54 protein-coding genes and 3 tRNA genes (1 of these 57 running past the window's edge) are annotated in these 56407 nt (G+C 57.2%); 27 read left to right on the top strand and 30 right to left on the bottom strand.

The window, feature by feature from the left end; all coding sequences use genetic code 11:
• Positions 1-238 carry the 3' portion of a thioredoxin gene (gene trxA, locus HMPREF2708_RS04910; protein WP_005511613.1) on the top strand. Its footprint begins 83 nt before the window's first position, so only the last 238 of its 321 coding nucleotides appear in the window; the start codon falls outside the window, past its left edge; the stop codon is at positions 236-238.
• A 410-nt stretch (positions 239-648) separates the two neighbouring features.
• Complete coding sequence (locus tag HMPREF2708_RS04905; protein ID WP_005511642.1) at positions 649-1833, top strand: N-acetylmuramoyl-L-alanine amidase; 1185 nt, start codon at positions 649-651, stop codon at positions 1831-1833.
• Positions 1834-1859: 26 nt separating this feature from the next.
• On the opposite strand, the gene HMPREF2708_RS04900 is transcribed toward HMPREF2708_RS04905, so the two are convergent.
• The 8 genes from HMPREF2708_RS04900 to rpmH form a co-directional block, all read right to left on the bottom strand.
• Positions 1860-2813 (bottom strand): hypothetical protein, encoded by a 954-nt coding sequence (locus tag HMPREF2708_RS04900; protein WP_070833014.1) that lies wholly within the window; start codon positions 2811-2813, stop codon positions 1860-1862.
• Between the two features lie 11 nt (positions 2814-2824).
• The gene (locus tag HMPREF2708_RS04895; protein ID WP_070833011.1) at positions 2825-4102 is read right to left on the bottom strand and encodes a ParB/RepB/Spo0J family partition protein; all 1278 of its coding nucleotides are present in this window, start codon (positions 4100-4102) and stop codon (positions 2825-2827) included.
• Positions 4103-4123: 21 nt separating this feature from the next.
• Complete coding sequence (locus HMPREF2708_RS04890; protein WP_070833008.1) at positions 4124-5080, bottom strand: ParA family protein; 957 nt, start codon at positions 5078-5080, stop codon at positions 4124-4126.
• Between the two features lie 278 nt (positions 5081-5358).
• Positions 5359-5994 (bottom strand): 16S rRNA (guanine(527)-N(7))-methyltransferase RsmG, encoded by a 636-nt coding sequence (rsmG, locus tag HMPREF2708_RS04885; RefSeq protein ID WP_083321876.1) that lies wholly within the window; start codon positions 5992-5994, stop codon positions 5359-5361.
• Positions 5995-6314: 320 nt separating this feature from the next.
• Positions 6315-7463, bottom strand: a complete 1149-nt coding sequence (gene yidC, locus HMPREF2708_RS04880) for a membrane protein insertase YidC (protein WP_070833005.1) — start codon at positions 7461-7463, stop codon at positions 6315-6317.
• Between the two features lie 86 nt (positions 7464-7549).
• On the bottom strand, positions 7550-7882 hold the full coding sequence (gene yidD / locus HMPREF2708_RS10880) for a membrane protein insertion efficiency factor YidD (RefSeq protein ID WP_005511649.1): 333 nt from the start codon (positions 7880-7882) through the stop codon (positions 7550-7552).
• Positions 7842-8222: a ribonuclease P protein component gene (rnpA, locus tag HMPREF2708_RS04875; protein WP_070833002.1), complete on the bottom strand. Its 381-nt coding sequence runs from the start codon at positions 8220-8222 to the stop codon at positions 7842-7844. The genes yidD and rnpA overlap by 41 nt, the downstream gene beginning before the upstream one ends.
• A gap of 20 nt (positions 8223-8242) precedes the next feature.
• Positions 8243-8380: a 50S ribosomal protein L34 gene (gene rpmH / locus HMPREF2708_RS04870; RefSeq protein ID WP_005511646.1), complete on the bottom strand. Its 138-nt coding sequence runs from the start codon at positions 8378-8380 to the stop codon at positions 8243-8245.
• Positions 8381-9075: 695 nt separating this feature from the next.
• Between rpmH and dnaA the strand changes: the two genes are divergently transcribed.
• From dnaA to HMPREF2708_RS04835, 7 genes are all read left to right on the top strand, one after another.
• Positions 9076-10827: a chromosomal replication initiator protein DnaA gene (gene dnaA, locus HMPREF2708_RS04865; protein ID WP_070833000.1), complete on the top strand. Its 1752-nt coding sequence runs from the start codon at positions 9076-9078 to the stop codon at positions 10825-10827.
• Positions 10828-11340: 513 nt separating this feature from the next.
• Positions 11341-12531 (top strand): DNA polymerase III subunit beta, encoded by a 1191-nt coding sequence (gene dnaN, locus HMPREF2708_RS04860; RefSeq protein WP_005511615.1) that lies wholly within the window; start codon positions 11341-11343, stop codon positions 12529-12531.
• A gap of 9 nt (positions 12532-12540) precedes the next feature.
• Positions 12541-13740, top strand: coding sequence for a DNA replication/repair protein RecF (gene recF / locus HMPREF2708_RS04855; protein ID WP_070832997.1), 1200 nt, complete (start codon positions 12541-12543; stop codon positions 13738-13740).
• A 5-nt stretch (positions 13741-13745) separates the two neighbouring features.
• Positions 13746-14408 (top strand): DciA family protein, encoded by a 663-nt coding sequence (locus tag HMPREF2708_RS04850; RefSeq protein ID WP_005511606.1) that lies wholly within the window; start codon positions 13746-13748, stop codon positions 14406-14408.
• Between the two features lie 289 nt (positions 14409-14697).
• Complete coding sequence (gene gyrB, locus HMPREF2708_RS04845; protein WP_005511643.1) at positions 14698-16737, top strand: DNA topoisomerase (ATP-hydrolyzing) subunit B; 2040 nt, start codon at positions 14698-14700, stop codon at positions 16735-16737.
• Positions 16738-16811: 74 nt separating this feature from the next.
• The gene (locus HMPREF2708_RS04840) at positions 16812-17720 is read left to right on the top strand and encodes an alpha/beta fold hydrolase (protein ID WP_308609085.1); all 909 of its coding nucleotides are present in this window, start codon (positions 16812-16814) and stop codon (positions 17718-17720) included.
• A gap of 47 nt (positions 17721-17767) precedes the next feature.
• The gene (locus tag HMPREF2708_RS04835; RefSeq protein WP_070832991.1) at positions 17768-19720 is read left to right on the top strand and encodes an alkaline phosphatase family protein; all 1953 of its coding nucleotides are present in this window, start codon (positions 17768-17770) and stop codon (positions 19718-19720) included.
• Positions 19721-19733: 13 nt separating this feature from the next.
• On the opposite strand, the gene HMPREF2708_RS04830 is transcribed toward HMPREF2708_RS04835, so the two are convergent.
• Together HMPREF2708_RS04830 and HMPREF2708_RS04825 are read right to left on the bottom strand one after the other, a co-directional pair.
• Complete coding sequence (locus HMPREF2708_RS04830) at positions 19734-20072, bottom strand: hypothetical protein (RefSeq protein WP_070832988.1); 339 nt, start codon at positions 20070-20072, stop codon at positions 19734-19736.
• The gene (locus HMPREF2708_RS04825; RefSeq protein WP_038627110.1) at positions 20069-20296 is read right to left on the bottom strand and encodes a CopG family transcriptional regulator; all 228 of its coding nucleotides are present in this window, start codon (positions 20294-20296) and stop codon (positions 20069-20071) included. The genes HMPREF2708_RS04830 and HMPREF2708_RS04825 overlap by 4 nt, the downstream gene beginning before the upstream one ends.
• 271 nt (positions 20297-20567) lie before the next feature.
• On the opposite strand from HMPREF2708_RS04825, the gene gyrA reads away from it, so the two are divergent.
• From gyrA to HMPREF2708_RS04805, 4 genes are all read left to right on the top strand, one after another.
• A complete protein-coding gene (gene gyrA, locus HMPREF2708_RS04820; protein WP_246821932.1) occupies positions 20568-23084 on the top strand; it encodes a DNA gyrase subunit A in 2517 nt (838 codons plus the stop codon).
• A 4-nt stretch (positions 23085-23088) separates the two neighbouring features.
• Positions 23089-23421 carry a DUF3566 domain-containing protein gene (locus HMPREF2708_RS04815; protein ID WP_070832981.1) on the top strand — a complete coding sequence of 111 codons (333 nt, stop codon included), beginning with the start codon at positions 23089-23091 and terminating at the stop codon, positions 23419-23421.
• Positions 23422-23624: 203 nt separating this feature from the next.
• Positions 23625-23698 (top strand) — tRNA-Ile (locus HMPREF2708_RS04810).
• A 31-nt stretch (positions 23699-23729) separates the two neighbouring features.
• Positions 23730-23802, top strand: a tRNA-Ala gene (locus HMPREF2708_RS04805).
• A 106-nt stretch (positions 23803-23908) separates the two neighbouring features.
• Here the strand turns inward: HMPREF2708_RS04805 and HMPREF2708_RS04800 are convergent.
• From HMPREF2708_RS04800 to HMPREF2708_RS04790, 3 genes are read right to left on the bottom strand one after another with little or no spacing between them, the layout of a single operon-like run.
• Complete coding sequence (locus HMPREF2708_RS04800) at positions 23909-24703, bottom strand: ABC transporter ATP-binding protein (protein WP_070832975.1); 795 nt, start codon at positions 24701-24703, stop codon at positions 23909-23911.
• A 3-nt stretch (positions 24704-24706) separates the two neighbouring features.
• Positions 24707-25726, bottom strand: coding sequence for a taurine ABC transporter substrate-binding protein (locus tag HMPREF2708_RS04795; RefSeq protein WP_070833125.1), 1020 nt, complete (start codon positions 25724-25726; stop codon positions 24707-24709).
• An 8-nt stretch (positions 25727-25734) separates the two neighbouring features.
• Complete coding sequence (locus HMPREF2708_RS04790) at positions 25735-26649, bottom strand: ABC transporter permease (protein WP_070832973.1); 915 nt, start codon at positions 26647-26649, stop codon at positions 25735-25737.
• Between the two features lie 96 nt (positions 26650-26745).
• On the opposite strand from HMPREF2708_RS04790, the gene HMPREF2708_RS04785 reads away from it, so the two are divergent.
• Positions 26746-26970 carry a PLDc N-terminal domain-containing protein gene (locus tag HMPREF2708_RS04785; RefSeq protein ID WP_070832971.1) on the top strand — a complete coding sequence of 75 codons (225 nt, stop codon included), beginning with the start codon at positions 26746-26748 and terminating at the stop codon, positions 26968-26970.
• Positions 26971-27085: 115 nt separating this feature from the next.
• Here the strand turns inward: HMPREF2708_RS04785 and HMPREF2708_RS04780 are convergent, their stop codons facing one another.
• Positions 27086-27958 carry a hypothetical protein gene (locus tag HMPREF2708_RS04780; protein ID WP_070832969.1) on the bottom strand — a complete coding sequence of 291 codons (873 nt, stop codon included), beginning with the start codon at positions 27956-27958 and terminating at the stop codon, positions 27086-27088.
• Between the two features lie 304 nt (positions 27959-28262).
• On the opposite strand from HMPREF2708_RS04780, the gene HMPREF2708_RS04775 reads away from it, so the two are divergent.
• Positions 28263-28799, top strand: coding sequence for a peptidylprolyl isomerase (locus tag HMPREF2708_RS04775; protein WP_369707163.1), 537 nt, complete (start codon positions 28263-28265; stop codon positions 28797-28799).
• A gap of 696 nt (positions 28800-29495) precedes the next feature.
• Here HMPREF2708_RS04775 and crgA read toward each other — a convergent pair.
• On the bottom strand, positions 29496-29765 hold the full coding sequence (crgA, locus tag HMPREF2708_RS04770) for a cell division protein CrgA (RefSeq protein ID WP_005511903.1): 270 nt from the start codon (positions 29763-29765) through the stop codon (positions 29496-29498).
• Between the two features lie 135 nt (positions 29766-29900).
• Here crgA and HMPREF2708_RS04765 point away from each other — a divergent pair, with 135 nt between their 5' ends.
• Positions 29901-30572, top strand: coding sequence for an aminodeoxychorismate/anthranilate synthase component II (locus tag HMPREF2708_RS04765; RefSeq protein WP_070832966.1), 672 nt, complete (start codon positions 29901-29903; stop codon positions 30570-30572).
• A 3-nt stretch (positions 30573-30575) separates the two neighbouring features.
• Here HMPREF2708_RS04765 and pknB read toward each other — a convergent pair whose 3' ends face one another.
• The 7 genes from pknB to HMPREF2708_RS04730 form a co-directional block, all read right to left on the bottom strand.
• Entirely contained in the window at positions 30576-32636 is a 2061-nt protein-coding gene (gene pknB, locus HMPREF2708_RS04760) for a Stk1 family PASTA domain-containing Ser/Thr kinase (protein ID WP_070832964.1), read from the bottom strand.
• 53 nt (positions 32637-32689) lie between these two features.
• Complete coding sequence (locus HMPREF2708_RS04755) at positions 32690-34174, bottom strand: serine/threonine-protein kinase (RefSeq protein WP_070832961.1); 1485 nt, start codon at positions 34172-34174, stop codon at positions 32690-32692.
• A gap of 2 nt (positions 34175-34176) precedes the next feature.
• Positions 34177-35613 carry a penicillin-binding transpeptidase domain-containing protein gene (locus HMPREF2708_RS04750; RefSeq protein ID WP_070832959.1) on the bottom strand — a complete coding sequence of 479 codons (1437 nt, stop codon included), beginning with the start codon at positions 35611-35613 and terminating at the stop codon, positions 34177-34179.
• A 3-nt stretch (positions 35614-35616) separates the two neighbouring features.
• A complete protein-coding gene (locus HMPREF2708_RS04745; protein WP_070832956.1) occupies positions 35617-36975 on the bottom strand; it encodes an FtsW/RodA/SpoVE family cell cycle protein in 1359 nt (452 codons plus the stop codon).
• Positions 36972-38327, bottom strand: coding sequence for a PP2C family protein-serine/threonine phosphatase (locus tag HMPREF2708_RS04740; RefSeq protein ID WP_070832953.1), 1356 nt, complete (start codon positions 38325-38327; stop codon positions 36972-36974). The genes HMPREF2708_RS04745 and HMPREF2708_RS04740 overlap by 4 nt, the downstream gene beginning before the upstream one ends.
• The gene (locus HMPREF2708_RS04735) at positions 38324-38785 is read right to left on the bottom strand and encodes an FHA domain-containing protein FhaB/FipA (RefSeq protein ID WP_005511899.1); all 462 of its coding nucleotides are present in this window, start codon (positions 38783-38785) and stop codon (positions 38324-38326) included. The genes HMPREF2708_RS04740 and HMPREF2708_RS04735 overlap by 4 nt, the downstream gene beginning before the upstream one ends.
• 148 nt (positions 38786-38933) lie before the next feature.
• Positions 38934-39842, bottom strand: coding sequence for a DUF3662 and FHA domain-containing protein (locus tag HMPREF2708_RS04730; protein ID WP_070832951.1), 909 nt, complete (start codon positions 39840-39842; stop codon positions 38934-38936).
• Between the two features lie 297 nt (positions 39843-40139).
• Here HMPREF2708_RS04730 and HMPREF2708_RS04725 point away from each other — a divergent pair.
• Both HMPREF2708_RS04725 and HMPREF2708_RS04720 read left to right on the top strand, forming a co-directional pair.
• Positions 40140-40223: transfer RNA gene (locus tag HMPREF2708_RS04725), tRNA-Leu, on the top strand.
• A gap of 652 nt (positions 40224-40875) precedes the next feature.
• Positions 40876-41691 carry a hypothetical protein gene (locus HMPREF2708_RS04720; protein WP_070832948.1) on the top strand — a complete coding sequence of 272 codons (816 nt, stop codon included), beginning with the start codon at positions 40876-40878 and terminating at the stop codon, positions 41689-41691.
• A gap of 38 nt (positions 41692-41729) precedes the next feature.
• Here the strand turns inward: HMPREF2708_RS04720 and HMPREF2708_RS11365 are convergent, their stop codons facing one another.
• Positions 41730-41852, bottom strand: coding sequence for a hypothetical protein (locus tag HMPREF2708_RS11365; RefSeq protein WP_255468945.1), 123 nt, complete (start codon positions 41850-41852; stop codon positions 41730-41732).
• 124 nt (positions 41853-41976) lie between these two features.
• Positions 41977-43239 carry an aminotransferase class I/II-fold pyridoxal phosphate-dependent enzyme gene (locus HMPREF2708_RS04710; RefSeq protein ID WP_070832945.1) on the bottom strand — a complete coding sequence of 421 codons (1263 nt, stop codon included), beginning with the start codon at positions 43237-43239 and terminating at the stop codon, positions 41977-41979.
• On the opposite strand from HMPREF2708_RS04710, the gene HMPREF2708_RS04705 reads away from it, so the two are divergent.
• On the top strand, positions 43238-44611 hold the full coding sequence (locus HMPREF2708_RS04705) for an aminotransferase-like domain-containing protein (protein ID WP_070832942.1): 1374 nt from the start codon (positions 43238-43240) through the stop codon (positions 44609-44611). The two genes, HMPREF2708_RS04710 and HMPREF2708_RS04705, sit on opposite strands and share 2 nt — an antisense overlap.
• Before the next feature lie 24 nt (positions 44612-44635).
• On the opposite strand, the gene HMPREF2708_RS04700 is transcribed toward HMPREF2708_RS04705, so the two are convergent.
• Positions 44636-44887, bottom strand: coding sequence for an iron chaperone (locus HMPREF2708_RS04700; RefSeq protein WP_246840339.1), 252 nt, complete (start codon positions 44885-44887; stop codon positions 44636-44638).
• 8 nt (positions 44888-44895) lie between these two features.
• Between HMPREF2708_RS04700 and HMPREF2708_RS11245 the strand changes: the two genes are divergently transcribed.
• Both HMPREF2708_RS11245 and HMPREF2708_RS11240 read left to right on the top strand, forming a co-directional pair.
• The gene (locus HMPREF2708_RS11245; RefSeq protein ID WP_246840338.1) at positions 44896-45600 is read left to right on the top strand and encodes an MFS transporter; all 705 of its coding nucleotides are present in this window, start codon (positions 44896-44898) and stop codon (positions 45598-45600) included.
• Complete coding sequence (locus tag HMPREF2708_RS11240) at positions 45531-46277, top strand: MFS transporter (protein ID WP_246840337.1); 747 nt, start codon at positions 45531-45533, stop codon at positions 46275-46277. The genes HMPREF2708_RS11245 and HMPREF2708_RS11240 overlap by 70 nt, the downstream gene beginning before the upstream one ends.
• Here the strand turns inward: HMPREF2708_RS11240 and HMPREF2708_RS04690 are convergent.
• Together HMPREF2708_RS04690 and HMPREF2708_RS04685 are read right to left on the bottom strand one after the other, a co-directional pair.
• A complete protein-coding gene (locus HMPREF2708_RS04690) occupies positions 46261-46953 on the bottom strand; it encodes an AAA family ATPase (RefSeq protein ID WP_070832939.1) in 693 nt (230 codons plus the stop codon). The two genes, HMPREF2708_RS11240 and HMPREF2708_RS04690, sit on opposite strands and share 17 nt — an antisense overlap.
• On the bottom strand, positions 46950-47963 hold the full coding sequence (locus HMPREF2708_RS04685; RefSeq protein WP_070832937.1) for an App1 family protein: 1014 nt from the start codon (positions 47961-47963) through the stop codon (positions 46950-46952). The genes HMPREF2708_RS04690 and HMPREF2708_RS04685 overlap by 4 nt, the downstream gene beginning before the upstream one ends.
• A gap of 93 nt (positions 47964-48056) precedes the next feature.
• Here HMPREF2708_RS04685 and HMPREF2708_RS04680 point away from each other — a divergent pair, with 93 nt between their 5' ends.
• Positions 48057-48383, top strand: coding sequence for a transglycosylase family protein (locus tag HMPREF2708_RS04680; RefSeq protein WP_005511827.1), 327 nt, complete (start codon positions 48057-48059; stop codon positions 48381-48383).
• Here the strand turns inward: HMPREF2708_RS04680 and HMPREF2708_RS04675 are convergent.
• Positions 48380-49609, bottom strand: a complete 1230-nt coding sequence (locus HMPREF2708_RS04675; RefSeq protein ID WP_070832933.1) for an HNH endonuclease signature motif containing protein — start codon at positions 49607-49609, stop codon at positions 48380-48382. The two genes, HMPREF2708_RS04680 and HMPREF2708_RS04675, sit on opposite strands and share 4 nt — an antisense overlap.
• 269 nt (positions 49610-49878) lie before the next feature.
• On the opposite strand from HMPREF2708_RS04675, the gene HMPREF2708_RS04670 reads away from it, so the two are divergent.
• Complete coding sequence (locus HMPREF2708_RS04670; RefSeq protein WP_070832930.1) at positions 49879-50400, top strand: GNAT family N-acetyltransferase; 522 nt, start codon at positions 49879-49881, stop codon at positions 50398-50400.
• Here the strand turns inward: HMPREF2708_RS04670 and HMPREF2708_RS04665 are convergent.
• Positions 50357-51310: an NAD(P)-binding domain-containing protein gene (locus tag HMPREF2708_RS04665; protein ID WP_070832927.1), complete on the bottom strand. Its 954-nt coding sequence runs from the start codon at positions 51308-51310 to the stop codon at positions 50357-50359. The genes HMPREF2708_RS04670 and HMPREF2708_RS04665 overlap by 44 nt on opposite strands.
• A 51-nt stretch (positions 51311-51361) precedes the next feature.
• Between HMPREF2708_RS04665 and HMPREF2708_RS04660 the strand changes: the two genes are divergently transcribed.
• Positions 51362-52345, top strand: coding sequence for an LLM class oxidoreductase (locus HMPREF2708_RS04660; RefSeq protein WP_070832924.1), 984 nt, complete (start codon positions 51362-51364; stop codon positions 52343-52345).
• On the opposite strand, the gene HMPREF2708_RS04655 is transcribed toward HMPREF2708_RS04660, so the two are convergent.
• Entirely contained in the window at positions 52329-53366 is a 1038-nt protein-coding gene (locus HMPREF2708_RS04655) for an aldo/keto reductase (RefSeq protein WP_070832922.1), read from the bottom strand. The genes HMPREF2708_RS04660 and HMPREF2708_RS04655 overlap by 17 nt on opposite strands.
• 146 nt (positions 53367-53512) lie before the next feature.
• Between HMPREF2708_RS04655 and HMPREF2708_RS04650 the strand changes: the two genes are divergently transcribed.
• The 3 genes from HMPREF2708_RS04650 to HMPREF2708_RS04640 all read left to right on the top strand — a co-directional run bounded on the left by HMPREF2708_RS04650 (position 53513) and on the right by HMPREF2708_RS04640 (position 55928).
• On the top strand, positions 53513-54841 hold the full coding sequence (locus tag HMPREF2708_RS04650) for a PepSY-associated TM helix domain-containing protein (RefSeq protein WP_070832919.1): 1329 nt from the start codon (positions 53513-53515) through the stop codon (positions 54839-54841).
• 200 nt (positions 54842-55041) lie between these two features.
• Complete coding sequence (locus HMPREF2708_RS04645) at positions 55042-55242, top strand: hypothetical protein (protein WP_070832916.1); 201 nt, start codon at positions 55042-55044, stop codon at positions 55240-55242.
• A gap of 191 nt (positions 55243-55433) precedes the next feature.
• Entirely contained in the window at positions 55434-55928 is a 495-nt protein-coding gene (locus tag HMPREF2708_RS04640; protein ID WP_070832912.1) for a hypothetical protein, read from the top strand.
• Positions 55929-56407: the final 479 nt, after the last annotated feature.

Raw genomic sequence — 56407 nt, 5'->3', positions numbered from 1 at the left:
AGAGTGGTGTGGCCCGTGTAAGAAGATTGCTCCCGTTCTCGACGAGGTTGCGACCGAGCTCGATGGCAAGGCCGTCATCGCCAAGGTCAACGTCGATGAGGAGCGTGCACTGGCTGGCATGTTCCAGATTATGTCCATCCCAAGCCTGCTCCTATTCAAGGACGGCAAGAAGGTCGAAGAGATTCGCGGAGTCCGCCCGAAGGGCGAAATCACGACGCTCATCGAGAAGCACCTTTAAAAAAACTTGTGGTTGCTCCTTATCCGATACGAGGTCGCGACTGCTCACCCGTCACTTCGCTTCTGCCACCTTCGTTGAACACGTCTTATTAAGATGTGACTGAAGTTATGGTTGTGATTTAGAGTTAGTCCTGGGGTTTTGCCGTCGGGTTTGCCGACGCGCCCTCGTAACAATCAATTCGCGCCTGCGACCTGGTAATCTTGCTGGAAATGGCGGTTTACGTCTTCCTTAATACCGTGAAGGAACCAGGTTGCCGCCAACTTAAGAGGTATTGCTGACCAGATCCTCTGAGAGTGCGCGGAGTTTCTTAACTGAAGTTTCGTTTAGCTCACTGACCAGTAATACTGATTAAGTGTTGTGAGGACCCACAACGGCCTGAACATAATTGTGGAGTTCGGAAGGGAGTTTTCGTGCCAGAGTTCCTGAAGGTGGGCGATAGGTCACCTCGTGTTGCCGAGGTACGTTCTACCCTGGCTCGGCTTGGGCTTCTGCCCAACTGGGAGGGCTCAGCTGCAGAGGAAAACTCGCCTCAGTGGTCTGGTGACGACGACCTCTTTGATGAGGATATGCGCAACGCTCTCCTGGCGTTCCAACAGTCCCGCGGTGTCTATGCCGACGGCATCATCCGCGACAGCACCCTGCGCCTACTGCGAGAAGCTTCGTACACTCTGGGCACCCGCGTACTGTCCTACGATCCACTGTCACAAATGACCGGTGAGGACGTAGGCGTCCTCCAAGCTACCTTGCAGGAACTCGGTTTCCACGATGCCCGAGTAGACGGCCACTTCGGCCCGAAGACCGATGCCTCTGTGCGTGAATACCAGCTCAATTACGGGCTGGAGCCCGACGGTATCTGTGGCCCCGTTACTCTCCGAGCGCTCAGCTACTTGGGTAGGAGGGTTACTGGTGGCTCGGTAAACGCTTTCCACGAGAAGGAAATCCTGCGCACGATGGGGCCAAAGCTCTCAGGCAAGCGCATTGTCATTGATCCAGGCCTTGGGGCAGGGGAGCCCGGCATCGTGGTCGACGGCCCCTACGGTCAGATTTCTGAAGAGGAAATTCTTTGGGATTTGGCCTCTCGCATCGAAGGTCGTCTTGTCGCGGCGGGTGCAGAGACTATTCTGTCTCGTCCTCGTACCGACAACCCATCTATCGAAGATCGAGCTGAGATGGCCAACGCATTTGGCGCCGACATCTTCATCTCCCTGCAGGCTGACCACTATCACAACAACCGAGCCAGCGGTATTGCGACCTTTTACTTCGGCTCGATGAAGGGCTCCAACTCCATTCTGGGCGAACAGCTCTCTGGCCTTATTCAGCGGGAAATTGTTGCCCGTACGAGCCTGGTGGACTGCCGCTCGCACGCCCGTACTTGGGATCTCCTCCGTCTGACCAGGATGCCCACGGTGGAAGTCGCCGTTGGTTACCTGACCAACGAGGATGACGTGGCAATTCTTTCTTCCCCAGATCAGCGAGACGTAATTGCCGAATCTATCGTTGTCGCTGTAAAGCGTCTGTACCTGGGCGATGAAGAACAGCAACCAATGACCGGCGCTTACAGCTTTGCTCAGCTGATTGAAGAGGAAAAAGCCTAAACACGGCCGGCCTATGTAACCCGGCGCTAGAGACTGAACAGCTTTGAGCGCATAAAGGGTTCTTTCGCACTTAGATCCAACGCATGGCCGATTTCTTCGTCCCAGTCCAATTCCGCATCCAACTCGATACGGAGTTTCGGATGAATCGGGTGTGGAGTCACCACCCGAAATCCGGAGTCAAGAAGGGTTCGCGTTCGAATTAAATCACCGGCATTATGGTTAATCGCCGCCAACGAATCTGAAATACACGGCTTTGGATTTAGCTTTTCTTCGAGTTGCGCCTCGAAATCAGCGATTAGATTCTCCGTACCGTCGTCAGGCGTTGGCGATGACGGCGTGGGTCCCGACATAGAATCCGCTGTGCCACTGCAACCGAACGCCTCTACCGCTGAAATCCCGCGCAGCGCGAGCTTGTGCAGAGCGGTCACAATAAGCACGCGGAGCATGTCATCGTCAACCTCTAAAGCGTTGTAATGCAGACTTGTCAGCGCAATCGCATCCGGCGATATTGGCCCGGAAGGCATGGAAAAGGTCGTCGGGCAGAAGCGCGGGGGAGCAAAGAGGAGCGTGCCGACGGTCTCAGGTTTCCCATCGATAAGTGATGCCGGTGGCTTTCGCCGTAGCGAATATCCGCACGGCCCCCAGGAAAGGTAGACGGTATTGAGCCATGCTTCCTTCTCCAAGCGCACCTGGGCGGCTAAATCAGAGCTTAGGTCGCTATTTAAGGGGCTCTCACTAGCTCCGGTAGGGCGAGTAGGGGGTTGGCTGTCCGAATGCTTTAAATCGCCGTTGAGCGCTTCATCGTCTTCTGGCCTGCGAGGGTCCAAATTAGGTTCACGCGGCTCAGTCGAGAAGTGGGGTAGGGCAGTTGCAGTACGGATATGCTCCATGCCCTGTTCCCAAAACAGGCTTAACATCGTCTCCGGATAGATTCCATCGATGTCGGCCAGCGAAATTTTCTCGATGAATACTTCAGTCACAGTAACCGGGTTTACTCTTCGTCGAGATGCATCAGTGACATGATGCGATCAAAGTCCTCGAGGTTGCCGAATTCGATGACAATTTTGCCCTTACGCTTGCCCATCTGGGCAGTCACCTTCGTATCAAAAGAATTGGACAGGCGATCAGCCCAATTGTGGAGTACCTCCGGCTGCGGAGTGGGCTCGCGGTGCTGCTTTTTCGGTCGCTCGCCTGCATTGAGTAATGTCACTGCTTCTTCGGTCGCACGGACCGATAGTCCTTCAGCAACAATTCGCTCGGCGAGGCGCTGCTGTTCTTCCTTACCTGCCTTGACCCCAAGCAAGGCACGTGCGTGGCCAGCCGACAGAACACCGACCGCTACTCGTCGCTGTACCTCCACTGGCAGCTGCAAGAGTCGAATCATGTTGGTAATAACGGGCCGCGAGCGACCGATACGATCCGCCAGCTCTGCCTGAGTAACACCAAACTCGTCGAGCAGCTGTTGGTACGCAGCGGCCTCTTCGAGTGGGTTCAGCTGCACGCGATGGATATTCTCTAGTAGGGCATCGCGAAGCATGTCCTGGTTTGGAGTATCGCGAACGATGGCGGGAATCGTGTCAATTCCAGCTCGCTGAGAAGCACGCCAGCGACGTTCACCCATGATGATTTCAAATTCGGGTTGCAGCGCATTCGGATCTTCCTTGCGCGCTGCCTCGAGTGCTGCCGCACGATTATCCGTTGAGATTGGTCGTACAATAATCGGCTGCAATAGACCGAACTCACGAATAGAGTGAGCCAGCTCATTCAAGGGCTCTTCATCGAAGACCTCTCGTGGCTGCTTCGGGTTCGGCGTGATGAGCTTCAAATCGACCTCGCGATAGGTTGCGCCAAACTCGTTTGCGGCCGCAGCGTCAACATCTGCGGCCTCAGCGCCACTGTGGTCCGCTACTCCCGACGTCGTTGAGGGAATTGTTTCACGTGAAACATTGCTAGACTTACCAATAGCGTTATCGTCACTGTGACGTTTATTCGCCTCATTAGTATGCGGCTTACTTTGCCCGGATTTTGCAGATTTTCCGGCGTTTTTCCTCTCAGGCGCCGAGGTGCCGGATCCCGTCGCGGCTGCGCCCAGTACGTCGGCAACTCCGCTACTTCCAGACTGCTTCGTCCCCTCGGTACGGCGGGGACCGAAAATAATATCCGCGGCACTTTCACCTACCGACGGGTTAGCCGCCGGAGCAGTTGGGATTAGCGCGGCGATACCGCGACCGAGCCCTCCCTTGCGGTTCTCCTTTTTTTGATTCGACATGGGTTACTACTCCTAGTTGCTTTAATTTGGCTCAGTGGAATTGGACGGGGTAGGGGAGGAAGCTGGCTTTTGCCCAATCGCACTTCCCCCAGGAACTGCTGAATAGTCGCCACGCGTTGCCAATTCCTTTGCAGCATCAAGATAAGCAACTGCGCCCCGAGACCCTGGATCGTAGGAAATTACGGTCTGCGAATATCCCGGCGCTTCCGATACCTTCACGGATCGAGGGATGAGATTACGCAGAACAACGTCGCCGAAGTAGTTACGAACCTCATTGGCAACTTCTTCTGACAGCTTGGTGCGGCCATCGAACATAGTGAGCAGCACAGCAGAAATATGCAGCTCCGGATTGAGATGCTGGCGAATCATCTGCACGTTATTCATCAGCTGCGTCACACCCTCCAAGGCGTAAAACTCACACTGAATCGGTATCAAAACCTCGTTGGCAGCGGTCATCGAATTCAGCGTCAACAGACCAAGCGAAGGCGGACAGTCAATAATGAGAAAGTCGAAGCCGTTGTCGATCAAGTACTGATCTGGAACTGCATCAAGAAGCCGGCGCTCACGGTTCAGGAGCGAGACCAGCTCAATCTCGGAGCCCGCCAAGTCCAATGTCGCCGGCACACAATAGAGGTTCTCAGATTCAGGGGAACGCTGGATGACATCGTCAATCTGTAGCTCGCCAATGAGAAGCTCATACGTCGAAGGAGTCCCGGAAACATGCTCAATTCCCAGGGCCGTAGAAGCATTTCCCTGCGGATCATTATCGATGACTAGAACCTTGAGACCATGCCGCGCGAGCGCCGAAGCGATGTTGACTGCCGAGGTGGTCTTGCCCACGCCACCCTTCTGGTTGGCGATCGTGATACGACGCGGTCGCTCGGGGCGTGGAAGCGATAAACGGTTCGGGGCTTTAACTTGCGCCGCCCGTTGAGCTGCCGCAGCGATGGGTGTGTCTTGCCAGGACTTCCGGCTCATTAACTATTCCCCTTACAAGCACAGCAATTACCAATCATGGCCACTGGAGTGCGAATTAAAACTTAGTAACTATCTGCAAAAGCGTAATCATCAAGCCCCAACAACCGTTAGACGCCGACGATTGTGGAAATGTTTCACGTGAAACATCCACCTTGGTCGCTAGGACTTTGCCATACCGCGATACTTATCCCACTCTAGCCCGACGGCACTACGCGCCTCAATGCCGAAACCAAAACACAAACGAATCCGCAGTGGAGTAGGGGAGCGGGGCTTACAGCCTACTTCTTCTGAATAATCACGGCGTACGTCGAAGTTCCCAACACGGAACCGCCGACCTCTACGACGCGGGGATTAATTCCCTTCGCCTTAGCAATAAGCTTTGCATCCCGATCGATTTCCTCTTGGGCAGTTCCACCCTTCAGTGCAACCATCGCGCCTCCGGATTTAACTAAAGGAAGCGACCATCCCGCCAACTTCCCCAGAGGGGCAACAGCGCGGGAGGTGACGACATCCACTTGGCCAATCTCAGCGCGAACCACTTTCTCCTCAGCACGCCCGCGAACTACCGTTACATTGTCCAGCTCAAGATCTTCCACAACTTCGTTCAAAAAAGTTGTACGGCGCAGCAATGGTTCCACAAGAACCACCTTCAAATCCGGTCGCGCAAGAGCAAGCGGAATGCCGGGCAAGCCAGCCCCCGAACCAATATCCGCAACTACAAGCCCTTTGCCTATCGCTTCTCCAACTACCGCAGAATTGATAATGTGCCGATCCCACAGCTTTGGAGTTTCACGTGGTCCAATCAAACCTCGGACTGTCGCCTCCTCGGCCAACCATGAGTGGTAGCGGTATGCCCGATCGGCATTGTCTACAAACACGGTATCTATCACCGAACGCAGATCTGCATCGACCAAACCTGCGGAGGCTTCTTGCTTATCGACGTCTTTCGCGGAGTTACTCAACAGTTCCTCTAACCTTTCCAATGGGGCAGCTGTGCCGTCACTCGTCGAGCTTTTCAACACCCCTAGTGTACGACAGTGCAACAACGATGTTTCACGTGAAACATTGACTGGGGATGGATGCCAAACTCGAGACTCCAGAGAAAATTACAGATCTGTAATAACAGCGACGTTGTTTGCGTGGGAGGGGACTAAGGCAAACAAAAACGCCCCGCAGCAAATGCGGGGCGTTCTGATTAATTAACTTATGTAGACGAAACGCGGTGCTACTTCAGCTATTTCTTTTTGCGCTTCCGTTTCTTCCGATTCGCGGGCTTCTGTCCCGGCGCCGGCTTGGAAGCCGGACCCTGCTGTCCCTTCGCCGAATTGCCATCCGGAAGGTGGCTAGAAGCCTTGTTCGCAGTAGAAGCCTCACCAGACTGTGACTGCTGCGCCTTCTGCGCTGCCTGGCGCTTGCCGCCCTTCTTCGGGTTGATTGGCTTCTGGCCAACCTTCGGAGCGAGCTTCTCCTGTGCCTCGCGCTTAGCAGCCTTCTTGGCTGCGACAGCTTCCTTCTCTTCCTCATCCAACTTGCCGAAGATGTAGCGCTGCTGGAAGTAGGTCCACACGTTGTTAGTCACCATGTAGACAAGAAGACCGATGTGCCAGAAAGCACCGGTAACAAGAATCATGATCGGGAAGAACCAAAGCATCATCTTGTTCATCATGTCCATCTGCTGACCCATAGGGCCTTCCTGGCGCTTCACCAGACCGGCTTCCTGGCGGGCACGCGTGCGCTCAACAGACATGCGAGCGTTGAAGTGCGTTGCCAGTGCTGCGATAACAATCAGCGGGATAGCAACGATAATGATGTCCATGCGGGTAAAGTCTGCAGGCGTACCAGGCACGGTAAAGGCTGCGTATTGATCCTCACCCATTCCAACCGAACTGGACAGTGGAGCATTGAGCACACGAGCCAGCAGGAAGGACCGCACCTCATCTACACCGAAGATGTAGTTAGGCGTATTCCAGTTCTGCTCCACCGACATGCCGAGCGCATTGCCCGACGTACCCGTTCGGTTAAACGAACGCAGCACGTGGAAAAGACCGATGAACACAGGCATCTGAACCAGAATCGGCAGACAGCCGCCGAGCGGGTTGACACCCATTTCCTTCTGTAGCTGGCGCATAGCAAGAGCCTGAGCCTGCTGATCGTTCTTGTACTTCTCCTTGATCGCCTGCATCTCAGGAGCGAGCTGCTGCATCTTGATGGCAGAACGCTGCTGGTTCAGCATCGGCTTAAACAGGAGGATACGGATGGTGACCACAAGCAAAATAATGGCCAGCACCCACGAGATACCCGAGGAGGGATCCAATAGGAAACCTGAGGCCTTATGCCAGAACCACAGGATGGCCGAAATCGGCCAATACACGAAATTGAGCACGGTCTAAGATCACTCCGTTCTTTAGGGGACAGCGCACTCGCGCCTTCGTCTACAAAGCCCAGTCAAAGGCTAAGCATTACTAGAGGTTACCTGTGCATTCGCTTGAACCACGAACCCAGGCCGGGGAATGTAGCAGGAACTGGATCCCAGCCGCCCGGATGCCAGGGTGCGCAACGGAAGATACGCAGGAGAGTCAGCCACAGGCCACGAATAGCTCCGAAGCGGCGCACGGCCTCAAGACCATATGCGGAGCACGTCGGTTCAAAACGACATGTGCTCGTTGGCTTCAGATTAGAGATACGACGGCGGTAGAAGAGAATCGCCCTCTCAGCCACACGTGCACCGGGGGCCTGGGCGAGGGGGCCGTCGTCAAGCGAATTAGCGCCGACGTTCGTATGTAGCGAGTGCCGATTGCACATCGTGGGACAGCTCCTGGCTGGTGGCTGTGGCAGAAGCGGGCAGCGCGCGAACGACAATGTCCATAGTGGACGGGAGATCCTGCGCGGCCGCGGCCATAACATGGCGGAGCTTGCGGGATACGGCGTGACGAGTCACGGCGTTGCCCACAGCTTTAGATACGACAAGACCGACACGCGGACCACCAAACCTGGCAATCTGCGTATCGGTCTTATCTTCACCGCCAGAAGCGACGGTGTCACGAATATGCAAGACCAAAGTCTTGCGTCCGATTCGGCGTCCACGTCGTACGGTGACCGTGAAGTCACGCGAAGAACGCAGCTTATTGCTCTGAGGGAGCACCGAAATCGGCGTCCTCTTACTTAAGCGGACAGGCGGGCACGGCCCTTGCTGCGGCGTGCTGCCACAACGGCGCGACCGGAACGGGTACGCATACGGGTACGGAAGCCGTGCACGCGTGCACGACGGCGGTTATTCGGCTGGAACGTCCGCTTCGACACGGTTGACACTCCTTGAAACTCAAACGACCACGAGTCCACGCTGAACACACCGCAGTAAACCCCTCGCTTCGAGTGCGAAGCAGCGATGCGTCTGACGCATTCCCGTGATGCACGGAAAAATTACTTACCGACAGAATGAAAGCTACAAGCGTTCTGTCGGGTCCAAGCACGAGCTCGGACTCATATCTCAATGGATATGAAACACCCAGATAGGGTACGTCGAATCGAGCGAGAAATTCAAATCAACACGCCGGATTTACCTGGAGAATCATTTTCCAAGTTTTCCAACGGTACCGATGTTGACCTGTGGAAATACTGACCTATGCACCGCAATCCACAGGGTGTTTATCCAATCAGCTGTGGATAACTTCCACACCATGAATCACAGCGAGCAGGGGAAATAACGCGTTTACCTAGGTAAACGCAGACTAGGGGGCTATTTTTCATTGTGGGCAAACTGTGGATAAACTGTTAGTCAATTAGCGACGATGTTTATCCACAGGTGTGGACAAACATGTGGAAGTCCTGCTCGGGGCGTATAGCGCCTTGTGTAGAAACACCCCACAGGGCGAATTACAAGAAATAGCCCCCAAATGGGCAGATATGGCACTCTCGCCATGCCAAAAAACACTCCACAAAAACAGGTCGCCTCGATAAATTTGATGAACGTAAACATGTAAAAGGACATTCACACAGTGAGCGAACAACCAGAATTGCCAGGTGGACTCTGGGAGCAAGTCGTTTCTATCCTGACTTCACCAGAAGGTGCGCCGGAGTTGGGTATTGCACCACTACGCCCGCCACACAAGGCACTGCTGCGGTCAGTGACGCACACTGGTGACTTTCCAGGATTTTTCCTGCTCAGCACTCAATCGCCAGTGGTGCAGGCGCTGGTAAAAGAAGAGCTCAAGGGCATTATCGAGGCTGTCTTAGCCTCGCTGACCGGCGAGGAGTTGGAAACGGTCATCACCGTTGCTGATCCTGCTGACGACGCTGAAGATAGCCAGGCAGCAGAGGCCACTCAACCATCTGCACAGCACTCGGGACAGACCCCATCTGCAGCTTCGCGTCCGCAGCAGGCTCAGCGTCAACAGCCAAACCAGCAGCAGCACCAGCAGCAGTCTGGCCGTAACTACCCGTTCCCCAGTGCAGATACGAACGACTTCAACCTCCACGAGCAGCACCAGGGATCGACACAGATGCCACAAGTGCCGCAGACGCATCAGCCAAATGTCCATAATCAGCAAAGTGCCCAGTCACAGCACCGATCGATGGACGCCGTGGATTCAATGGCGCAGGGGCTTTCGCACTCATCTGCCGAGAACCCGATGACTATTGCTGATCAGCGCCAGGTCACAAGTCCTTTCCGCTCCGAGAGCTACGGCACGCCAACCGAGATGAGCATGCCTTTCGAGGAGCCCACCCTCAACCCGAACTACACCTTCGAGACCTTCGTTATTGGTCCGCAGAATAAGTTCGCCGCTGCAGCCGCCGTCGCTGTTGCGGAGTCTCCGGGGCGCACCTACAACCCGCTGTTTATCTCCGGCGGTTCGGGTCTTGGCAAGACGCACCTGCTCCACGGCATTGGTCACTACGCCAAGCATTTGTACCCTAACCTGCGGGTTCGTTACGTTTCCTCGGAAGAGTTCACCAACGACTTCATTAATTCCGTGCGTGACGACGCCCAGGAATCCTTCAAGCGTCGCTACCGCGATTTGGACATGCTCATCATCGATGACATCCAGTTCTTGGAGGGCAAGGAAGGTACACAGGAAGAGTTCTTCCATACGTTCAATGCCCTGCACCAGTCCAATCACCAGATTGTGCTGTCGTCGGACCGCCCACCACGGGAGCTTAAGACTCTGGAGGATCGCCTTCGTACCCGCTTTCAGTGGGGACTCAATCCGGATTTGCAATACCCGGACTTGGAGACGCGAATCGCAATTCTGTCGAAGAAGGCACAGCTGTCTGATCTGGCCGTTCCGCATGATGTACTCCAGTACATCGCGGAGAACACCTCGTCTTCTATTCGTGAGCTCGAGGGGCGTCTACTGCAGATTAGCGCTCACGCATCCATGATTCATGAGCCTGTGACCTTGAAGTTTGCACAGGAGATCCTCGGTGCCGACGAAATCGAGGTGCAGATTACTCCGGAGATTATCATCTCCACCACGGCTGAGTACTTCGACCTAACGGTTGCAGATTTGGTGGGCCCGGGTAAGACTCGCCCGGTCGCTCATGCACGCCAGATTGCGATGTACCTGACGAGGTCCTTCACCGAGCTTTCGTTGCCGTCGATTGGCCGGGAGTTCGGAAATCGTGACCATTCGACGGTTTTGCACGCTGAACGCAAGATTGTTAAGGAAATTCAGGAGAAGAAGCCCTCAAAGGACCAGGTCAACGACCTGACCACACGCATTCGAGATCGAGCTCGTGGAACGGCTTAAAAACCTTGGTTTCGGCGTGCGGAATTCTTGTTATTAACTGCGGTTTTTCCGTGCACAGAGCTGTGGACAACTCGTAAATTTTGTGGATGAAAGATGAAGCCCGAACACTATCCACAGACACCCCAAGTTATCCACAGTTAGACGCACTGGTTATCCACAGCGCGAAACCAGTGAAGACCAGCGGGAATCATGTAATTTCACAATGTGCACACCCCCTATTACTACTCCCGACTTTAAAAATCTCTAGAAACTTCTAGATAAAAGGGGGCCTGCGCACAACCCCGGGCACACAACCTCTGGCGCACAACTTTAAAAATGCCAAGAACGAGTAAGAACTACGATTAAGCACTAGACGGACTACAAGAATCCCAGTGAGGTCTTTGGCAGTCTGCAGTAGAGTTGTACGATGGAATCTTTGTAACTCCAGTCATGCGTGCTGACATAGCGCGCTGACAACACAAAAGACGGCTAATAAACGGCTAAAAACAGACATCCAATACCGGTGGAGGAACGATGGAGCAGACCGAAGTCCGTATTCGCGCGGCTAAGGACGATCTCGCGGGTGCGGTGAGCTGGGTTGCTCGTAACCTGCCTGCACGCCCGACTCAGCCGATTCTGCGTGGCATGATTTTTCTCGCGGATGACAATGGTTTGCAGCTCGCTGGCTATGACTACGAGGTCTCCACTCAGATTCGTATTAGCGCAGAGGTCGATGAGCCCGGTCGCTTCGCCGTCAATGGCAAGTTGGTTTCTGACATTGTTTCTAAGCTGCCGAATAAGCAGGTAGAGATGCACTTTGATGGCACGAAGGTCATCGTTCGCTGTGGTTCTTCCCGCTTCGAGCTGCCAAGTCTGACCTTGGAGGATTACCCACAGCTACCGGAAGCTCCGGCTGCTACCGGCACTGTCGATGCCGCTCTGCTGGCCGAGGCTATTGGTCAGGTCGCTGTCGCTGCCGGCAAGGATGAGTCGCTGCCGATGCTGACCGGCATCCGGATGGAAACCGAAGGTAACGAGGTCACTCTCGCTGCCACCGACCGTTTCCGCCTGGCGGTTCGCAGTTTCGAGTGGGAGCAGGTCCCGGAGGGTGAGACCAAGCTGCTCATCCCGGCCAAGACTTTCGCGGAGACCGCCCGCACTCTCGATACCACTTCTAGCGAGCCAGTGACCTTGGCATTCGGCGACGGATCCGATGATCGTGAGGTCGGCTCCGAAGGCCTGCTGGCTATCCTCGCAGATCCTCGTCGCACTACCACGCGACTGCTGGACGCCGAGTTCCCGAAGTTCCGCCCGCTACTGCCGAAGCAGCATTCCTCCATGGCTGTTGCCCGTGTTGACCAACTGCAGGATGCCATTCGTCGTGTGTCTCTGATGGCGGATCACGGTGCGCAGATTCGCATGGACTTCTCCGACGGTCAGGTTGTCCTTTCCGCTCATGGAGACGAGGTTGGTCACGCAGAAGAGACTGTGGCCTGCAACTTCTATGGTGAACCACTTCTGATTGCCTTCAACCCGCAGTACCTGCTCGAGGGGCTCAGCGCTGTTCGCTCCCATCGTGTTTTGCTGGGCTTTACGCAGCCGTCGCGTCCTGCGATTCTCATTCCGGAGCCGGAAGCCATTCCGGAGCTCGGTGAGGACGGCTTCTACCCAACGCCGGAGACCGACTTCACTTACCTGCTGATGCCTGTGCGCCTGCCGGGCTAGTCTGCGGCTATGCACATTCGGTATTTGTCCTTGCGGGACTTCCGCTCCTGGCCGGAGTTGGAAGTCGAGTTCACGCCTGGAATTACCGTATTTACCGGGCAAAATGGCTACGGCAAGACCAATATCGTCGAGGCCGTTGGGTATCTCTCCACGCTCGGTTCGCATCGAGTTTCTATGGATGCTCCGCTGGTTCGTTCGGGGAGCCCGTCGGCACGCATTTCGGCGACGGCGGTCAATGATGGCCGCGAGCTGACTGCGCATCTGCTCATCAATCCGCATCGCGCGAATCAAGCGCAGATTAATCGCACGAGGCTGAAGTCCCCGCGGGAGCTGCTGGGGATCGTCAAGTCAGTCTTTTTCTCGCCCGAGGATCTCACGCTGGTTAAGGGCGAGCCCGCTTCCCGTCGCCGCTACATCGACGATTTGCTCGCTTTACGACGGCCGCTGTCCGCCGGTATCCGCATTCAATATGACAAGATTTTGCGTCAGAAGAATGCGCTGCTGAAGTCGGCGGGCTCGACGCTGCGCCGTGGCTATTCTTCCTCGGAGGGGCAGGCCGCACTGAGCACGCTGGATACCTGGGATGCGCAATTGGCGCAGGTGGGAGCGGCGTTAATGGCTGCGCGCATGGATTTGATTGCCGAGCTTTCCGAACATGTCAGCGAGGCCTATGCCACGCTTGCCCCGCACTCGCGCCCAGCCACGATTGCCTATGCGCCGAAGGTCGACAGCCTGGATGGCGGGCCATTGCCCAGCGAACCGGAGCTGCTGGAGGCATTGCTGCTGACGAAGATGGCGGAGCGCCGCACCGCGGAGATTGAGCGCGGTTCCTGTCTCGTTGGTCCGCATCGCGATGATCTCGACCTCATTCTCGGCAATGACCCCGCCAAGGGCTTCGCTAGCCACGGCGAGACCTGGTCTTTTGCACTCGCGCTGCGCCTCGGCGCGTACTTTTTGCTCCGTGCCGATGGGCCCGACCCGATTTTGGTGCTTGACGACGTGTTTGCGGAGCTCGACCGGCATCGTCGGGAAGCTCTCATGGAGATCGCGCAGCAGGCTGAGCAGGTGTTGATCACCTCGGCGGTCGGAGAGGAGTTGCCTCAGGCACTGGTCGACGATTCTTCGGTGACTCATCACACGGTGACGGTGGCGCAGGCTGAGCAGGGGCGAATCTCGCTTCTGGATGAAAAACCAGTCGCGGAAGAGTGACGGGTATGGTCGAGAACATGGAGCCGGATAACTCGCCGGAAGAGGAAAATGACCTGATCAGCGACGCTTTCTTCCGCATGCGCGATGCCGCTAAGGAGGGCGGTCACAAGTTACCGAATCTCCAGCGGCCACCGAAGAAGAAGGGCTCGTGGTCTGGCCTCGATAGCCGTGTGCCTGTGAAGGCCGCGGAGGGGATTGTTGCGGACGTCGATAAGCAGCGGGCAGCGCAAGCAGTGGTGCGAGATCGTGCCGGTACGGTAATTTCGCCGAGCCTGTTGAAGGAGGCGGGGATTCGGCTGTACCGGAAATATGACCGTCGACCTGCGCCGATTGGTGCGGTGCTGAATAAGGCAGTAGTTGATCGCGGTTGGCAAATCCACATTGCCCACGGTGTGATCATGACGGAGTGGGATTCGATGGTAGGCAAGGTTGTTGCGGAACACTCCCAGGTCAAGGAGTTCAAGGATGGCACTTTGGTGGTTGAGTGCCAATCGACAGCATGGGCAACACAGCTGCGGCTAGCGCAACGACAGGTTTTGAAGTCGATTGCGGAACGCGTCGGCGATGGGGTGGTTGAGGAAATTAAGGTGCTGGGGCCGAAAGCGCCGAATTGGCGCAAGGGCAAATTGCACATCGAGGGCCGAGGTCCGCGTGATACTTACGGGTAAAGGTCGGTAAACGGTCTACGAATAGCCGTCGGTATGCGTAAAACTGCGAAATTTGGTCCTTTGAGCGCATCGGCTATATCCACAGTAGGGGACTACGTTGGGGTAAGATGGGCAGGAGAATACCGGCAGGCGGTTCTTGAGACGTTATCGGCATCCAAACTAGCCAGACCTATCTAGTAGTCCTACGTAGTTCTGGCTGGCGCCGATAGCGCTTGACCGCCGGCCTATTTTTCGCGCGCTGACGAATGTTGCGCGGGGAGAGAACCAAGAATAGGAGACGCGCCGAACCGTGGCTGCTACCGAACATCAATATGACGCCTCATCGATTACCATCCTCGAGGGCCTCGAGGCCGTGCGTAAGCGGCCGGGTATGTACATTGGCTCGACTGGTGAGCGTGGCTTGCACCACCTGGTGTGGGAGGTTGTAGACAACTCCGTCGACGAGGCGATGGCGGGTTACGCCACCGATGTTGAGGTCACTCTGCTGGAAGACGGCGGCGTTCAGGTCCGCGATAACGGCCGTGGTATTCCTGTCGAAATGCATCCGTCGGGCATGCCGACGGTGCAGGTGGTTATGACTCAACTGCACGCCGGCGGCAAGTTTGACTCCGAGTCCTACGCTGTTTCCGGTGGTCTGCACGGTGTGGGTATTTCGGTGGTTAACGCGCTGTCGACGCGTATGGAAACTGAGGTCATCCGCGATGGCTACACCTGGTACCAGAACTTCGACCAGGCCGTTCCGGAAGAAATTATCCGAGGTAAGAAGACTCGTGGTTCGGGCACCACGCAGCGTTTCTGGCCGGACCCGGAGATTTTTGAGACCACCGATTTCAAGTTCGACACCATTTCTCGCCGCCTGCGCGAGATGGCGTTTTTGAACAAGGGCCTGACCATCACGTTGGTCGACAAGCGTGTCTCCGAGGAGGAGCTCGAGGCCGAGGCACTGGCGGAGCAGGCGGAGACCGAATCCGCTGAGATCGCCAAGGATGCGGCTGAGGAGCAGAAAGAGAAGACAGAGAAGACCACCAAGCCGAAGGAGCGCCGCAAGGTCTTCCACTACCCGAATGGTCTGCGGGATTATGTCGAGACTCTGAACAAGTCGAAAAACATCATCCACCCGACCATCATTTCCTTTGACGCTGCTGGCGAAGGCCACGAGGTCGAGATTGCCATGCAGTGGAACTCGGGTTACTCCGAGTCGGTGCACACCTTCGCCAACACCATCAACACCATTGAGGGTGGCACTCACGAAGAGGGTTTCCGTTCTGCGTTGACATCGCTGATGAACCGCTATGCGCGTGAGCACCGCCTGTTGAAGGAGAAGGAAAACAACCTTTCCGGCGAGGACTGCCGTGAAGGTCTCGCTGCCGTGATTTCGGTGAAGGTCGCCGATCCGCAGTTCGAGGGCCAGACGAAGACTAAGCTGGGTAACACCGAGGTGCGTTCCTTCGTCCAACGCATGACCAATGAGCACATCGGTCACTGGCTGGAGGCCAATCCGGCTGAGGCTAAGGCCATTGTTAACAAGGCCATTGCTTCGGCGCATGCCCGTCAGGCGGCTCGTAAGGCCCGCGACCTGGTGCGTCGTAAGTCCGCGACCGATCTTGGCGGTCTTCCGGGTAAGTTGGCGGACTGCCGTTCGAAGGACCCGAAGCAGTCCGAGCTGTTCATCGTGGAGGGTGACTCCGCAGGTGGTTCTGCAAAGGCAGGCCGAAACTCGCTGTTCCAGGCCATTTTGCCGCTGCGCGGTAAGATTTTGAACGTCGAGAAGGCGCGCCTGGATAAGACGCTGAAGAATAACGAGGTCCAGGCCATTATTACGGCGCTGGGTACCGGTATTCACGACGAGTTCGATATCGAGAAGCTGCGCTATCACAAGATTGTGCTGATGGCCGATGCCGACGTCGATGGTCAGCACATTGCCACGCTGCTACTGACGCTGCTGTTCCGTCTGATGCGTCCACTGATTGATGAAGGGCACGTCTACCTCGCCCAGCCACCGCTGTACAAGCTCAAGTGGGCCAAGGGTGAGCCGGGCTACGCCTACTCAGATGCTGAGCGAGATCAGCTGCTGGAAGAGGGGCTGGCCGCCAACCGCAAGATCAACAAGGACGATGGTGTTCAGCGTTACAAGGGTCTCGGTGAGATGAACGCCGCCGAGCTGTGGGATACCACCATGGATCCGGATCACCGCGTGCTGCGTAAGGTCGCCCTCGAGGACGCGCAGAAGGCCGATGAACTGTTCACCATTCTGATGGGCGATGACGTCGCTTCACGACGTTCGTTTATTACCCGTAATGCGAAGGACGTTCGCTTCCTCGACGTCTAAGCCGATACCTAGTCTAGTTATCGGCTTGTCGGTTCCCCTGACAAAACCTCAGTTCAGCCATTAATGTTTATGAAATGGAAGATACTCGAGGAAGCATGGTCAACGGGGAACCGCCAGTCGAGCCACGTATTGTGCAGGAGACATTGCCCGATGGCTCCGTGACCCCGATGGCGCTTCGGACTCCCGAAGGTACGCCTCGGGGCATTGTCATTATTTGGCCGGGCTTTGGCATGGGGGCTCGCTATTACCGGCCGATTGCCCAAGAGTTACAGCGTAGAGGTTTTTGCGTCCTGACCTCGGAGTTGCGCGGCCAGGGTAACCAGACTGCGGTGGCCACCCGCCGTCACAATTGGGGCTACCAGGATCTTGCATCGGTGGATTACCCGTTGGCCGTGGCGCGCGCCCGCAAGGAGTTTGACCAACTCGCGGTGGGGGAGGCCACAGGGGAGAAGCTACCCGTTTATTTGCTGTGTCATTCCATGGGCGGTCAGATTGCCTCGCTGTATCTGGCCCGACCGGAAGCGGACGTGGCTGGTGTAGTGATGGTTGGCTCCGGTACCCCGCACTACAAGTGTTTTACTGGTAACGAGTACAAGCGGCTTCGCTATGGCGCACCGTTTATGCAGGTGGTATCCCAGATTCTGGGTTATTGGCCAGCGGGCAGGTTTGATGTGGCCGGCTACGGCCGACAGGCCCGTAACCATGTGGTGGAGTGGGCGCGCTTCTCTCGCACGGGTCTCCTGCGGCCACGCGGTGCAGACATCGACTACGCCACTGAGATGCCGAAGGTAACTACCCCGGCGTTGTTGTTGAACTGCGGTGGTGACCGTGACTGCCCGGCGGAGTCGGCGCAGGCATTGGCGCGGATGTTGCCGAATTCGGCGAAGTACGAGTTCATTGAGCAGCGCCTGGGACATAACCGCTGGGCGCGTGAGCCGCAGGCTGTGGTCGACCGCCTGGAGCAGTTTATCGAAGAAATTTAAACCGCAGTTTTCCAGTCTGTAATCTGCGCTTCTTAACATAGATGCCTATGGCAACTTCACCTAAAAATATATCTGAGTTTTCCCGTCGGCACTTCCTGCAGACCGCCGCAGGAGTCGGTGCCGTCACCGCTGCGAGCACGCTGCTGCCACCATCACTGCGCCACGCGCTCGCGCAGCCCCGACCGGCTGGCTCTCTTGACCAGATTGAGCATGTCGTCGTGTTAATGCAGGAAAACCGCTCTTTTGATCACTACTTCGGCACGCTCCGAGGTGTGCGAGGGTACAACGACAATTCCGCTTTGCCGGGCGTTTTCAACCAGGGTGGGGTCAGTCCATATCTAATCCGCAACGCCGCTAATCGCGGTGATCTCTCGGTGGAGTACATTGCGAGTCTGCCGCACGGTTGGGAAGACGGGCAGGTTGCACTAAACGGCGGCCGTTGTAACGGCTGGATCGAGGCCAAGGGCAAGGGCACGATGGCCTGCTATGACCGCCAGGACATTGCGTTCCAATTCGCTCTCGCAGAGACTTTCACCATCTGCGATGGTTACTTTTCCTCGATGCCCACGTCGACAAGCCCGAACCGCAACTACCTATTTTCGGGCGATACCCGAAAGGAACCGTGGGGGACTGGAGCGGTGGGCAATGCCGCATACTTGCCGACGCACTCGGGGTACACGTGGCGCACGTTTGCCGAGGATCTCTCGGCGGCCGGGGTGCCGTGGCGTGTTTACCAGGAGTGGGATAACTACACGGACAACAATTTGGATTTCTTTGCCGCGTTTCGAAATATTGGCCGCAAGGTCATTCGTGAGGCCGGGCTGCCGGGACTCGATTTAACCGGTTTTTATGAGCTGCTTACTGCACTCGGCGATGGCATACCGCCGACTGAGGAGCAACAGGAGATGGTCGATCGCCTGAATACCGCTGTGGAGAAGCTGCCTGACGCGGAACGGGATCTCTATGATCGCGCGCTGCACCGCCGCCAGCCGGGCACGCTAGCCGACGCTTTCCGACGAGATGTTGAATCCGGGCAGCTGCCAAAGGTGTCCTGGATTGTGCCTTCGGCCGCGGAAAGTGAGCATCCGGGAGCGTCCTCGCCAATTCAGTCCGCGAATATCACCTATCGTCTGTTGGATGCGTTGGCCTCCAATCCGGAAGTGTGGGCCAAGACAGTTTTCCTGATTAACTTTGACGAGTTTGATGGTTACTTCGACCATGTGGTCCCGCCGCTGCCGCCGAAGAATGAGCCGGGGGAGTGGTACCTGGGCAAGCCGAAGGGGCTCGGTTTCCGCGTCCCGATGACTGTCATTTCACCGTGGTCGGTGGGTGGTCTGGTTTCTTCGGAGGTCTTCGATCACACCTCGGTGATTCGCTTCTTGGAGCAGGTCACTGGCGTGAACTGTGGAAATATCACCGATTGGCGTCGTCGGATATGTGGTGATTTGGTATCCACACTGGACTTCACGGCATCGGCGGGAATGCAGCTTCCGGAGCAGCCGGGACCAGCGCCGGAGTTTGTGAAGCGCTGGAAGGCGGAGCCGGCGGGTGACTATCCGGTGCAGGAGTCCGAGCAGGCGACCGCGCTGCCAACACCGTACCGGCTTCACGCCTACCTTAAAGACGGCAACCTTGTGCTGGTCAACGACGGTTCCCGCGAGGCTGTTTTCGCTGTCTACAGTGGTAACAAGGTAGAGCACCACACCGTGCTCGGCACGTTAGAGCTGCGAGTCGGACTTCTAGACCGCGAACTTACCGTGTGCGGTCCGGACCGCTTCCTGCGTGTATTCAGCAAGGCGGCGAAGGAGTTGCCGGAGGTCACTTTGAAGCACGCGGCGGGACGTGTTCTCGTCGGAGGGCAGGACCGAACGGCTGATTATGTCCGCGATGGCTGGTACGAGGTCGAGCTGACTGAAGGTGAGGCTACGGCGTATTACACGGGTCGACTGGAGTCCGGCAATCGCATTCCGACGAGCCCGTTCGCCCGAAAAATCGACTAGGTCGCGTCTCTGGCTAGATGCCGCTTTTGACCAGTTTCCACGTCTCTGCGAATGACACTTCTTCGCCATTGGTGGTGAGGAGTATGTGCGCAAGTAGTGCGCCCAGCGCGGTGTTTCCAAGACTCAGTGGTTTCACGTGAAACGTTGCGTAAGCGACCGCTTGTGCAGACGCAGAAACCGTGGGAAAGCTACGGTGACCAGCAATGACACCTGAGCTGGCGGCAGCAATGGCGCTGATTGCCCATGGTCGCACAAGCGTAGCGTCAGCCAATTCCGGCACTTTGGCCGCCAGTTCGTCGGTAGCCGCCAGGATTGCGGCCTCGCTGAGAGGCTGAACTTGGGGCGTACTCATTCCTCTGCTCCCCGGGGGCTCGGGGAGCTCAACTTTCGCAGCAGCGCCATGTCGGTATCAATCACGCTTGCCGTAATTTCCCGGGCCTGACCTTGTTGAAGGGCTCTCGCGGCGGCGGATTCAATGGCGCGGATGACGGCCTCATGTTTGGATACGCCCTCCATTTGCGCCAGCAGTGCCAGGGCGGTGTCCTGTTCTTTCGTGAGCCTTAAGGTCATCGCCATCGCGCACTTGCTCCTTGCTGCCTAGCCGCGCTTCCTAACTGCGCTGGTTTGTTTCCGCTATCAGGCTTAAAAACCAAGTATTTGATACCACAATGGTATCGAAAAGTTGCACACGGCGTCGTAAAGCGGGCTCTAAAGCCCTGTAGAATGGATGCGAACCTCTTTTAAGTAAAGGAAGCAGTCATTGAGCGACGATAACAACAACGACGGCTCATCCTTCGGAAGTGGAGTATTGGGCCACCAGGTTCGCCCGATCGACATCAATGAAGAGATGCAGTCGAGCTATATCGACTACGCCATGAGCGTGATTGTGGGCCGTGCGCTGCCGGAGATTCGTGATGGTCTCAAGCCGGTGCACCGCCGCATTCTCTACGCCATGTTCGACAACGGCTACCGCCCGGAGCGCGGCTATGTGAAGTCCGCAAAGCCGGTTTCGGACACGATGGGTAACTACCACCCGCACGGCGACATCGCTATTTACGACACCATGGTGCGCATGGCGCAGCCGTGGTCCATGCGCTATCCGCTTGTCGACGGTCAGGGTAACTTCGGCTCCCGCGGTGACGACGGCCCCGCAGCTATGCGTTATACGGAGGCCCGTCTGACGCCGTTGGCCATGGAAATGGTGCGCGATATTCGCGAAAACACCGTCGATTTCCAGCCGAACTATGACGGTCGTACGACAGAGCCTGTTATTCTGCCGTCGCGTGTCCCGCAGCTGTTGATGAACGGCTCCGGCGGTATTGCCGTCGGTATGGCTACCAACATCCCACCGCACAACCTTCGTGAGGTTGCGGATGCCATTAACTGGTGCCTGGACAACCCGGATGCGGATGAAAAGACCACGCTGGATGCGGTCATGGAACGCATCAAGGGGCCGGATTTCCCAACTGCCGCCCAGATTGTCGGAGACAAGGGCATCAAGGAGGCCTACACCACCGGTCGCGGTTCGATCCGCATGCGCGGTGTGACCTCGATTGAGCAGGAGGGCACTCGTCAGTCGATTGTCATCACTGAGCTGCCGTACCAGGTCAACCCGGACCGCATGATTGCCAACATCGCAGATCAGGTCAAGGACGGGCGTCTGCAGGGCATTGCCTCGATTGATGACGAATCCGACCTGAAGTGGGGCATGCGTATCGTCGTCAAGCTCAAGCGCGACGCCGTACCGCGTGTGGTGCTGAACAACCTGTACAAGCACTCCCAGCTGCAGACCAGCTTCGGTGCGAACATGCTCGCCATCGTCGACGGTGTACCGCGTACGCTGCGCATTGACCAGATGGTGACGCTGTACGTCGCCCACCAGATTGAGGTCATTGTCCGACGGACCCAGTACCGCCTGGACGAGAAGGAAAAGCGTGCCCATATCCTGCGTGGTCTGGTCAAGGCCCTGGATATGTTGGACGAGGTCATCGCCCTGATTCGTCGGTCCGCCACGGTCGATACCGCACGCACGGGCCTGATGGGGCTGCTCGACATCGACGAGATTCAGGCTGACGCCATCCTGGCGATGCAGCTGCGTCGTCTGGCTGCTCTGGAGCGCCAGAAGATTATCGACGAGTTGGCTGAGATCGAGCTCGAGATCGCCGACCTGAAGGACATCCTGGCTAACCCGGATCGTCAGCGCGCCATCGTCAAGGAAGAGCTGACCGAGGTCGTGGAGAAGTACGGCGACGACCGTCGTACCCAGATCGTGGCCGCTGAAGGCGACGTCACCGAAGAGGACCTCATCGCCCGCGAAAACGTGGTTGTGACCATTACCTCCACGGGCTACGCCAAGCGCACTAAGGTCGATGCCTACAAGGCACAGCGCCGTGGTGGCAAGGGTGTACGCGGCGCGGATCTGAAGCAGGACGACATTGTCCGCCACTTCTTCGTCTGCTCCACGCACGACTGGATTCTGTTCTTCACCAACAAGGGTCGCGTCTACCGTCTCAAGGCCTACGAACTGCCGGAGGCCACTCGCGCCGCCCGCGGTCAGCATGTCGCCAATCTGCTGGAGTTCCAGCCGGAGGAGCGCATCGCCGAGGTACTGCAGATTCAGAGCTACCAGGACAGCCCGTACCTGGTGTTGGCCACCAGCGAGGGCAAGGTCAAGAAGTCCCGCCTGGAGGACTACGAGTCCGCTCGCTCCGCTGGCCTGATTGCCATCAACCTGCGCGAAGGCGACTCCCTCATCGGTGCTCGTCTGTGCTCTGCTGACGATGACCTGCTGCTCGTCTCTGAGCGTGGCCAGGCCATCCGCTTTACGGCTTCCGACGACGCGCTGCGCCCGATGGGCCGCGCCACCGCCGGTGTCCAGGGCATGCGTTTCAAGGGCGACGACAAGCTGCTCAGCATGGTCGTGGTCGAGGAAGAGCACAACCTGCTGGTCGCCACGACCGGCGGCTTCGGCAAGAAGACCAAGCTCAGCGAGTACACCCCGCAGAACCGCGGCGGTATGGGCGTGCTGACGCTCAAGTACGACCCGAAGCGTGGACCGCTGATGGGTGCCCTGGTGGTCGACAACGACGACGAAATCTTCGCTGTCACCTCCGCCGGCGACATCATCCGCACCAACGTCAACGAGATTCGCGCCACCTCGCGTGCCACCAAGGGCGTGCGTCTGGTCAACCTCGCTGACGGCGTGGAACTGCTGGCTATCGACCGCAACGTTGAGGATGAGGGGGAGGAGACCGCTTCCAAGGTCTCTGAGGCCGGAACCCTGGACGTAGTCCCGAAGCGCACCGGCGCCACTAAGAGCACCGGTGCCGCCGAATCCGGTGACTCGGAGGCGGAGAAGGAGTAAGCGCATGGCTGAAACTAACTTGGTAGTCGACAAGGTGAGCCCCTGGTCCGCCATGCGCATTACGGCGGCCACTGGTTTCATTTGCTTCCTCGTCTGGCTTGCCGCGGTTGGCCTGCTCTACCTCTTGCTCTCCGGGATGGGATTGCTCGCTCCGATTAGTGAAATGATTGGCGGGGAGGATTCCATCAGCGCAGGTCTTGTCCTTGGCCTGGCGGCCGCTGTAGGAGCGCTGTGGTGGGTGCTGTCAATTGGGTTCATGGCCCTCGGCGCGGTCATCTACAACGCTTGCGGCGGTCTCGTCGGAGGTCTCAAGATTTCGCTTGCCGACGACAGCTAGGCTGCCTAGCTTCCCGCTGACCCCGGTGTCCCCCCCGTTCGGTGGCGCCGGGGCCGCGTTGGTTCAGAGGTGTTTTCAGCAATCTGGTCGTGGAGTAGCCGTAATAGCTACTTAATGACTGCTTCTTAACTCAATATTTCGACCTCTGACCAGGCGATTTGTGAAGTGTCATGGTTACGGGTTAAGTTATATCTCGTTCCACGGGGCCTATAGCTCAGGCGGTTAGAGCACTTCGCTGATAACGAAGGGGTCGGAGGTTCAAGTCCTCCTAGGCCCACTACCGAACAAGGTATAATTGCTCGGTGTATGGGGCTTTAGCTCAATTGGTAGAGCACCTGCTTTGCAAGCAGGAGGTCAGGGGTTCGATTCCCCTAAGCTCCACAAGGAACAAAATCCCCCGGTCGAAAGGCCGGGGGATTTTTTGTTGTGCGACTTCACTGTGCCGTGGTGCGCCGCGCGCCGTGCGGTGGGCGGTGGGCGGTGGGGCCTAGACGGTGTGGGCGTTGTGAATACCGGCGTTGAGCCGAGATTTAAGTTCAATGAAGTCAGGATTAACAGGGATGTCCCACAACTGCTGCAGCCGATCCTCATTCGTTCCGCTTGTCTCAGAAATGCGCAGCGACCGAGGAGTTTCCACATCGTCGATAATGCGGCCAGGCCGCGCCCCGAGAACGATTACCCTGTGTCCAAGCAGAAGTGCTTCTTCGACCGAGTGCGTGACAAAGACAATGGTGGGGCGATACCTTTGCCAGATGCCCAGCAACTCCGCCTGTAGCTGCTCGCGGGTGAACGGATCGAGTGCGCCGAAAGGTTCATCCATCAGCACGGTTCGTGGGCTCGCAGCGAGCACCCGAGCAATCTGGACACGCTGCTGCATACCGCCGGAAAGCTCGTGTGGATACCGGTCGGCAGATTCGCCAAGGCCCACGATGTCAAGCAAACGCCGGCCTTCATCAGCGTGTTCCTGGCGGCCCGTAAAGGTATTGGACAAGTTGATGTTCTCGGCGACCGTGAGCCAGGGAAATAGCGTCGCATGTTGGAAGACCACGCCACGCTCAATGGCGGGACCGGTAACCGGGGAGCCCGAGTCAATAATTAGCCCAGACGTTGGCTTAAAGAATCCGGCAATGAGCTTGAGAAGAGTCGACTTGCCACAACCAGATGGGCCGACCAGACAAACAATCTGGCCATCGGGAATGATGAGGTCAATATCGCGTAACGCCTGTACGCGTTCGCCCTTATCTGTTTCAAAGACATGGTTTACAGAGTCCAGTTTCAGCATGATTCATCCTTCAGTGGCTTCTTCATAGTGCTTGGGATCGAAGGCCTTGACGTCATCCTGCTCCTGGAGGAAGACGGCGGTGTTGTACAGCGCTTTGGCGGCCTTCTTCAGCTCTTCTTGCTGCTCAGAACTGTCAACTACGTGGACAGCTTCGAGTTGCTTCTTGGTGTCGTCGAAACTCATCCCCGTCTGTGCTGCATTTGCCGAGATGTAGGGATTCGGATTATTTCTGTACTCAGATGCCGCCCACTTCGAAAGCCTCAGCCAGACATCCAGAATCTCTGGGTTCTTGTTGGCCCAGGAGCGGTCGACAATCGTGGCGTTAAACGTCGGTGCACCGTGTTTGCCAAGCACCCCGGCATCAATGAGAGTCGTACCCGTGCGCTGCAGCTCCGCCAGAGTGGGATTCCAAACGAAGGCTGCCTCGACCTCGTTCGACTTCCAGGCGGCAGGCAGCTTGTCGGGTGAGATATTGACAATCTCCACGTCGTGTTTCGGGTCGAGACCGGCCTGTTTTAAAGCATTGAGCAATGCGTAGTGGGACGTCGAGGAAAATGGTGTCGCAATCTTCTTGCCTTTGAGTTCCTGGATTGTCTTCGCATGCTTGGCCACTAGGGCTTCTGATTCCTGGTTGAGCACATTGATCAGCGGTACCTTCACGTCTAGGTTCAGCGGTGCGCTCAAGGCCTTGGCGGCGGGTGTCGAGCCGACGAAACCGATATCAGCCGACCCGGCAGCAAATCCTTGAACAATGTCTTGCCCAGCGGGGAATCGAGTCCAGGTGATATTCGCATTAGGGAGGCAGGCCTCCAGCAGACCTTCGTTGTGAATAAACAGGTCATTGCCGGGGACGATTTGATAGCCCAGGCGCACGCTGCCGGCGACGTCCGAAGGCGCAAAGGGGCACTGCGCTGCGTCGTTACGCTCGTATGCACTCGCGGGCTTGCCGACGCATCCCGTCGTCGCGGAGGCGGCCGTCAACGTCACTACCACTGCGGTAAGTGATTTCTTTATCTTATTCATTGTGTTCATCACTGCTTTCCGCGCCAGGGAGCCAAGCGTCGTTCGGCGAATAGGAGAATTTGGTCGAGGAGGACGGCGGTAATGCCGATGAGAATCATGGCGGCAATGGTGAGGGCGGTTTCCAACTGTGTGCCGGAAACATAGGCCACGCCGCCGATACCTGGGATGCCGTCGTTCATCTCGGCAGCAACGATGCAGGCCCAGGACATTCCGTTGGCCAGGCGTACTCCGTTGATGAGTTCAGGCAGTGTGCCGGGAGCAATGACACGCCGAAACACCTGCAAATTGCTTGCTCCGAGGGTTCTTGCGGCGCGTTCCCAGTCCTGTGGAATACCGATAATTCCGGAGAGTGTGGCGATAGTGATGATGGGGAACGTGGCCAGGAAAAGCAGAACGACTTTGGAGACATCACCGATGCCGAACCACACGATGAGCAGGCCGATGTAGCCCAGCGGCGGTAGTGAGCGGAGGAAACTGATGTAAGGTTCGACAACCGCGCGCACGGAACGGCTGCGGGCAAGCGCCAGACCTACAAGGATGCCGGCCACAATTCCGCAGGTCAGGCCCACGGCAATGCGCTCGAGTGTCGCAAGCAGGTGCTGCCAGAGAAAGAAACCTTGTACACCACATTGCAGTGACCCGGAAGGCGGAGTGGTGGGGACGCAACGGTTTCCGTCGATAAGCTCCTTGACTACTGCACTCGGGCTGGGGAGGATGACGGGATCGATGCCGCCAAAACGGGCAATTACCCACCAGATTCCAAGGAGACCTGTGAAAACGGAGACTTGGAGCGTGCGTAATCTGAGTCGGCTGTTGACGCGGTGGCTGCTTGGTGAAGGCTGTGGGGGAGAGTCGGTATTTGCGGGTGGATTTGCAGCCACATTCGGCGTAGCTGTTTCGAGAGTTTGTGTTGAAGTGGTCATGACGCAAAGTAGACCATGCTGTCTAGTTTTGTGTCGATGATTCAGTTCGTGATGAATATTATTGAATGCTGAAGACGGTTGTTGGAAGGTGTAACAGTGGAAATTCCGGCTTACTACGATTTAATATGGACGCTTTTTCCCATTGTTTATCTTGGACTTTTGGGGATTGTTGTCTTCTTTGAGGTGCGTCGGGAAAGTGGCACTAGCCGAATAATTGCCTGGTCACTTGTACAGCTACTGTTCCCTATCATCGGTTTTGTTATCTGGGCAGTGTTCTTCTTCAGCGAAAAAGACATGGTAGTAAAGGCCAAGGAAATTTAAAGAATTAAGCTGGCACGATAGCTGAGAAGCCGAGAAAAGATTTACACAGCAAAACGCCCGATTGCCTCCCCGCTTCACTGCGAGGAAACAATCGGGCGTTAATGCGCTAGAGCTTTTACTTCTTGCGAGCCTGGCCCGGCTTCGGAGCCGGCTTGGACGGCTTGGAAGAGATCTTCTTAGCGTCCTCAGCGTTCTTCTTCTCGGTCTTGACCTCGTCGACCTTAATCTGAGCCTGCTTGGAAGCCTCTGCGGCCTTGTCCTCAGTAGTCTTCTTGGCCTCAGCAGCCTTGTCCTTGGCCTCGTCGGCCTTGTCAACTGCCTTGTCCTTTACCTCGGAAGCCTTCTCCTCAACGGTCTCCTTGACCTCTGCGGCCTTTTCTTCGACCTTGTGCTTAACTTCCTGGGCCTTCTGCTGGTACGGAGCCGGGTCGACCGGGAGCTTGTCGTCCTTGCGTAGCTTCCAGACGATGACGCCGACGATTGCTGCAACAACAGCGAAGACCAGGGAAGCGGTTGCGATGCGGCCGTTCTTGGCGCGCTGCTCTTCCTTACCGGTTACCTTGTCGATAGCCTTCTGGGTACGCACCTCGAGGTCCTTGCGAGCCTTCTTGGCCTTCTTTTCCGCCTTCTTAGCTTCGCAGCGAGCCTTGCAACGGGTCTTCTTGCCCTTGCGCTTCGCGCCCTTCTCGGCCTGCTTCGCAGCCTTCCTAGCCTGCTTCTTGGTCTCCTTGGACTTCTTCTCAACCTTGCCGGTCAGTTCTTCAGCCTGCTCAGCGAGCTGATTGCGAGCGTCGGAAACCTTTTCCTTAACATCTTCTGCCCAATCGGATGCCGCGTCCTTTGCGGCCTCGTTCTGTGCAGCTGCCACCTTCTTAGCCTCCTGCATCGTGTCGTAGAGCTCTGCAGCCTTCTTGTCCCGGTAATCCGAGTAGCTGTCGTAAGCGGACTTCAGTCCCTTGACAGCCAGCGAGATTGCGTTGGGGTTCATGACTCTCCTTAATTAGTGCGTCGCCAACAGGCATCGCCTTTAATTCTCAATCAATGATTAATACTGCTGCAGCGCCAGTGCCTCTGAGACCAAGATGCTTCTAAGTCCAAGAGCTAGGGCCCAGTTAGGCCTAGCACCAAAATATTTGCAGCAGGCTCACATTCCAGCTTAGGCACTATTTGGCCTCCATGGGGGGCAACGAAGAACTCTTTTCCTTACCTTGAGAAACATTTTCGCTGGTTTCTGCCACGGAGAAACTCACCAGTAGGAGCAATTGGCCACCAAGGTCGGTATCCTAAGGAACGTGACTATTAAGACTGCTACTGCAACTGTGCACACCAACCATGGCGATATCGTGATTGACCTGTTCGGCAACCACGCGCCGAACACTGTCGACAACTTCATCGGCCTGGCAGAGGGCACGAAGGAGTACAAGGGTCAGAACGCCTCTGGCACCGAGTCCGGCCCGTTCTACGATGAGGCCATTTTCCACCGCATCATCGCCGGATTCATGATTCAGGGTGGTGACCCGCTGGGCACCGGTACCGGCGGCCCGGGCTACATGTTCGACGATGAGATCCACCCGGAGCTCCAGTTCGATCGTCCGTACCTGCTCGCTATGGCAAACGCCGGTAAGCGTGGCGGTCGTGGCACCAACGGTTCCCAGTTCTTCATCACCGTGGTTCCGACCCCGCACCTCAATGGCGCTCACACCATCTTCGGTGAGGTCGCTGATGACGCCTCGAAGAAGGTTGTCGACGAGATCGCTCGTGTGGCCACCGATCATTGGGATCGCCCGCTGGAGCCGGTTGTGATTACCTCAATCGACATCGAGAAGTAATCCGCTAGCTTCTACGCTCTTTGACCCGCCCGGTTGTTCCGGGCGGGTTTTTTCATGCCCATTTTCGCTTTACGACGGCCCGTAGCTTCAATGTTGTGTTTAGGGGCAGCGGGGGTAGTAGCAAATTGGGTTGATTCTCCACATGTCCACAGCCCTGTGGACAAAATGCTCCACTGTTCACCTAGGTGAAGACCGGCCAAGAAGCACGTTACGGGTCCCAATTTTCACAAATTACAAGAATCCACAGTTGTCCACAGACTTGTGCACATGTGTGGATAATTCCATTCTTGTAATTTACGAACCGGCGTTCGAAAGTGGTCGAATCCCGCAGAGTATTGGAACTACACACAAGTTGACTTGCAACTATGTTACTTGTTCACAGAGTTATCCACAGGCTGTGGATACTGTGGACACAGGAGATAGACCCAAAGTTGTTATGCTTTACGGTTTCTGTCACGTAACCCGTGAGAAATTTGGGATGAAATCTCTCCACAGTTATCCACAAATTACATGATTGTTACACAGGTTTCTGTGGATAACTTTTTTACGCGATCCGCAGGGGAGAAATCGTTATTGATCGAAAAATGTGTGGGAAACGGGTGTGGCTGCGGGGGTGAATTGACCTGCGTTTTTAGGCATGAAAAAGGGCGCATCCAAAAGTGGATGCGCCCGAGGGTGGGGGAGAATTAGAGCTGACTAACGCCACCCCATAGTCATCAGCAGACCAACAATGAAAAGACCAAAGCCGATGACGTAGTTCCATGCGTTCAAAGTCACCATGAACGGAATATGCGGACCCGCGATGTAGTTGACCAGCAGCCAGCCCAAACCGATCAGCATGAATCCGAACATCAGCACCTTGTACCACACCGGTGTCTGAGTGCTATTGATTTTGACCGGGGTGCGGCTGACGGAGGAGCCACCGGATTGTGGTGAATTAGTGCTTTCAATCTTTGCCTTAGGCATAGCGCTTTAAACTCCTTAGGTTGTGGTCAGCAGGTTGCGATCAGCGCGGTATCTACACTCCCGCGGTATATGCATAATTGTAAACTTTGCATCCGAACTTACCAGTGAAGTTCGCAGGCAGTAGAATTCCCAGTTATGCAGATTCTCGTCGTCGATAACTATGACAGCTTCGTATTCAATCTGGTCCAGTACATAGGCCAGCTCGGCGAAACGGTGACTGTCTGGCGCAATGATGATGCGCGTCTCCGCGATGTTGACGACGTCGTAAAGCAATTTGATGCAATCCTACTGTCGCCCGGTCCCGGTGAGCCGTCCAATGCTGGATGGACAGAGGACATTATTCGCGCGGTGAGCAGGCAGGACGAGCCGACACCGGTGTTGGGTGTGTGCTTGGGTCACCAGGCGATTGGTGAGGTTTTTGGTGCGCAGGTCGTGCGTGCCGACGAGCTGTTGCACGGCAAGACCTCCCCGGTCACTCACGACGGCACGGGTGTTCTGGCCGATGTGCCCAGTCCTTTTATTGCCACGCGCTACCACTCGTTGACGGTGGATCCGAAGACGCTGCCGGAGGAACTCATTGCCACGGCATTCACCGATTCGGGCATGCTGATGGCGATGCGCCACCGCGCCCTGCCGATTCACGGCGTGCAGTACCACCCGGAGTCGGTACTCACCCAGTACGGGCACCGCATGCTGGTCAATTGGCTGCACCTGGCCGGCGGCGAGTACACCGAAGAACTCCTGTCGGAGTTGGAAGAGCAGCAGGCCGTGTACCAGCGCGCCTTCTCAGACGTGCTGGCACACTAGCCGCTAGTTAGGCAGCAAATCCGGTAGCCTCACGGGAGGCTCCGGAGCAGGCTCCTCCTCGGAACTCTCCGGCGCAACCCCCAGCCGGTAGACACGCAGGGTGACCTCGCCGTCCTTGTTGAGCTTGGAGCCGGCTGACGGTTCGGCCTTCTCCACGTGGTCGACCTTGGACAGATCCAGCGTGGTGACTTCCTCGGTGCGGATAGTTCCCTCGAAGCCGGCATCGGTGAGCGCCTTCTCCGCATCGCTGAGAGTCTGGCCCTCAACCCGTGGCATCTTAATTTGGTTACCGCGCGAAACGTGCAGCTCGACAGTCGTTCCGACAGTGAGCTCCGTACCCTTCTGGGGAACCTCAACGACGGTTCCCTGCTTCTCGGTAGAGTCAACCTCCACCACCTCGACAACGAAACCAGCGGATTCGAGGGTCGTGCGGGCGGAATCCAAAGTCTGACCAGTGACATCCGGAACAGTCTTGGTCTCGATACCGGAGGAGACAGTCAAGGTTACGCGGGTTCCCTTCGATACCTGAGAACCGGCCGCTGGAGACTGCTCGATAACATTGCCGCGCGGAACGTCCTCATTCGGTTCCTCTTGCAGCTTTGGATTGACGACAAGCCCCGCCTCCTCGAGCAGGCGGCGAGCTTCCTCGGCCTGTTTGTCACGCACATCCGGCACATTGGTCAGCTCAGGGCCGGAGGATACGCGCAGCTTGATGCGCGATCCTTCCGGCAACCCCGAGCCGACACCCGGTTCTGTGGCGATTACCGTATCTCGCGGAACATCTGGGTTCGGCTCATCGACGCGGTTGACTACAAAACCAGCCTGCTCGAGAACCTGCGTTGCCTCATTGACATTTAGACCCTCGACCTGCGGAATGGCAACGGTCTCGACCTCGGTGGACGAGTTGAAGAGCTGGTAGGCGCCGTAGCCGACACCGCCGAGAGCGACCAGTGCAGCAGCCACTAGCGCGACAGTCTTTCCTGCGCCGCCCTTCTTTTTCTCAGGCTCGTCAGTGTTAGCGATCTGAGCAGGGGCTTCCGGCTGGGCAGCTGCTTTCTCCGGTTCCGGCGTCGGTGCAGGAGCAGGGACAGGCGCCGGAGTTGCCTGCTGTGCAGGGGTCACCCGAGTCTCAGCATCCGACGAAGCTGCCGGAAGGAATTCGGTGGTCTTCGCGTCGTCGTCATGCGCGCCGTGGTGCGCCAGCGCCAACGGATCCTCGCCGCGTGCAAGACGACGCAAATCCTGTGCGAAGTCCTCTGCGGTGTCGTAGCGCTCCATCGGATCCTTGGCCATCGCGGTCAACAGCACCGCGTCGAGGGCCTGAGCCGTGTTCGGGTCGGTGTTGAGCTTCTCCGAAGGTCGCGGCGGCTGATCCTGAACATGCTGGTAAGCGACAGAAAGTGGAGTTTCTCCGGTGAACGGCGGGGCGCCCGTGATGGCCTCGAAAAGCACGCAGCCGACAGCGTAAATATCAGAACGGGCATCGGCGGTCTTACCGCGCGCCTGCTCCGGCGAGAGGTACTGCGCGGTACCCAACACCGCCGCCGTCTGCGTCATCGCGGTGGAATCACCGAGCGCGCGAGCGATGCCGAAGTCCATCACCTTCACCTTGCCGGTGTTGGTCAGCATGATGTTCGCCGGCTTGATGTCACGGTGAATGATGCCGGCATGGTGGGATGCCGTCAGTGCGTCACACACCGATGCCATGATCGACGCGGCTTTCTTCGGGTCGAGCCGACCCTCACGACGAACAAGGTCACGCAGCGTCTCACCCTGAATCAGCTCCATGACAATGAAAGGCACGCGCCCCATCGGGCTATCCGTCTCGCCAGTGTCGTAAACCGACACGATAGACGGGTGATTCAGTAGCGCTGAGTTTTTCGCTTCACGACGGAACCTTGCGAGGAAGTTCTCATCCCTGGCAAGGTCGGCCCTCATCATCTTGACCGCGACAGAGCGACCGAGAACAGTATCTTCAGCGCGGTAAACATCGGACATGCCGCCAACGCCAATGAGCTCGCCGAGCCGATAACGGCCGGAGAGGAGATCGTCATTGCCAGACATTGTTCGTCAGTCCCTTCGGAAGGATTTCCACCAAAACATCTTGTACCTGAATATTACTGTGCATCTGGAGTCCCCAAGGTATTACCGGACCCATTTTCCGGGGGCAGTTGAATACCGGGCAGACCACCGCCAGTGGAGTCGTCGCTATTGTCGTTGCCCGAATCCTGAGTCGGTTCGGAAGTATCCGGGGCGGTCTCGCTGGTGTCCTGTTCAGTGGAGCTGTCAGAAGCACCGTCATTGTTGCCACCGTAGTTTTCACCAGAGTTGTCGCCGTAGCTGCCACCGTCGTTATTTCCCCAGTTACCGGAATTGTCGTCCGACCAACCGTAACCGGAACCGTTGTTGGAGTCAGGGTTTTCTTCTGTGGTTTGCTGCTGTGACTGGTTCGGAATGTACTGCTCCAAGTTTGGAATGGTTGGCAGTGAACCGGTTGTCGACAGCGAATAGACAACAGCGATAGCACCGGCCAGCAACACTAGCAGCACCAACAGCACAATGCTGCCGCAGCCACAACCGCAGCCGCTGCGCTTCTTTGCCGGCTTTCGCTGCCGAGTGGGTTGCTGCTGTGGCCGCTGTGGCTGCTGCTGTGGTTGCGACACCGGCATGGGCGGTCGCGTCATGGCACCGAGTTCGGTGGTCGCCGGGTTGGCAGCGTTGGATTGACGGTGCACCGTTGGGGTCACACCACGCGGCTGCGGTGGGCGGTGCCCCGCGCGCACTCGCAAAACAGCCTGTGCCAGCTCGCGGCCATCGGCATAGCGACGCTGCGGATTCTTGCGCAGCATAATGCCGATAAGTTCGCGGATATGCGGATTGACCGTCGGCGCCAACGCAGGCGGTGCCTCGTTGATGTGTGCCACGGCAACCGCGACGGTGGAGTCGCCCTGGAAGGGGCGGGCGCCGGCCACCATTTCGTAGGCGACACAGCCAAGCGAGTAAATGTCAGTCGCCGGACTCACCTGTTTGCCCTGCGCCTGCTCCGGCGAGACATACTGTGCGGTACCGACGACCATGCCGGTACGCGTCAGAGGCACCGCTTCGGCGGCCTTGGCAATGCCAAAGTCGGTAATCTTCACGGTGCCCTCCGGCGTCACCAGCAGGTTGCCCGGCTTAATGTCGCGGTGGACAAGGTTCGCAGCGTGAATTGCCGACAGGCCGTGCGCAGTCTGCTCCAGCACGTCGAGCATCAGGTGCTCTGGCAGGGTGCGACGTCGCTGCAGCACCTGCGACAGAGATTCGCCACGGATGTACTCCATGACGATGTAACACGCGCCGTGGCTGCCGATATCGCCTTCCTCGTACGTGACAATCTTCACCACGTTTGGGCTGTTGACGCTGCGTGCAGCAGCGGCTTCGTTCTGGAAGCGCTGTCGGAACTCGTAGTTGTCCGAGTACTCCTGATTCAGAAGTTTGATCGCAACTAGTTCGCCGCTGGTGGCGTCGTCGGCAAGCCAGACGGTGGACATACCGCCACGGCCGAGCAGACGGCGTACGTGATAGCGGTTGCCGACGATGTCTTGAACTTGGTGGGCATCCATACTTATCCACCTGCCTGTTCGACCGCGTTAATGAGCGCGCGGCCAATCGGGGCAGCAACGGAGGCACCGGTAGCGCCCTGGCCTTGGCCGCCACCGTTTTCTACGACGACAGCCACGGCGACATCGGAGTTCGGAGCGAAGGCGATGTACCAAACGTGCGGTGCGTACTCGCCGCGGACAGCACCGTGTTCCGCGGTACCGGTCTTGGAGGCGATACGCGAACCGTTACCGCCCGAATGTGACTCGGAACCGCGCATCAGCTCAGTTACGGTTTCTGCGATCTCCGGCGAAATCGCCTCGCCGGCTTCAATCGGCTTGAAGGACTTGATCTCGGAGAGGTCGGCACCGCGCACCGATTTGATGATCTGGGGTTCCATGCGCACGCCACCGTTGGCAATCGTGGCGGCGATGATGGCGTTGTCCAGTGGCGTAAAGGACACGTCGCGCTGACCAATGGAGGTTTGCCCCAGCGAGGACTGATCCGGAATCTCACCGACGGTGGAGGGCTGAATCGGCAGGCCCGCGTCGTCGTGGGTCTCACCGATGCCGAATCGCTTGGCGACGTCCTTGAGTGCATCGGCCCCGTACTGCATACCGAGCTCCGCGAACGCCGTATTACAGGACTGTGCGAAAGCCTGGCGGAGAGTCGTAGTAGCCCCGCCACAGGTCGAGCCACCGTAGTTTTCCAACGTAGTGGTGGTATCCGGCAGCGTAATCTGCGGTGCGCCAGTGACTGAGGTGTCCGGGGAGGCGCCTTGCTCCAGTGCCGTGACCGTGGTCAACACCTTGAAAGTGGAACCCGGCGGCAGCGGACGCTGAGTGGCGTGGTTGAGCAGCGGTGCGCCCTCATTGTTATTGAGGGACTGCCAGGTACTCTCGTCGCCGGCCGCGATGTTATTTGGGTTGAACGACGGTGTGGAGGCCATCGCGAGAATTTCACCCGTCGATGGGCGAATGGCGACGGCGGAGCCGACGTAGCCGCGTTCAGCGAGTTGTTGGTACGCAGTCCGCTGAGCGTTCGGCAACAGCGTCAACTCTGCGGAAGCTCCAGAAGGTTCCTTGCCCGTGACCATGTCGAGGGCGCGGGAGGTAAACAGCGAAGGGTCGCTGCCGTTCAAGATCTCGTTTTGGGAGCGTTCGATACCGGCGGAGCCGTAGATGTCCGACAGGTATCCGACCACCGCGGCATATGCCTCCGGGTCGGTGTCGTAGCTGCGGTCATAGAAGCCGTTATCGCCCTTGACCGAGTGGGCCAGAATGTCGCCGTCAGTGGTGATTTGGCCGCGAGGTTTGGACTTTTCCTCCAGGAACTGGCGGCTATTCAGCGGATTGTGGGCGTACTTATCCTCCTGGAAGCCCTGGATGTAGGTCAGGTTCGCCAGTAGAAGAACGAAGAGTCCGAGAACGACAACAAAGATTTGGCGAATGGTCTTATTCATCTACTAGTTCACCCCCTGAGATGCGTTGGCATTGTCGTTGAGGCCCGAAGGGTTGCTTGGAATGCCCCAGGGGCGGTTGGCCTCGTCAGAGACGCGCAGCACGATGGCCAACATGATGTAGCTGGCCAGCAGTGAGGAACCACCGGCTGACATGAACGGTGTAGTCAGACCGGTTAGTGGCATCAGCTTGGAAACACCGGCTGCAACCACGAACAGCTGAATGGCCATCGAGAATGCGATGCCGGCCGCCAGCAGCTTGCCGAAGGAATCACGTACCGCCAAGCTCGCCGAAATACCGCGCGAAATCAGAATCGCGAACAGCAGGATGATGGCACTCAGACCGGTAAAACCGAGCTCCTCGCCAAAGGCGGAGAGGATGAAGTCAGAGTGTGCCACCGGAATGTTCTGTGGGTAGCCCTGGCCCAGACCGGTGCCACCGATGCCACCCCAGCTCATGCCGAACAGCCCCTGGGAGAGCTGGTAGCCACCCTCGTCGTAGGAGCCCAACGGATCCAGGAAATGCGTGACTCGCGCCTGAATCTTGTCCGAAACCATGTAGACACCGACAACACCGATGGTCACCAGCCCCATGCCGATGATGAGCCAGGAACCACGACCGGTGGCAGCGTAGAGCATTGCCAGCACAGTGCCGAAGAGCACCAGCGCCGGACCAAAGTCATTCTGCAGAGCCATGATGACAGTAGCGATGCCCCAGATCAGCAGAATCGGGCCCAGATCGCGAACACGCGGGAAATCAATGCCCAGGAAACGCTTACCCGCCACATTGAACAGCGAGCGCTTATTCACCAGCAGCTGTGCGAAGAAGATCAGCAACATGACCTTGGCAAACTCACCAGGCTGCATGGAAAACGGGCCGATGGAAATCCAGATGCGGGCATCAGCATTAATCGACGACGGCCACACCAGCGGTAGCGCCAACAGAATCAAGCCGCCGAGACCCAGCAGATACGAGTACTGCGACAGTGAGTGATGGTTGCGCAGCAGGACGATCACGCCGATAAACAGTGCGACACTGAGTACGGTCCACATGATCTGGTTGCGCACTAACGAGGTGTCATTGGCCAGGTCGAGGCGGTGGATCATCACCAACCCCAAGGCGTTGAGAGTGGCTGCAACCGGCAGCATCACTTGATCGGCGTTGGGTGCCACAAAGGTCAGCGCGATATGCGCCACTGCAAAGATCACAAAGAATCCGCCAATGATGTAAAAGACATCGGCGGTCAGCGAGTTGCCCTGAGCCAGTTCCAGCGAAATAAGTGCCAAAAGCAACAATCCTGCCGACAGCAGCAGCAGGAGCATTTCCTTCATCCGAAGCTGTCGCTTCGCGGTAGTTTCACTCATTTTCGCACCTGCCTACAGTTGACTCCTGGCTTCGAACCCAGCTTTTCATCCTTCTTGTCGGCGGAAGTTGCATCCTTGTCGTCGTCGGACACGGACAGACATACCGGCAGTGCCGACTCCGCCAAACGGCCAATCTGGTCGCTGACACCGTCGTAGGAATCAGCCGGCAGACCTTCCAGCGAATTGCGTGCCGCCGGCGAGAGATCTTCCGGCGTCATGATGTGGCAGTTGACCTTCTCCTTCGGCGTCCCAGCCGGAGGAAGCTGAACCTCGTTGTCATCGGTCAAACAGATGAACTGATGTGGCTCTTGCAGATCGAAGCCCAGCAAACTACCGGGCACGCCGTGCATCAGCTGCACCTGCCCGTCGACCACCGCGAGATGGTACATCGACTCCTTCTTCTGCCAGCCCCAAATACCAAGGCCGACCAAACCGGCCACCAGCACCAGCACCACAGAAACAACTAGCCACTTGCCCTTGGAAGCCTTCTTCTCCGGCGCCGAAGTCACTGCAATTTCCTGTGACTTCCGCGGGCGGAGTGCCGCCGCGCGACCCGCTGCAGTATTGGGGCGGGGGAGTTCCTCCTCCGCACTCTGCAGGGCACCGGCCAGGGCGGGCTCGTAAGGCGTGCGTGCCGACGAATCGACAACATCGGCAACCACCACGGTGATGTTATCCGGACCACCGGACTTCAACGCGTAGTCAATGAGCTTGGTAGCGGCCTCGTCCGGAGTCCCCTCCGAGAGCACATCCTTGATGGTGTCCGCGGACACCGGATCGGACAGGCCATCCGAGCACAGCAGGTAGCGATCGCCCTCGTGGACATCGCGATAAGACAAAGTAGGCTCCACCGGGCGACCGGTGAGAGCCTTCAAAATCAGTGAGCGCTGAGGGTGAATTGCCGCCTCTTCTTCGGTGAGATTGCCCTCGTCCACCAGCGACTGCACATAAGTGTCATCCCGGGTAATGCGGATGAGCTCCCCGTCGCGCAGCAGATAGCCACGCGAGTCACCGACATGGCACATGCCCAGGCGGGTGCCGTCGAAAAGCAGAGCAGTCAGCGTAGTGCCCATGCCTTGCGTAGAGGGGTTCTGCTCAATTTCATCCGCAATGGAGTTATTGCCCTCTATGCAGGCGCTGCGCAGGGACTCGAGCAAATCGGGGCCGGGCTGATCATTGTCCAACCGAGAGACAGCTGCGATCATCAGCTGGGATGCGATTTCTCCGGCGGCGTGGCCACCCATGCCGTCGGCAAGCGCGAGCAGACGCGAACCCGCATAGGCGGAGTCCTCGTTGTTCTGTCGGATGAGGCCGCGGTCAGAGCGGGCCGTGTAATTCAGAGCAAGACTCATGGTTGCAACCTCAAAGTTGTACGGCCAATACGAAATTCCATACCCGAAGCCAGTCGTTCCGGCTGTTCCACGCGCTGACCATTGAGGAATGTGCCATTGCGGGAGTCCAGATCCTCCAGGTACCAGATGCCGTCGCGGTTGATGACGCGAGCGTGCTGGCCCGAGGCGAAATCATCGTTGAGGACGAAGGCATTCGACTCTGAACGGCCAATAGTGATGTCGCGTTGGTTGTTTAGGTTCATGCGCGAACCCGCCAGCGGCCCGGAGGTGACAAGGAGCTGATGTGGAGTCTGCGAGCGCTGGAAACGCTTGGCCGGAGCACTGCTGGTCTGCCGAAGTGGGCGCAGCGGAGCCGAGCCAGTTGTTTCTGTACGCAGGGTGCGAAGCGTCATCCAAATGAAAAACCACAGGACGACCAGCACGCCGATGCGCGAAAGCAGAAAAACGATAGCTTCCACGTCCGAGGAACCTCCTTATGTAGAGCTGGTGGGTCCGCAACCGAACACACGGACGTAATTATTCCAGGAATGTGTCGGCAAACCTAGGGTAGTGGCATTTGAACCTGGTAAACCTCACTACTTAGCGGATTTGAATCAGGGGATTTAACTAGCGAATCTGAACTTCGAGAACAGAATGGCCAAGCGAGATTTCGTCGCCGTCGGCCAGCAGCCAGTTATCAATGGGTTCGCCATTGACAATGGTGCCGTTGGTTGAATGCAAATCGACGAGCACCGCATCCTGGCCATCCCACGTGATCTCGGCATGCTGGCGGGAAACACCAGTATCCGGGAGGCGGAAGTCGGAAGCAGTGCCGCGGCCGATGATGTTCGAACCATGGCGCATCTCGAATACGCGCGAGGAGCCGTCCTGCAACAGCAGGGTGACCGTCTTTTCCTGGGACTGGTCTTCGTCCACGGCCGGGTTGCTCAGCTCAGTTGCCGCTTCCGGGTCGACCGCGGGGATGGGGCGGGAAGCGGTGGGGAACTGCTCAGCTTCTGGCTGTGGGTGGTAGGCGGCAGAGGTCTCTGCGGCTTGAGGTTCATCATCGCTTTGCGACGGGGCTGCGTCAGTGTTGGCATTGTCGGCACTCTCAGCATTGCCGTCGAATGGAACGAACTCCGAAGTGCTTACGGTGTCCTCGGTGAAAGTGCTGGCCGTCTTCAACTGACCGGTGTGGAGCGACTCCACTGCCTGCAGGTGGACGCTGATGGTACCGGTGAAACCCCAGCCGTTGTTACGGCAGTAGCGCGTCATGCGGTCAGCCAATTGATTCGGCAGGTTGGGCTCTGACGCGGAGAGGTTTTTGTAATCGGCGGCGCTGATGCCAATGCGGAAATCATTGGGTGCCAAGTACTGACCGTTGGCGTCCTGCATCAGGAAGTCTTCAATCTCCTGCTTCAGGCATTCTTCTAACTCATTCGGGACAACCTTGCCGCCGAACACGCGCGCAAAGCTGTTGTCGAGCCCGCGCTGAAGCGAGCTATCGAGCTTGCGGATGCGTCCTAGGAAATCCATCTGACTAAAGAAATTCGCCTTCTCCCGCCAAACCGCGGCGGGTTACGTGAAAAATGTGCATAAAAATTATCGATACTTTAGCAACAGTATAGAGCCCTACACCTTCAGTTAAGGGCTAGGAACTGCTGAGGTTTATCAAATAGTGACGACGCTTGTGGGGTAGGTTGCTATTGCTAAGTGCGAAAAAGGCGTCTTAAATGCCGTTGGAAAGTGCTTGAAAAGTGGTGAAAAACGCGCGCTGGCCTGGGGATTTGGTGGTGTATTAGCGCGGGGTGTTATAGTTCTATTCGTTCCCACGGGCGAGTGGCGGAATGGCAGACGCGCTGGCTTCAGGTGCCAGTGTCCTTTACGGACGTGGGGGTTCAAGTCCCCCTTCGCCCACAGCGAAGATCCTCGGAAGTGTAAAAGCTTCCGAGGATTTTTTGTTTGTGGTGGGGGTTGGAGTGGGGCTTGGGTTGAAGCAGGGGCGGATGCTGAGCCGAGGTTGTTAGCTTGTCCTGTAACCCTCCTTTAACCCTGTCCGGCACTTATGGCCAGGTTTCGGGGACTTATCGCTGTATTTCTCTCACTTATCGATGGATTCTCCTGACTTATCGATGGTTTTTCGGCACTTATGCGCACGCTGTAGGCCAGACCCTCTCACTTGTCGATGCGCTATTCACTTGTGGCCACGCTACAGCGCATCGATAGGTGAATAGCGTGGCCACAAGTCGTCGGATGCGTCGGCCAGCTGGTATTGCAACCGGCTCGCGAGAAGGGAAGTATAAATCCCAAAACTGATTTTGTATTGAAAGTGGAAGAAAACTCGAATAGTTTTGAGATGTGCATGAGGGCAGTCGACCCCATCTGCGACATTGGTATAGCGGTGTTCAGTCATGAATTTGGCTCACGGCCATATTTTAACGATCATTTGGTACCTGTTTATATCGTGAAAAATCAACTCAAGAATGTGTAAGAAATATTAAGAGAGAGCTTGCATGGTGAGGAATCTTCTTCCGAGGAAAGTCTGTCCGTTCATAGTCGGAAGGTAAGCATGAAAATTATATTTAGAGCAATTCTGGTTACCGCAATTATTCTTGAAGTAGTTCTTTTCCTTCTTATGAATGTGGTATCTGGTTTGCCGGGTTGGGTATTCCTGTTACCACTTGCCGTTGTAGTTGCGGCTCTTCTCTTACTGTTTGGAGGTATGCGGCAAGACTATCTCAGAAATGGTAGGTCATGGGCTGCTTCGCTGTCCGAGACGTCAAAGATTTTTGGCGTACCTCGAAAAATACTAGCGCTACTTGTTTCGGAAGTTAGCTCACTGATAGCTGCTTTTACATTCTTTAGACCTCAGAAAAATGTCGACAGTGAAGTCAGATCCTTTACTGTGCACAAAAATCTTCGAACTGTTGTTTTTATGGTATTAGCGCTGAGCATTGTAGAAATCGGCATAGTGCATTTTGCTATTTCTAATACATTTTGGCGATATTTCTTGCTGGTAATTAGTGTTTATGCCGTAGTTCTTTTATCTGGATTTTACGTAACTGTTCGGAACCATCCACATCTCATAACACCGCAAGGACTCGTACTGCGAAATGGGCGAAGGCTTATTTGCGAAATTCCATGGTCACACTTACGTCATGCGAGCTCCGTAACGGCAGGTGAAGGAGGGGGCGTAGCAATTGACGAAGACGGCAATCTCAGGGTGCCTGTTTTGAGTGAAGTGAACGTTAGGCTAGAAGTGGATTCGCCAGTCGTGGCAGAAGATCTTTACAAGGGGCTAATGATGGTTTCCTCGATTGAGATATACTGCGACGACAAAGACGCATTCCTCCGTAATCTCGCTGAGGAAAGGAATGCGCATTAAACGCTTGACAGCTTCCAGGTCCGGCAACCAACCCCGACCTATCGCCAGAACTTGGTCATCCCGCGCTTGTCCTCCATGTTGAACTCAATCATCTTGGTTAGCAGGTCCAGCGGCATGGACTCGGCCTTGCCGTCCTTTGGCCAGGGGAAGCGGACCATCATTTTGCCGTAGGAGAGGCCGCGGGCATCGAACTCGTCGGTGAACTTTTCAACACCTGCGCGGGTCGAAGATGGACGGCCATTATTGATGAGGATGCCCTGGCGGATTTAGCGATGTAGGTAGGGGCTAGCGCTTAGCGTACTTCTCCAGGTGAGCTGCGAAGCGAGCGGCGAAATGTTCAATTGTCTCGACCTCAGGAAGAAAAGTAATCCGGACATATGTCCCGCCTTTCACATTGAAAGCGCTGCCTTGGACGATGTGAATGTGTTCTGCTTCCAGAAACGAGAGAACGAAGTCCTCATCCTTATCAATTTCGTAAATATTGCCGTCTAGTCGAATGAAAATGTACAGCGCCCCTTGCGGCTCGATGAACGAGATTCCGGGAATCTTGCTGAGTGCTGTAGTGGCAGCAACTTTTTGTTCGAAGAGGCGGCCACCGGGTCGTACTAAATTGTCGATGCTGTGTTCTTTGCCCAGCACGGCAGCAATCGCGTGCTGGGCCGGAATTGAGGCGCACATCCGCATTGAGGCCAGTAGTCGAATTCCTTTAAACAGGGTGTCCTGTTCGCGAAATCCAGTTGCAGTCACCCATCCAGCTCTCAATCCGGCCAAGCGATGCGTCTTGGAAAGGCCGGAGAACGTTAAGCAGGGGACATCCTGCGCTAGGCAAGCTGTTGGAGTGAATGAGGCTCCAGGGTACACAATGCGGTCGTAGATTTCGTCGGAAAGCAGCACTAGATTGTGCTCACGTGCGAGCTGGGCAATCTGGGAGAGAGTCTCCGGTGAGTAGATGGCGCCTGTGGGATTGTTTGGATTGATGATGACAATCGCCCGAGTTTTGGCTGTGATGGACTCGCGTATGTCATCGACGTCTGGCTGCCAATTATTTTCTTCTAGGCAGAGATAGTGCACGGGGACTCCGCCGGCGAGGGTGGTGGATGCGGTCCAGAGTGGATAGTCGGGTGAGGGGATGAGGATCTCATCACCGTCGTTGATGAGAGCTTGTAGACATAGGTTTACCAGCTCCGAGACACCATTTCCGACGAGAACGTGATCGCTATCGAGGGCGGGGAAGTCCTCATTCTGCGAGTAGTAGTCCACGACAGTCTGACGGGTGTCACTCAGGCCGAGGGAATTTGAGTATCCAGAAGTTTCCTCGAGGCCACGGTGCATAGCGGAAAGTACCTCTGCAGATGGCCGGAAGCCGAATGGGGCAGGATTTCCGACATTGAGGGGAATGACCTTTACGCCCTGACGCTGTAGCTCGTCGGCCTTGTCCTGAATTGGTCCGCGCAGGTCATAGAGAACATTGTCGAGGTGATGCGAAAAATGGATTGGGCAGGATAGCACTGCGCGCTTCGATACGATAGCGCTACTATGTATATTCATGGTTAACAGTAGCACGTCTATGTTGGTCGGCGAGCTGGAAACGTGGATTGCGCAACACAAAGCCGGAGAAAAGCTGCCATCCAGCCGTGAAATAACGCGGTCGTATTCGGTTAGCCCGGTGACAGTGCGAAACGCTATCCACGAACTGGCTACCCGCGGACTGGTAGAAGTGCGAGTCGGCGTGGGGGTATTCGTCAGGCATCGCCAACAACTCCCACGGGCGGACTTTAGCTGGCAAGTCGGAGCGCTGGGACCTCAGCCCAATACCGGACGGGTTCTGGCCGCCACCCAGAGAGCTTCCACTGATGAGGCAATCAGTCTGCATTCCGGTTATCCGGATGAATCTCTGCTGCCAACGAACTTGGTACGAAGAGCGCTTACCAGAGTCAGTAAATCGCACGATGCCTATCGACGAGCACCGGTGCGGGGGATGGCAGAACTGCGGCAGTGGTTTGCTTCGCAACTGGTACGGGCAAATGAGCGCGATGTGGTTATTGTTCCAGGCACACAGAGCGGGCTCGGTGCTATTTTTCGTGCCATTTCACCGAAGGAACTCATCATTGAGTCGCCTTCATATTGGGGTGCAATCCTGGCTGCTCGGCAGGCTGGGATTTCTCTACTACCAGTGGAAAGTGATGATGAGGGGCCAATCCCCGAGAGTCTGGAGAGGCTGCTACGAACGAGTTCTGCACGAGCTTTTTATGGTCAACCCACGTTCGGTAACCCTCATGGGAAACGGTGGTCGACAGCTCGTCGTAAAACAATTATTGAAATCATAAGAGCGTTCAACGCTTTCCTCATTGAGGACGATTGGGCACATGATTTCGCATTCGACGCACCTGATGTTCCGATAGCGGCGGATGATGCCGAAGGGCATGTCATCTATCTGCGATCGCTGACAAAGGTGATTTCGCCTGCAGTTCGGGTAGGGGCAGTAATTGCCAAGGGGCCAGTTCTTCAGCGGATACTCGCAGAAGTTTCAGCCGAAGCGTTGTACACCAGTGGAATTTTGCAGGCCGTGGCGCTGGACGTCGTCAAGCAAAGTGCGTACGCGACGCACCTCAAAAATATGCAGGTCGCACTGCGACAGCGACGAAATGATTTGCTTGAAGCTTTATCCAGATATGCGCCGTCGGTGGAAACTCCACACGTGCCTCAAGGAGGACTCAACTTGTGGTGCAGGCTTCCCGATGGCACAGACCCCCAAGAGGTTGCCGAACGTTGCGAAGGACGGGGACTGATAGTTGCGCCAGGACGGGACTGGTTTCCCTCCGAGGAAATCGGCCCGTATTTACGCCTGAACTTCGCGGGTCCCCATCCCGAGAGATTTGTTGATGCAGCGATGATTCTGGACAGCGTGGTTTCGGGCTAGCCACTAAATTCGACGGAGACCTTCCTACCGCCAAAACTTGGTCATGCCACGCTTGTCCTCCATGTTGAACTCGATCATCTTGGCAAGCAGGTCCAGCGGCATGGACTCGGCCTTGCCGTCCTTTGGCCAGGGGAAGCGGACCATCATTTTGCCGTAGGAGAGGCCGCGGGCATCGAACTCGTCGGCGAACTTTTCAATACCTGCGCGTTCCGGGGCAATCGCCATGTGCTTCTTGGTGTAGGAGAAGCCGATAATGAACGTGCCGTCAACTAACATGACTCCGAGTGGCTACAGATTTGAATACTCAGTTTGATCCCAAAAAGGCGTGGCCAGCGCTGTGGACCGTGTTGCTCGGCTTCTTCATGATTCTGGTCGACGCCACCATTGTCACTGTTGGCATCAACACCATCCAGCATGAACTGGGCGGTGAGCTCAACCAGGTCATGTGGGTGACCAGTGGTTATCTGCTGGCCTATGCTGTGCCGTTGCTTATTACCGGCAGGCTCGGTGACCTCTGGGGAGTCAAGCACACCTATGTAGCGGGCCTGGTTATCTTCGTGTTGGCGTCGCTGGCGTGTGGGTTGGCGCCGTCGTTAAGCATGCTGATCATTGCCCGCGTGGTGCAGGGACTGGGGGCCGCGCTGTTGACGCCGCAGACGATGGCGCTGATTACGCAGATGTTTCCGCCGGCGCATCGCGGTGCGGCGATGGGCCTGTGGGGAGCGGCGGCCGGAATTGCCTCGCTGACGGGGCCGCTGGCTGGTGGCGTGTTGATTGAGCTGCTGAGTTGGCGCTGGATTTTCCTCATTAATGTGCCGATTGGCCTGGTTGGGCTCGTTTTTGCGTTTCGCTATCTGCCGGCCTTCGAGACGCACCGCAACAAGATCGACTATCTGGGCGTCGTGCTCACGCAATTGGTATGTTCCTGCTGGTCTTCGGCATTCAGGAGGGGGAGAGTGCCGGCTGGTCCGGTTGGATCTGGGCATTGATTGCCGGTGGCGTGGTGATTCTTGGACTGTTCACTGCGTGGGAGGCCAAGACCACGGCCGAACCGCTGATGCCGCTGTCCCTTTTTAAGGATCGCAACTTCACCGTCTCCTCGCTGGCGATTGCCGTGATGGGTGCGCTGGTGGTCGCGGTTGGTTTCCCGATTATCCTCTTCGCTCAGAATGCCTGCGACCTATCGACCATCCAAGCCTCACTACTGCTCGTGCCGCAGGCGCTCATTTCCGGTGTCATGGCGCCGTGGACTGGGCGAATGCTGGACCGGCTGAAGTTCCGCCAGTTCGCGCTAATCGGTTTTGGGTCCTCGCTGGTGGGCATGCTCGGGTTTCACTACCTCATGCACGAGGAGCTTTCCGTGCTGTGGCTGTTGCTGCCGGGTGCCGCATTCGGTGTGGCAAACGCGTTTATTTGGGGCACGCTGTCGACGGCTGCCACCCGCAACATCGACCCGTCCCTCGCCGGTGCCGCCTCCGGTGTGTACAACACCATCCGCCAGATTGGCAGTGTGCTGGGTAGCGCGCTGATTGCCACCGTCATGGCGGCGGCGCTCAGCAGCAACCGTGGCGACTTCACTACCGCCATGAGTGATGCCATGTGGCTACCGGTAGCACTGTCTGCGGCAGGCGTCGTGGCATCGCTGGGGCTTAAGAATCCGGAGTAAAACGCTCCACCATGTAGTCAGCGATGCCGACGGGATCGGCTAGGAAATCCCTGGTCGCCCGTACCGCGAGGGTGTCTTCGAAGTGGGTGGTGTCGGCGTCGTCAAGCGAAATGATCATTGCTTCCGGTGCGGCGAGCAGGATGGGGGAATGCGTCGCCATGATGATCTGCGCGCCGGCTTCTGCGAGCGCGCCGAGACGGCCGAGGAGTTCCAGCTGGCGCAGTACCGACAGTCCGGCCTCGGGTTCGTCGAGGAAGATCAGCGATTCGGCACCGAAGCGACGTTTGGCCAGCGCCATGATGGATTGGCCGTGACTCATCTGGGTGAGGTCCGCCATGCCGTCACCGCCGGGGAGACTGCCGATCGATGCGTAGAAACGCGCGAGGTTTAAGTGCGCGTCGCCGCGGAAGAAGAACGTATCCGGGGGATTGCGCTTGGTCAGCGCGAGCGGAATCGGAGAGGTGCGCTCCTGCGTTTTAAACCGCGAGCCACCGTCCGTGTCGACCCCCATCGCCGACGCCAACGCCTCCAGCACCGTCGACTTTCCCTTGCCGTTTTCGCCGGTCAAGATGGTAATCGGCGTGGTGAAGGCCATGGGGAAGGGCAACGCGAGCTTTACGACGTAAGCCGGGAGCTCGGCATCATCGTGAATACGGGCCTGGCGGAGGTAGATCATGGTTGCGGCAGCTGGTCGATCTGTTTGAGCAGGTTAAAGCCGTCTGCGCCTTCGACGAACGGGACCTCCGTGTTCTCCAGTTTTTCAATCGGCACTGCCGTGCCGTGGGAGAGCACGTGCTCGCTGGGAGTGAGGTTGCGGATTGCGATTGCCGCGACCTTATCCGGATGTTCTGCTGCGGCTGTGCCGTAGATGAGCGGGTCGTACTGGCCGTCATCACCGACGAGAATCCAGTTGATTTCGGGGAAGTCAATAAACAGGTCCCGCAGTCGCACCTTCTTATGTTCCTTGCCCGAGCGGAACAGGCCAGTGGGCGTTGGCCCCCAATCGGTGAGTAGCAGTGGACCCTTCGGCAGGTTGTTGCGGTGCAGGAATTTTTTTAGTGTGCCGAAGGTGTTCCACGCGCCGGTGGAGAGGTAGATAACGGGAACGTCCGTGTCCTCATCGGTTTTGCTCGCGTAACGACGGCGAAGTTGCGCATAGAACTCGCTGAAGCCAGCGACGGCTTTGCGCTCGTCTGTCTCTTTGACCCAGGAGTTGTAGGCGGCGATGAGGGCGCGCGGCAGCATGGTGACCAACACGGTGTCATCAATATCGGAGACGATGCCGTATTTGGTTTCCGGGGAGACGATAAGAACCTCTGCGGGAGTGTCGTTGATGGTGATCTCGTGCCAGCCGGGTTCGAGGCCGTGATTCCGAATCAGCACCTCGATGTAGCCGTTGCTATCCGTGGTGGTTTCCACCGTGCGATTGCCGGCAGTGATGGTGACGGGAAAGTCCGCGAGTTCGACGGTAAAGAACTGCCAAAATCCGCGTTTTTTGTTTCGTTCTTCGTCTCGTTTTTTGGCCGAATCCTTCAGGAGGACACGGCCGAATACGCGAACGCGCCCTGCATTTCCGTACCCGGTGAAACCGATGATTTCCGGTTCCCAACCAGCGTTTTTGGAACGCTTGGCGGCCAGCGCGTTGATCCTTCTCTCGGTCTTGCGGACGATATCTGCCACGGACATGCTTTCCAGGATACGGGTTGACAGGGCGGGGGAGGGTGCGCGTAGGTTGGTCGGCCAAGAGAAAAGTCAACCCTTTAGGAGTGTTCTCTCTTTATGCGTTTTTCCGGTAAGTTCATCGCATCCGCCGCCGTGGCAGCAGGCATGATTGCTGCCCCGACCGCCGCCGCTAACGCTGCATCAGTTAGCGCCTGGGATCAGGTTGCGGCATGTGAGTCCGGCGGAAATTGGCAGACCAATACCGGTAACGGCTACTACGGCGGACTGCAGTTCTCGCAGCAGACCTGGAGCGGACACGGCGGTGACCAGTACGCACCAACGGCTGACCAGGCCACCAAGGAGCAGCAGATTGAGATTGGCGAGCGCGTGCTTGCCTCCCAGGGTGCTGGCGCATGGCCGAACTGCGGTGGCCCGCTGGGTTAATCCTCCCCATCATCAAAGACTAGATCTGGCACCGCCGCGAATGACAGCCACCACTTCATGTAGTGGTCATGGCGTGCTTTCGTCTTCTGAGTAGCGCGCTTGTCAAAAGTCTGTCGCCCGAACCCGGCTAACGGTCCGGCCGGGACGGTCGCCGCGGTAATGCCGTCGGCAGAGGACCACACCTCTGAGCCGTCCTCATAAGCCGTGATATCCCAGAGCTTGTGGGTTTTCAGGTTGTGGTGCTTCCGGCATAGGCAGTGCAGATTCTGCGTGTCGGTAGGGCCACCGGCTTCGGGGTCTTCCTGGTTGTACGGTGCGATATGGTCAATATCGCACTTGTACGCTGGGACTTCGCAGCCGGGGAAGCGACACGTGCCGTCACGACCGTGGACGCGGGCAACCTGCGCTGGGGTTGGACGGTAACCATTGGTGGCGCTGTCTGCTGAGAGGCGGACATGCGTCACCTTTTGCATCCACTCTTCCGTGACTAGCGCGCCGAGCCAGCCGACACCGTCCAGCCAGGCGTCATCACTGTGGGGCTCGCGGAAAACATTGAGCACAACTTCTGCATTGGTGCGCTGGTGAATCAGTTCCACAAATGCATCCGCCTGCGTCATTTCTTCATTCGCGCGGAAGACCGTTTCAATTGCGCACATGGCGAAGTAGGCGCGGTCCGGGCGCAGCGTGAGAATGATTTGGGAGTAGCTGTCGGGACGTTCCACCAGAGTCACCGATTCCGTATCGGTGATGGTGGGAATTGTGCCATCGGCGCGAGCACGGTCGTCCAAATCCGCAGCAATATCACCAATTTTGGTAGTGAGCGTGCGAGGGCCAATCATCGCTTGACGACGCTTCCGTGGCGTAACCAATGCCAGAATTTTCTTCTCCGCATCGGGTATTTGATCAGGCTCGATGCCGACCACGCCATGTGCAATGATGCCGAGTTGCCGCATAGATAATGCGCAGCTTTCCCGGGCGTAGGCCGCTAGCTGAGGCATTTTCTCCAGCAATAGGCCAATGTCACAGATACGCAGTGCTTCACTGCGGGTGATTCCCAGCCGAACGCTGATGCGAGCGGCATGGTTTTCAACGTCATCATCGCCTGCAGGGCAGCAGGCTTCAATCAACTCAAGGTGGGTGCGGTTAGTAGCCCGCGCGAGTGCTGAGAGCTCATCTTCAGGATTTTCATGAGCCCAATATGGTTCGGGTACTTGTTCGGACTTCATTGGATCCCCCTGGTGTTCCAATGGTTGTCGGTTTTCTTTCGAACTTACTTGCTATCGTACAGGTGCCGTTCTGGCTTGTAAAGAGAAATGGTGAGAGATTTTGAATGGTTTTTGTAGGTGTCGGCTGACTACAAAAGCGCTTGTTACCAGGTTGTTTGCGGGTTGCGCATGGGGGGTTGCGGAAAAATATAAATAAAACACCCGTTCGAAACTGGAAGCTTGATAATCTCGCATCTATAAAGGCGGAGCGCAGAAAACGGGGCAAAGCCATGATCATTCGGCAAGCAACGCGGGAGGACGCCGCGGCAATCGCGGAAATCTACAACGAGGCCGTAATCAACACCGTCGCCATCTGGAACGATGACACGGTCAGTGCGGAGAATCGCATTGCATGGATGGAAGCTCACTGGGACAAGGATTACCCGGTTTTCGTCGCCACGCTTGACGACGAAGTCGCTGGGTATGCCACCTTTAGTGACTTTCGTGACTTCGACGGGTTTCGGTACACAGTGGAAAACTCCATCTACGTGCATCCGAACTTTCAGGGCCGGGGCATCGGCGGGAAGCTCTTGCAGGTGACCATTGATGCTGCTCGGGAGGCGGGAAAGCACGTTTTGGTGGCAGCAATCGACGGCAGCAACGAGGGGTCGATTGCGCTGCACGAAAAGTATGGTTTCCAGCGCGTTGGGCTATTGCCTCAGGTAGGGACAAAGAACGGGCGTTGGTTGGACATGTTGTTAATGCAGGTCATGCTGACAGACGAGCAGCCACCCGCTCAGCCGCGCGCTTAGCGAAGGGGCCAACACCCATAATCGTGGCTGCACCGGGGCCAACCCAGTCGCCGTAGCCGACGAACTCGATGAGGTCGGAGTCGACGCTGCGGAAGGGGCTGAGCGCGGGGCGGAAACCGGTGCACCAGATGAGGTGGTCCGCGTGGACGTCGTCAAGCGAAGAGAACATGGGTGTCCAGGTGAGGGCACCGGAGTCGCGGGCTTTGCGGACGGACGGCAGGACAACGATGTCGCCGATACTGTCGGAGGGGCCGGGGTCGGGTTCGTCACGTGCGATGGCGAGTGCTCGCTGACGGTTGCGTTTGAACAGGACGCGGCCGTCGACGTCGTCGGGCATCCAGCGCGGTTCGTGGCGGGTGAACCAGGTGGGGTCGATGTCGGAAAGTACCAGTTCAGCGGCAATTTGGGCGCCCGAGTTCGCCGCGCCAACGACGGCAACGCGGGAACCGTCGAATGGCTCGGGGCCTGGGTAGTTGGCCGAATGCCACTGCTTTGCGGAGGTCGTGCCGGGGTAGTGCGGGACGAAGGGGCGGTTGCCGGTGGCGGCGATGAGTTGGTGGGACTCGAAGTCTCCGGCATCGCTGGTGAGGTGGAAGGTGCCGTCGTGGGTGACATGGGTGACGGAAACTGGACGCTGAACGCGCAGTTCGTAGCGCTTTTCGTAGGAGCTGAGGTAGTCAATCACATGGGAAGCGGGCGGGAAGCCGTCATAATCGGGCATCTGGATGCCCGGAAGGTTGGAGAAACCTGAGGTGGAAAACAGTGTCATCGAGGGCCAGACACTGCGCCACGAGCCGCCGGGAGCCGGCTGATTATCCAGAATAAGCGGATCAATGCCGTATTTGCGCAGGTAGTAGGCGGTAGCGAGGGCAGCTTGGCCGCCTCCGACGATGATGACATCCTCAAGCATGGTTCCAGCTTAACTGCGGGTGCGGCGGCAGCTGTACTACCGTTGAGCACCATGAGCTCGCTGTTTGATCTTTCGGACAAGCCCATCGACGAATTGCCCGGTTACCAGCGCACATTCGCGCCGGGCCGACTCACGGTGGGTCTCAGCCTGCCCATCGAACAGGACGCCGAAGCCGAGCCCAAGGACGCACTGAGCAATCAGATACGACTGATCCAGAAAGCCGAACGCGCAGGCATCGCGGCGGTGTGGGCACGCGACATCCCGCTGCGCGTGGAGACATTCGGCGACGTCGGCCAGGTCTACGACCCCTGGATGTACCTCAGCTACATCGCCGCACACACCAGCGACATCGCACTCGGCACCGGTGCAATCGTCGTGCCTTTTCAGCATCCGCTGGTGATGGCCAAGCGCGCTGCCACGCTGGACAGGCTTTCCGACGGCCGTTTCCTCTTCGGCGTTGCCACCGGCGACCGACCCGAGGAGTTCCCCGCCTTTAACCAGGACAAAGGCAAGCGTGGCGAGCGTTTCCGCGAGCACATCGAGGTCTATGAAAAGGCCCTCAGCACCAGTTACCGGCCTATCCGGTGGTCCGAGGGCAAGATGGGCGGATCGGACGTGGTGCCCAAACCGCTGGCACGCCGAGTTCCGCTGTTGGCCACCGGCTCCTGTCAGCAGAGCCTGGAGTGGAAGGCCGCGCATACCGACGGGTGGTTCATGTACCACAAGGGTTTGGAGATGCAGAAGAAAAACATCGCCAATTGGCAGGAAGCGGTGGCCAAGGAGTGCGGCGAGGACGTGTTCAAACCCTTCCTGGAATCACTGTGGATTGACCTGCATGAAGACCCCGGCGCGCCCGCGCAGGGCGGTCACTTCGGGTACCGCCTTGGCCGCAACAAGCTCATCGAACTGCTGCACTCCCAGCGACAGCTCGGCATCAATCACGTCAGCATCAACTTCCGCACCTCTAAACGGGATGCGGAAGAGCAGATTGATGAGCTGATTGAGTATGTGCTGCCGACTACACAGACTCCGTAGCGCCCTGCCACTGATTGATCCCGCGGTCGACGGCCCACTTGTCGATTTCCGCGAGTTCTTCATCGCTAAACGGCGCAGCATCCAGGGCGCCGAGGCTGTTTTTCAGCTGCTCCACCGACGATGCACCAATCAGAGCGGAGGTCACTTCGTCACGGCGGAGAACCCACGAGATGGCCATCTGTGCCAGAGACTGGCCTCGGCGTAAAGCAATGGCGTTGAGCTCACGGATGGCGGTGAGCGTGTCGTCGTTGAGGAACCCCGAGTTCATCTTGTGCGCGCCGAGACGCGAGGACTCCGGTACGCCATCTAGATAGCGGTCGGTGAGAAGACCCTGCGCAAGCGCGGAAAAGGCGATGACGCCCATGCCTTCGTCGGCGCAGGTTGCCAGCAGCTCGTCCTCAATCCAACGGTTGAACATGGAGTAGCTCGGCTGGTGAATAGTCAGCGGAGTGCCCAGCTCACGGGCGATTTTCTGCGCACGGCGAGTGAGCTCGGGGGAGTAGGAGCTGACGCCGACGTAGAGTGCGCGACCCGAGCGGACGAGGAAGTCGAGGGCGGCGACGGTTTCCTCGATAGGCGTATCCGGGTCGGGGCGGTGGTGGTAGAAAATGTCCACATAATCCAGGCCCATGCGCTTCAGTGAGGCATCGCAGCTGGCCACGAGGTATTTCCGCGAGCCGCCGAAGCCGTAGGGGCCATCCTGCATGTACCAACCGGCCTTCGAGGAAATGATCATTTCATCGCGGTAGGGAGCGAAATCCTTGGCCATGATGCGACCGAAATTCGCCTCCGCAGAGCCCTGCGGTGGGCCGTAATTGTTGGCGAGGTCGAAGTGCGTGACGCCGTGGTCGAACGCGGTGCGCAGAATCTCACGCTGCGTCTCGAGCGGCCGGTCATCACCAAAGTTATGCCAAAGTCCCAGCGTAATGGCTGGAAGCTTTAGCCCCGTGTCACCTGAGCGGTTGTATGGCATCGTCTCATAGCGGTTGTCATTGGCGTGGTACACGTCTGGATAAGCCATGTGTTCGAGGGTACGCGGGCTTTACGACGAATAGTTGCGCACGAGGTGGCCTTCAACGGGGCGCGTGGCCAAATGGTTACCCCTGGAAGTTAATAAAAGTGAGCTTGCTGGGGAACAAGTGAGGCGGTTCGTCCGACTAATAGAGCATGACTTCAATAGCCACAGGCGATGCCGCTGGAACGCCAGCCGCAAACCCCGTCGCACAGACTCAGAAAAATGGTGGGCCACGAGCATTACTGCACCGAATCCATGTCGTTGCAGGCATCCTCGTTGCGCCGCTACTCGTTATTGCAGCTGTCACAGGCGTGGCGTATGCCCTCGCCCCGAGCATAGAAAAGGTGGTTTACCACGAAGAACTAACTGCAACATCAGGCCTTCCCGCACAGCCTCTGGAAAAGCAGGTTGAGGTCGCGCAGCTCGTGCATCCTGAACTGCCGGTGACCGCAGTGCAGATCCCGGAAAAGCCGGGACAGACAACGCGAGTCATGTTCAACGATGAGCAGTTGAAGTCGGAGTCCTACCGACATGCGGTGTTCGTCGACCCAGGGGACTTGAGCATCAAAGGTGACCTGGTGCAATACGGTTCCTCGGCGGCGCTGCCACTGCGGGCCTGGATCTCGGAAGGGCACCGCAGGCTCTGGATTGATAGCAACTTTGGTCGCCTCTACTCTGAGACGGCAGCATCCTGGATGGGCGCACTGGCTATCGGTGGCCTTTGGCTCTGGTGGGATCGCTCGCGCCGCAAGCGGACACAGGGAACAAGTAAGAGGGCGCATCATATGCGTCGTCACGCGAATGTTGGTCTGGCGGTCAGCGTTGGACTTTTGTTCCTGACCGTCACCGGCCTGACGTGGTCGTGGGTGGCTGGAACGGGTATTGCTAAGCTGCGCGAGACGATGGACTGGTACGCGCCGAAACCAGCCATAACTGCAACTGCGCCAGCGAATTATGACTGGTCAGAGGCGAATAGTGTTATGAACCTCGCACGTGCCGAGGGGCTGTCCGGGAAAGTCGAACTGACACCACCGGAAGCTGGCACGGTGTGGATGGCCAAGGAAGCCCGCGAGGAATGGCGGATGGGCATTGAGACCGTCACCGTTGACGGGTCGACCGGAGCGATGGTCGATCGGATCCATTTTGCGGACTGGCCGCTGCCGGCGAAGCTGACCGAATGGCTGATCAACGCGCACATGGGCATCCTGTTCGGGTGGGTGAATCAGCTGGTCCTGGCGCTGATCGGTGTTGCTCTGCTGGCGATGATTGTGCGCGGGTACGCCATGTGGTTTGGACGCGGTCGAGGTGGTCGTCCGGGCAGATTCCCGGTGCCAACGCGCTGGCGAGATATTCGCCCGGGTGTTGCAGCGGCTGTTGTGGCGCTGTTGATTGCCTACTCGGTAGTTGCGCCACTGTTCGGTGTGACACTCGTTGGCTTCGTGATTATTGATTGGGCCTGGCGGAAGCTCCGGAGAGGTTAGTGTAGGTTCTATCGCCCTTGGGTTCCCTGCGTGAGCGGGGATGTTCCCGGGGGCAGGGAAACGTCGCGTAAGGCTGACTCGTTTTCCCAACTTTGAAGAGAACACCGATGTTCGAAAACCTAATCCGGCCATCCTGATAGGTTTCCCGTGAGGGCAGGAGAGGTTTCTAAAACTGTGCCGCACCACTTAAAGGAGCATAGATGAGTGCAATTATTCACGTCATCGCTAAGCAGTGGGAAAAAGGATGGGATTTGATTCTGGATGAAGACAATGTCACCAGTGTTTCTCACCTTGACAATGCCGAGCAGCAGGTGCGGGACTATCTCGACACTATTGAGCCAAATGTAGATCACAGCAGTATTGCAATCAGCATCAAAGTTTCCCCTGAGCACGAGCCATAAATAGCAATCAATGTGCAAACTCGTGGCGTGAAGTTTCTAATGTCCCAAATCAGGTCTGGGACCCCTGAATTGTCGTTGGAGAGGTTAGCGGAGGTTCTATCGCCTTCGGGCTCTCCCGCACGAGCAGGGCAATTCCGGTTTGATTAGGAGGGGGATAGTATCCCCGTGTAAACACTCAGGAGGGTAAACGCATGACGAAGTACTGGGATCACAACGGCAGTATCTACAAAGACGACGGCCAGGAAGATTGGTGCGTTTATAACCCGTCTTTGCGTGATTGGGAGCGCACCCCGCGCGCTAAGGAAGCCTACGACAAGGCAGGCCAAGACTCATTCGCCCCCATCACCGAGCAGCAGGCACTCGCTGAAATCGCAGAGCAGCAGGAACGCTACAACAACAAGATTCAGGACAGAATCAAGGAACTGCGCGCGAAAATGAAAGCTGTCGGTGCGCAGGACAGGCAGGCTGCTGAACAGCCGTACCCAACCTTTGCCGAGCAGTCCGCCGCATACCGTGAGGGCGCGCAGGCCTATAACGAGGGAAAATCTTGGCGCGATAACCCGCATGCCCCCGAGTCAGGCCTAGCCGCCCCGTGGCGCATGGGGTTCAATACCCGCAAGCAGCAGGTAGCGGAGATCAGGGCACAGCGAGCCACCGCCGCGAAACAGGAATTGGCAACAGAGTGAAACTAGGCTCTGCCCGCAAAACGCCCAGTCAGAACCAATGCAGCTCCTGCCAGTATCTTTCATTATGAGAGAGCTCCAGGTGTCCCATGCGAGCGATGTATTTCAGTCAGAGGAATCGGTTTTACTTCACAAGTTGACTGTTTTTAATCCGGCGGCTGGGAATCCCCTATCTTCTCGGATTAACTGAATTATTCCGCTATTCGTGTCACTCATTGTTTTTGATTGCTGGATGGGACTGGCGGAAGTTGTGGACCGGTTAGTGCAGACCGGTTAGTTTTATTGGTGATACAGTCTTGGTTGAAAGGGGCATCCCCGCTTGCGCGGGCTGGGGATTGGTTCTCATTTCCCCTGATAGACTTCATTACCCGGTCAACGCTGGAATGTCCAAGCTGGGGATTGGTTCTCATTTCCCCTGATAGACTTCTCTTTTACTACCTAGAGAGGGGTAGCAAGCTGGGGATTGGTTCTCATTTCCCCTG

It is taken from the genome of Corynebacterium sp. HMSC073H12, from assembly GCF_001837775.1.
Lineage (GTDB): Bacteria > Actinomycetota > Actinomycetes > Mycobacteriales > Mycobacteriaceae > Corynebacterium > Corynebacterium amycolatum.
The sequence above is the reverse complement of the archived record's forward strand: the minus strand, read 5'-3'. Positions and strand labels throughout refer to the sequence as shown.

Coding starts and splice junctions, on each gene's coding strand:
- HMPREF2708_RS04640 (WP_070832912.1), top strand. CDS start 55,434: ATGACGAAGTACTGGGATCACAACGGCAGTATCTACAAAGACGACGGC.
- HMPREF2708_RS04765 (WP_070832966.1), top strand. CDS start 29,901: ATGCAGATTCTCGTCGTCGATAACTATGACAGCTTCGTATTCAATCTG.
- HMPREF2708_RS04670 (WP_070832930.1), top strand. CDS start 49,879: ATGATCATTCGGCAAGCAACGCGGGAGGACGCCGCGGCAATCGCGGAA.
- HMPREF2708_RS04740 (WP_070832953.1), bottom strand. CDS start 38,327: ATGAGTCTTGCTCTGAATTACACGGCCCGCTCTGACCGCGGCCTCATC.
- HMPREF2708_RS04680 (WP_005511827.1), top strand. CDS start 48,057: ATGCGTTTTTCCGGTAAGTTCATCGCATCCGCCGCCGTGGCAGCAGGC.
- HMPREF2708_RS04730 (WP_070832951.1), bottom strand. CDS start 39,842: ATGGATTTCCTAGGACGCATCCGCAAGCTCGATAGCTCGCTTCAGCGC.
- HMPREF2708_RS04675 (WP_070832933.1), bottom strand. CDS start 49,609: ATGAAGTCCGAACAAGTACCCGAACCATATTGGGCTCATGAAAATCCT.
- HMPREF2708_RS04830 (WP_070832988.1), bottom strand. CDS start 20,072: ATGAGTACGCCCCAAGTTCAGCCTCTCAGCGAGGCCGCAATCCTGGCG.
- HMPREF2708_RS04895 (WP_070833011.1), bottom strand. CDS start 4,102: ATGTCGAATCAAAAAAAGGAGAACCGCAAGGGAGGGCTCGGTCGCGGT.
- HMPREF2708_RS04795 (WP_070833125.1), bottom strand. CDS start 25,726: ATGAATAAGATAAAGAAATCACTTACCGCAGTGGTAGTGACGTTGACG.
- HMPREF2708_RS04825 (WP_038627110.1), bottom strand. CDS start 20,296: ATGGCGATGACCTTAAGGCTCACGAAAGAACAGGACACCGCCCTGGCA.
- HMPREF2708_RS11365 (WP_255468945.1), bottom strand. CDS start 41,852: ATGATGGTCCGCTTCCCCTGGCCAAAGGACGGCAAGGCCGAGTCCATG.
- HMPREF2708_RS04780 (WP_070832969.1), bottom strand. CDS start 27,958: ATGAACCCCAACGCAATCTCGCTGGCTGTCAAGGGACTGAAGTCCGCT.
- HMPREF2708_RS04790 (WP_070832973.1), bottom strand. CDS start 26,649: ATGACCACTTCAACACAAACTCTCGAAACAGCTACGCCGAATGTGGCT.
- gyrA (WP_246821932.1), top strand. CDS start 20,568: ATGCAGTCGAGCTATATCGACTACGCCATGAGCGTGATTGTGGGCCGT.
- HMPREF2708_RS04690 (WP_070832939.1), bottom strand. CDS start 46,953: ATGATCTACCTCCGCCAGGCCCGTATTCACGATGATGCCGAGCTCCCG.
- HMPREF2708_RS04710 (WP_070832945.1), bottom strand. CDS start 43,239: ATGAATATACATAGTAGCGCTATCGTATCGAAGCGCGCAGTGCTATCC.
- HMPREF2708_RS04850 (WP_005511606.1), top strand. CDS start 13,746: ATGGTCGAGAACATGGAGCCGGATAACTCGCCGGAAGAGGAAAATGAC.
- HMPREF2708_RS04890 (WP_070833008.1), bottom strand. CDS start 5,080: ATGAGCCGGAAGTCCTGGCAAGACACACCCATCGCTGCGGCAGCTCAA.
- HMPREF2708_RS04685 (WP_070832937.1), bottom strand. CDS start 47,963: ATGTCCGTGGCAGATATCGTCCGCAAGACCGAGAGAAGGATCAACGCG.
- HMPREF2708_RS04700 (WP_246840339.1), bottom strand. CDS start 44,887: ATGTTAGTTGACGGCACGTTCATTATCGGCTTCTCCTACACCAAGAAG.
- crgA (WP_005511903.1), bottom strand. CDS start 29,765: ATGCCTAAGGCAAAGATTGAAAGCACTAATTCACCACAATCCGGTGGC.
- HMPREF2708_RS04750 (WP_070832959.1), bottom strand. CDS start 35,613: ATGAATAAGACCATTCGCCAAATCTTTGTTGTCGTTCTCGGACTCTTC.
- dnaN (WP_005511615.1), top strand. CDS start 11,341: ATGGAGCAGACCGAAGTCCGTATTCGCGCGGCTAAGGACGATCTCGCG.
- HMPREF2708_RS04645 (WP_070832916.1), top strand. CDS start 55,042: ATGAGTGCAATTATTCACGTCATCGCTAAGCAGTGGGAAAAAGGATGG.
- HMPREF2708_RS04755 (WP_070832961.1), bottom strand. CDS start 34,174: ATGGATGCCCACCAAGTTCAAGACATCGTCGGCAACCGCTATCACGTA.
- HMPREF2708_RS04800 (WP_070832975.1), bottom strand. CDS start 24,703: ATGCTGAAACTGGACTCTGTAAACCATGTCTTTGAAACAGATAAGGGC.
- HMPREF2708_RS04835 (WP_070832991.1), top strand. CDS start 17,768: ATGGCAACTTCACCTAAAAATATATCTGAGTTTTCCCGTCGGCACTTC.
- recF (WP_070832997.1), top strand. CDS start 12,541: ATGCACATTCGGTATTTGTCCTTGCGGGACTTCCGCTCCTGGCCGGAG.
- HMPREF2708_RS04655 (WP_070832922.1), bottom strand. CDS start 53,366: ATGGCTTATCCAGACGTGTACCACGCCAATGACAACCGCTATGAGACG.
- HMPREF2708_RS04665 (WP_070832927.1), bottom strand. CDS start 51,310: ATGCTTGAGGATGTCATCATCGTCGGAGGCGGCCAAGCTGCCCTCGCT.
- HMPREF2708_RS04815 (WP_070832981.1), top strand. CDS start 23,089: ATGGCTGAAACTAACTTGGTAGTCGACAAGGTGAGCCCCTGGTCCGCC.
- yidD (WP_005511649.1), bottom strand. CDS start 7,882: ATGTGCAATCGGCACTCGCTACATACGAACGTCGGCGCTAATTCGCTT.
- pknB (WP_070832964.1), bottom strand. CDS start 32,636: ATGTCTGGCAATGACGATCTCCTCTCCGGCCGTTATCGGCTCGGCGAG.
- HMPREF2708_RS04660 (WP_070832924.1), top strand. CDS start 51,362: ATGAGCTCGCTGTTTGATCTTTCGGACAAGCCCATCGACGAATTGCCC.
- HMPREF2708_RS04705 (WP_070832942.1), top strand. CDS start 43,238: ATGGTTAACAGTAGCACGTCTATGTTGGTCGGCGAGCTGGAAACGTGG.
- HMPREF2708_RS04650 (WP_070832919.1), top strand. CDS start 53,513: ATGACTTCAATAGCCACAGGCGATGCCGCTGGAACGCCAGCCGCAAAC.
- HMPREF2708_RS04840 (WP_308609085.1), top strand. CDS start 16,812: ATGGAAGATACTCGAGGAAGCATGGTCAACGGGGAACCGCCAGTCGAG.
- HMPREF2708_RS04745 (WP_070832956.1), bottom strand. CDS start 36,975: ATGAGTGAAACTACCGCGAAGCGACAGCTTCGGATGAAGGAAATGCTC.
- HMPREF2708_RS11240 (WP_246840337.1), top strand. CDS start 45,531: ATGTTCCTGCTGGTCTTCGGCATTCAGGAGGGGGAGAGTGCCGGCTGG.
- HMPREF2708_RS04720 (WP_070832948.1), top strand. CDS start 40,876: ATGAAAATTATATTTAGAGCAATTCTGGTTACCGCAATTATTCTTGAA.